Genomic DNA, 57,671 nt, shown 5'->3' with positions numbered 1-57,671 from the left:
GTGCACGAGAGCCGAATGCTCAGCCACTGCAGCAAATCCGCGCGCCGCTACCGGGACGGCCGCCCCGACGTCGTCAACCAGATCTACCGGGCCGTCTGCGTCCGGTTGGACCGCGCCACCGACGACACCGACCCGCTGACGTCGCGCTACCGAGACCTGATCGCGGCCTACAACCGCTGCCATCCCGGCTCGACCGTCGCCCGGCTGCACGTGCCGACAGACGACTTCCCCGAACGGCGCGCGGGCGGTGACCGCGGATGAGCATCGTCAGCCAGATCGTCCAGATCGGTGGCTCGGTCCTGCTGCTGGCCTCGTTCCTGCTCGCGCAGATCGGGACCCTGCACCAGAAGTCGCGGTTCTACCTCGCAATGAACTCCGCCGGATCCGCCGTGCTCGCGCTCGACGCGCTCGCCGAGCACCAGATCGGCTTCCTCTTGCTTGAAGGCGTCTGGTCCGCGGCGTCCGTGGTCGGCCTGCTGCGCGAATGCGCGCGCGGCGCCGATCCGGCCGCGACCGCGCCTTCCCCGAACCCCTCCGCACGACACACCCCCGCGAAAGGACCGATCTCATGATCACCACGAAGGCAACCGTCGCCGGCGTCCTGCTTCTTGGCGCCCTGGCCACCGGATCCGCGTTCGCCACCACCGCGGCCGCTGCAGCGGAGCCCCTGCCCACCCAGGGCGGCACCGCCGTCACGGTAGCGGCCCACCAGGAACCCGCCGGTACACAGATCACTGCAGTGCCCGTCGATCGGGAGCTGGCGGTGTCCCCGGACGGCACTCGGATCAACTTCGCGGTCCCCGGGACGCGAGAGGGCGTCGTCTCCCCCGACGGCACCCGCATCAACTTCTGAGCCTATCTGCACCCATTGCGGCCCTCACCACCAAGGGAATGACCAGCATGACTCAACAAATTCAGCGGACGCTGCAGAAGACCACCAACCCGATTCCAGATTTCACAATGGGACCACAGCGCCAGCAACTGGCCCCCGCAGTGCACTCCGGAGTAGCCCCGATCAAGACGCTGTCCTCCGGCGTCGTGCGCATGGCCTGCGGCCATCACGCCGTGCCGCACATCCACGAGTACGCCGAGATCACCGTGCTCGTCGTCAGCGGCATGGTCGCCAGTCTCGCCGGGGACCAACTGGAAGAGACCTTCCTGCATGCCCCCGGGTCCATCATGTACATCGGGCCGGGAGTGCCGCACATCGGCGTCAACCTTGCCCCGGACGCGGAGGCCACGGTCTTCGAGGTCCGCACCGATCGCGCGTTCAACGACGACGTGGTTCGCCTGCCCGAATTGGACGCGATCGCCGCGGCCCGGGTCGATCAGCTGCAGCGCGACTTCGCGCTCGGGATGCTCACCGATCAGCTCGACGCACCTACGGCGAGCACCGCGCTCTGGTGATCGAGATGACGACGGCTCCTGAACCGCGGTACGCGCGCGAGCGCCGGATTGGCGGCATCACCAGGCTGGCGGCCAACGAGCTGCCCGGTGATCCTCCGGCTCCGGTTCGCGCGGCGGTCCTGAACAACGCGAGGATCAACCGCTATCCCGATCCGGCCTACGCACCGCTGCACAACGCGCTGGCCGAGCAGCTGCGGACATCGAGCGAGCAGATCATGCTCGGTGCCGGCTCGTCCTCGGTCCTGCAGCGGCTGATCCGGGTCGTCTGTGCGCGGCCGGGCGACGCGGTGATGTGGGCGACGCCGGCGTTCGAGGCGTTCTCGATCTTCGCGCGTCAGGCCGGTGCCGTTGCGCAGCGGGTCCCGACGCAGGCGGACGGCTCGGTGGATCTCGAGGCGATGCTCGCGGCGGTCACAGCACACACACGGATGATCATCCTGGTCAATCCGCACAACCCGACCGGTGCTGTCGTGCACGGCGATGAGCTTCGCGGATTCCTGGACCGGGTCGGCGAGGGCGTCGTTGTCGTGCTGGACGAGGCGTATCGCGATTTCTGCGATGACCCTCGGGTCACTGACGGAGCTGAGCTTGCGCGGGCCCGCTGGTCAGCGGGGCACCACAACGTGGTCGTGGTGCGCACGTTCTCCAAGGCTTATGGGCTGGCCGGTCTGCGCGTGGGGTATGGCATCGCGCCGGCTGGGTTGGCTCGGCAGGTCCGCGATGCCGGGGTGCCGCGCGAGGTCGGGATCCAGGCCGAGATCGCAGCGGTCGCGGCGCTCAAGGCCCGCTCGGCGATGCGGGAGAACGTGGAACGCATCATCGGCGAACGTGCGCGTGTGCTGACCGAGTTGCGCAGGATCGGTTACGCCCCAGGGGATTCTCACGGCAACTTCGTCTGGCTTCCTCTCGCCGAGGATTCCGGTCGGTTTGCCGAGCACTGCTTCGCCGACGGTGTTCTCGTGCTCGATATCGCCGAGCGCGGAGTGCGCGTGAGCATCGGCCACCCCACCGACAACGACTGCTTCCTGCGCTCGGCCCACACCTGGGTCACCGGGCGGGTAGCTGTCTAGCCACACCGACTTCCCTCTGCATACCAGGAGAACTGATGAACACCAGCGGACCGCGGACACCCAGGCCACCATCCCGGCGTCGGGTTCGCCACCAGTTCCCCGCGACCTCGCGGACCGCGGCCAGGTTGCCGGCCGCGGAAGGCGTGACCCCCAGCTGAGCGGGAGCGGCGGCCCCCCGGCCGCTCCCGCTCACCTCCCGCCGTCTATCCACGTCAAGGAGTTGCCTCATGTCGGTTTCCGCGCCCGCCGCACCCGCACCACGCCAATGGACGACTCGTCCGATGGCCGTCCACCTCGTCGGCACCGCGCCGCTGGGCACCGGAGGGCATCCGCTCTCGACCATGCAGTGGCATCTCGACCACCAGCACGGGGTTCCCCTGACGGCCCTGCCCTTCGACGCCGACGACCGGTGGATCATCGACTGGCTCGAGGCCCGTGAACAGGTTCCCGGTCTGGTGAAGGTGCACTCAGGCGCGAGTCTGGGCTACGACGACCTGTCCTACTACGCGATCGGTGACGGGCACGTTCTTTCCCCCGCCGATGTCGCGCTGGGCCGGGTCGAGCAAACAGCCGAAGCGTTCGCCTCGCTCGAACAGCTACAGGATGGCAGCAACATCCCCGAGCGGTTGCAGGTCAGCATCCCGAACGCGCTCGATCTGGCGTTTTTCGTGTCCGGGTCGGTGGAGGCTTCCGCGGAGTGGATCGGCGACATGCAGGCCATGCTCGTCGGCGAGATCGCCGAACTCGCTGGCCGCTGGGGCGATCGTGTTCAGCTGCAGCTGGAAAGCCCGGCGATTCTGCTGGCTTACCACCGCACGCCACGCGAGGACTGGCCGTTGCTGACCGGAGAGCTCACCGGGCAGGTCGCGGCGACCTTGGCCGCGGCGCCGTCGGCGAAGTGGGTGCTGCACCTGTGCTATGGCGACCTCGAGCACGAGCCACTGTTCGAGCCGAGCGACCTGACCGCTCCGGTGACGTTCCTCAACGCGCTCGCCGACCTGCTGGACACGCGGGGAGTTCCGATGCCGCTGGTGCACCTTCCGATCGCGCACGGCAGCGCGGCTCCCGCTACAGACCCGGCGTTCTATGCCGCGTTGCGTGAGCTCCGCCGCGGAGTGGAGGTCATCGCGGGCGTGGTGGACGAGAGCCACCCGGAGGCAACGCGGCTCGCCTTCGCGCTGCTGATCGACGCTCTCGGCGGCCCGGTGACAGCGCTGGGTGCGTCCTGCGGACTTGGGAGGCGATCAGCCGTCGCGGGCGCCGCGAACACCGCACTCGCCTCCAGTGTCGCGCGTGCCTGGACCACAACCTCAGCGCGATGACCGGCTGCGAGACCTGAATCGCTCGACCATCCCCGACATACGTCCACACAGGACAGTGGGGGTGCTTTCGTTACTAGTAGGGGGAGATTTCATGAGGGGACGACACGCACGAAGCCCTGAACAGCCACGAATGGCACTGCCCGAGCCGGGCACGGGGACACATCGGCGAGGCCGGCATCGCGCCGTGCGCCGCACATTCGGCACGGCAGTGGCGGGCCTGTTGGCCGCGGTAGCGACGATCCTGGCCGGGCCGGGGCCGTCCGCGTCGGCCGCGTCGCAGATCCGTTCGTGCACCGAGCTGGACATCCCGGTGACGAGCGGGCTGCTGGCCGAGACGATGCACGCGACGCTCTGCCCTCCTGCCGGCAGCCACGTCGGCGCGCCGTTGCAGGTGCTTGTCGCCGGCGGCACCTACAACCGGAACTACTGGTCCGGACTAGGACTGGACGCCTACTCCTACAGTGCGCGAGCTAACGCTGCGGGCTTCGCCACGCTGGCTGTGGACCGGATTGGCACCGGGGCCAGTTCACACCCGCTCAGCATCCTGGTCACCGCCGGTGTGCAGGCAGAAGCACTGCATCAGGTCGTGGCCCGTGCGCGCTCCGGCGCGCTGGACGGCCAGCAGCACGATCAGGTCGCGCTCGTCGGGCACTCGCTGGGCAGCATGGCCTCGGTCATCGCGGCTGCGCGGCACCCGCACGACGTCGACGCGGTGATCCTGACCGGCTACAGCCACCGCATCGCACCTGATCAGCTGCTCACCTCGCTGACCAGCATGCACCCGGCCGCGCTGGAAGGCCACGCACTGGACCCCGGCTACCTCACCACCGTCCCCGGCGTCCGCGCCGGACTGTTCCACGCCGCCGACGACGTAGACCCCGCCATCCTCGCCGCCGACGAGGCCACCAAGGACGCTGCCTCGGCAACCGAGCTGCCAGACGGCGCGCTGCTCGGGCTGACTCCAGCCACCTCACGCGCGATCACCGCACCGGTGCTGGAAGCCAACGGCGGTCAGGACGCCTGGGCATGCACGGCAGTCGACTGCACGAGCGCGGACACGCTCCGCGCAGCGGAGCAGCCCAACTTCACCGCGCCGCTCACCACCTACGTGCAGGCGAAGTCCGGGCACTGCCTGGCCTTGGCGACCGACGGTGACCAGTTCGCCGACTATGCCTCCGAGTGGTTGCACCATGTGCTGGTCGCCGGCGTCGGCGGGAGTAGGTCGTGACGCGCTCGGCCACGATGCTCATCTTCGTGACGCTGGTGGTCGCGGCGATCAGCGTCGGGTGTTCCGGCCCCGGGTCCGACGGCTCGCCGACAGCAACGCCGGCCACGCCGGATGCGGGCACGACATCGGCGACGGTGCCGGCCTCCGGGCAGTTCACGCTGCCCACGGCAGCACCAGTCACACCGACGTCGGGAGCCGGTGCTCCCTCAGGGATTCCCGCGCCCGCCCCCGCACCTGAGCCAACGCCCGCGCTTTACGCCGACCCGGTAGCGGTGGCGCGGGCGTGGATGGGGCAGTTCTGTGAGACCTCGTTCGAGGAGCCGATCAACGCGAACCTGACCCGAGCCGGCGTGTACGCCACGGGCGCGGGAACAGCCGCCGACACCGAGCGCGGTGATACCCCGGACACCTATCAGCAGATGCGCGAGCAGAAGCTGACCACCCGCTGCGACCAGGTCGAGGCACAGGTCAACCCGGACGCCCCGGCCACGCCGGACATGGTCTACGTCGAGGTCTCGGCAACCAGTACGCAGCTGGCCGCAGGGCTGCCGTTCCAGACTTCGCCGGTCATCAGCACTCGACGTGTCGTACGTGGCGGCGATGGACGTTGGCTGGTAGACGTCGCCGTGGACGCCGGCTGATGAAGGTCGTGCTGCTCATCTCCGGCGCTGTTGTCGCCCTGGTCGTCGCGTTCGTGCTGGCGTTGGGCGGTGACCGCGCCGAGGCCTCTGTTCCCGGGCCGCCGACGTGTTCGGTTCCCGCGGCGGCCCCGGCGGCCCCGGCCCCTCCGGGCGGCAACACCTTCGGCGGAATAACGCTGTCTCCGATACAGATCGACACCGCGCAGAAGGTCATCGGCGTGGCAAAGGCAAAGAAGATCACCAGGCGCGGCGCGACGATCTCGATCCAGACGGCCATGCAGGAGTCGAAGCTCGATCCGCAGAACGACTCTGGTCGCGCATTGGGGCCTTTTCAGCAGATCGCGCCGGGGCCGTACCGGGCCTACGTCGGCTACGACCCGCATGACCCAGCGGCCTCGGCCGGCGGTTTCTTCACCGTGCTGACCACGCAGGTCCCCGGTTACGACCAGGATCCTCGGCCCAACCAGGACCTCGCGCAGGCTGTGCAGCGCAGCGGGGCCGGCGCGCAGAAGTACACGCAGTGGCAGGGGTTCGCCGAGGCGATCACTGGCGCGCTCTACGACGGCTCCGGGCCGCCGCTCAAGTGCGCCGACCAGTCGGTGAAGGGTCCGATCGCGGTGTCGATCCGCGGCAACGAGGTGACGCTGCCTCCGCAGGCCGGGGTGGCGGGGGTGATCACCGCGTCGTCTCCGCAGGTCGCGAAAGCGATCGGATCGGGGCTGGCGTGGCTAGGAACTCCGTATGCCTGGGGCGGCGGAAATGCCAACGGCCCTACCAAAGGAATCAGCGACGGCGGAGGCGCTGCCGATAAACACGGCGATTTCAACAAGGTCGGATTCGACTGCGCCGGATTGACATTTTATTCGTATGCCCAGGCCGGGGTGATGCTGACGAAGCCGTCAGCTACGCAGCTGACTAACGCGAAGACCGTCGTGTCGTTCGCGCAGGCGCAGCCTGGGGATTTGTTGTTCTGGGGCAGGCATCACGTCGCCATGTACCTGGGGATTGCAGGGGGAAACCAGATGATGCTGGAGGCGCCGCAAAGCGGCGATGTTGTGAAAGTGTCGAAAGTGCGTAAGGGCGGAGATTTCCGCAATGTCGCCGCCCGGCCGATTTCGGGGGCGGTGAACGACTAGTGCAACCTGGCGACACTTCTGGATATGGGGCCGAGGCTCCATTGGACCTTACTCGTGCACCTGGGCCTGCGCCGCACAACCACGTGCCGACCGGACAGCCGCAGCAGCCCGGACCGCCACCAGTCGACGGAACCGCGTTGCTGTCGGCGCCGCCGTCGGTCATCACCGATCCGGCGAACTGGGGCTGGCGCGGCCGCGTCCGGCGACTGACCGGCGGCTTGATCAAGCCGAAGCCGGGGCAGGTGGAGGCCCGGCACCGGCTGGCCGAGGTCGCGGTCCGCCAGTACATCGGCGGTGCGCGGCTGGTGATGGTCGCAAACCCCAAGGGCGGGTCCGGGGTGACCACGGCCGCGCTGATGCTGGCCCACACCCTCGCCACGCTGCGGGGCGGGAGCACGGTGGCGTGGGACAACAACGAGGCCAGGGGCACCCTGGCTGACCGCGCCGAGGTCACGACACCTCCGACGACGGTGTGGCATCTGCTGGGGGCGTTCGAGCGGCTGGCCGGGCCATCGGGGTCGGCCGGGGACATGAGCCATTACCTGCGCTCGCAGCCGAGCAGGGTTGATGTGCTCGCTTCCGACGTCGACGTCGCCCGTCGGGAACAGATCGGCGCTGGGGAGTGCGGCCGGTTGGGGTTACTGCTGTCGCGATTCTACCGGCTCACGGTGATGGACACCGGCAACAACCCGCGGGCCGGCAACTGGCTGTGGGCCGCGCACAGCGCGGACGTGCTGGTCGTGCCGATCACGCTGGAGGTCGACGTCGCGCAGACCGCCGCCTTCATGCTCGACTCGCTGGTCGCCCACGGTCTCAAGGATCTGGTCTCCGGCGCGGTCACCGTGATCCGCCCGGCCGTGACCGCGCCGGAGGCGCAGGTCCGGGCACAGCTGCTCGAGTACTTCGCCGCTCGAACCGCGCTGGTCGTCGAAGTCCCGTTCGACGACCAATTGGCCGGCGGGAAGCCGATGGTCTACGGCCGAATCAGCGAGGCGTCCAGGCGGGCTTGGGTCGCAGCGGCTGCCGCGGTGGCCGACCGGCTCGCCGCGGTGCACAGCACCCGGCCTGACCAGATGACGCCTCCGCCACCGCCTCAACACCGGCCTTCACCGCAGGCACAGTCCCGCGCTCCGGCGCCATCACCACAGCACAACACCGCTGATCAGGGGGGTGGGCAGGCGTCGGTCACGGCGCTGCCCGTCAGGAGGTCCCAAGCGCAATGACGATCCACTTCTTCGTACACACCGCCGCCGAGTTCCTGGCCGACGAGGCCAAGAACCCGTTCAACGGTGTCGTGCCGAACTTCAACCTGTTCGGCGTGCCTTTCACCCAGGCCTGGCAGAAAGTCCTGGCCGCGGTCTGGGGGATCTCCTTCGTGGTCGTCGCCTTCGGCGCGGTCCGCGCGGTCATCGAGCTGCAGCACGCCAAAAAGGGCGGCATGCAGTCCTCGGTGCTCGAACACACCGAAAGCGCCAAACGCAGTGGGCTGGCGCTGGGTGCGCTCGCCGCTCTAGGGATCATCTTCGGAGCAGTTGTCGCCCTCTTCTAGGAGATGATCATGAGTTACTACGCACCTCCCTCGACCGCCGGCCGCCGCTCGTCGCGGACCTGGCTGTTGATCGTCGCGACCATCGTGGCCCTGGCCGTGGGTCTGGTGGTCGGGCACTGGGTATTCCCGAGCTCGACGTCGTCGGCACCGCAGGCGACACAGCCGGGCGCCAGCACCGCACCGACCAGCGGCGCGGTGGGTGGACCGCACGGTCCGGCCAAGATCGTCCAGGGTGTCCCGTCGGGATACAGCCATGATCAGGCGGGCGCGGCTACCGCGGGAGTCAACGCCGTGCAGCTGGTTCTCAATATCGCTCACGGACAGGCCGACTCGGCGACCGCGAGCAAGACGTGGACGGCGTCCAACGCCGACGAGGCGGCGCGCAAGGTGCTGGCCACCGCGCCGGACGCCTCCAGCGACAACCAGACCAGCAAGGTCCCAGCATCAACGCGGGTAACCGCGTACTCCGACGCCTCGGCCACGGTGGAGATCTGGGTCTTGTCGGTCGGCTCGACCTCCGGCGTCGGTGGCACGACCGCGGCCGCCGACTGGAGCACCCACACCGTGCGGCTGACCTGGGAAAACGGGGACTGGAAGGTATCCAGCCTACGAGCGTCGAAGGGCCCGAAGCCCGGCGACGGCAGCCCGGCACCGGTGACCACGCCGCTGACCAACGGGCTTTACACCTATTACATCAATTAACGCATGACCGTTTGGGGGGAGAATGATCCGTCGCATTGCCGCACTGTTTCTCACAGTGCTGGCACTGCTAGCCTTTAATTCACCGGCAGCGCTGGCTGATCCTAGTCAGCCAGTAGGGAATGTCCCGCAGGGCTTTCCCGCCGAGTTGAAGAAGTTCGTGGCTGGCACACAGGAATTTAAAGACGGCCCTTGGTTTCACGATCCCTCGTGCATCGACAAGGGCGGCAACATCGGCATGTATATCAATGCCGTGATGCTCGACGAGCCACGCTTGATGTACTGGTCGACTCCCCCCGACCAGCGCATGGCGTTCTGGATCACCAACCCGCTGGATCCACCGAAAGACATCGACGTCAACAAGGAGCCGCCGACCCTGCCGAAGCTGTTCCCGTCCAGCAGCAAGGAGCGGGACGTCTACCTCATGCCCGTGGGGCGGGGTGGATGCGCCAACACGCTCCGGGAGTTCACGACTCCCGCCAACAACGCGTGGGGGTTTACCTGGGCCGCGGCGCCGGATCCGGCGACCGTCGAGGTGATGAAGACCGAGAGCGCCACCTACCCCGCGGATCTGCCGGTCGACAAGTTCACCAGCCCCTGCGGGGAGAAGAACTCCCCATATTGCGAAAAAGCATTCTTCACCGACTGCAGTAAAGTCGCAATGAACCCCGACAAGCTGGACATGTGCCAGCACTGGGATATGAGCGTCGCCCAATTGTTCTCCGGAATGGCGGCGTACATCGAGAACAACACCAGCTGGATCGACAAGGTTGGAGATTTCTTCGGGTTGGTCGGTGATGGTCTCGCCACGGCCGGGAAATGGGTCGTCGACGCGTTCGTCAGCATCGTGAAGTTCAACCTTCAAGTAGCAAAGTTCGTCGTGGATCCCGCGTCGGCCGTCGACGATCTGGCCAACTCTCTGCACGAGGCTGCGACCAGCTTTACGACCACGATCTTGCAAGGCCTGGCTAGCGTCGGGAATTTCGATCCGAGCGCGCCATGGTTCCTGGAGACCTACGCAGCCAGCACGGGGATCGGCGTCGTGGTCATGGCGTTCATGGCGATCCTGATGATCGCGCGCACAGCAAGCGGCGGCGGTAGCCGGGAAGACCTGCAGGAAAGCCTGTTCAAGCAGTTGCCTCTCGGGATGTTCCTCGCGGTGTTCTCCCCCGCGATCGGCGCGCTGCTGACCGAGATGGTGAGCGGATTGACCAACGGGATCGCGGCCTGGGACGCCGGCTATCTCAGCTCCGCGATGGCGAAGTTGGTGCTGATCGGGGGCGTCACGGTGACGTTGATCCCGGGCGGAGCTTTTATTGGGATCATCATTTTCCTGCTGATGATCATCGGGGCGTTTGCCGTCTTCGTCGGGCTGGCGATGCAGAGCATCGCGCTGCCGTTGTCCGCGGCGGTCGCAGGGATCGCCTGGGGTATGTGGGTGCACCCGAAGTGGAGGAAAAAGGCGCTGAAGGTGCCCTACATGTTCCTTGGGGTCCTGTTCGCCAAGCCCATGTTGTTTTTCCTGCTTGGGATCATCTTCGCGCTGATCGACGGCAACCTGAGCGTCCCGGCGATGAAGAGCGGCGGGCTCGCGTTGCTCTTCCAGCTGATCCTCGTCGCGGTCGCCTTGATCGTGGCCGGTCTCGCCCCGTTTTCCCTGCTGAAGTACTCACCTCTGCTGCCCACTGCGGAGGACAGTCACGATTCCCAGCCCAGCTCCGGGTTTGGCACCGCGTCCGTGGTCGGCGCAGGCCTGGCGGCTGCGGGAAACCGCGGCGGAGGTGGTGGAAAGGACGGTGGCGGCGGGTCCACCGGCGGCGGCAACCAGCACAGCATCCAGCAGAACTACGGACAGCAGCAACAGCAGAAGCCCCCGGGCGGTCAACCTCAGCAGGCCCGCACCAGCTCCCCCGTCGCGAACGCGCCAGGCAAGTCTGGCCCGGCCGGCGGGCCAGGCATGGCAGGCAAGCCCGGCGCGGGGCAGCAGCAGGTCGGCCGGACGGCGGCCACAGGAGCTCGTGGTGCGCCGATCGGCGCTGGAGTCGGTTCGGGCGGCGCGGTCGCGGGTACGACCGGCGGCCTGGCGAAGGCCGCGCAGGCCGGTGGTAAGGCGCTGGGCCCGTGGGCCGTGGCGGCGCAAGTCGCGGTGGCTGGCGCGAACAAGATCCGCTCTGCCGCGCACAACCGCCACGCGCCCGAGGTCGACGGCGAAGTGATCAGGGGTGATCAGCGATGAGGATCTCCGTGCTCGGCGGCGAGGTCAGCCGTCGCGGCCTGTTCGGGTCGCTGTCCCGTCCGGCTTATGTGTTACTGGGTTTCACGGTCATCGGCTCGTTCATCCTGTTCCTCGGGGTAGGCGGGATGACCGGCGCGGTCGGCGGGTTCGTGCTGTTGTTCACGATGTACGGTCTGGTCAATCCCTGGTCGAGGCGCCGTTCGATAGTGGAGAACTGGCTGTGGGCGTTGCGGTGGCGAGCTCGTCGGCGGCGAGGGCACACGGTGTTCGACGCGCCGGCGTCGGTGCGCGATCAGGATCCGGACCAGGTTGCCGGTCCGCTGTGGGAACTCCCGGTCCCGCTGGGCAGAGTGGAGCCACTGGATCTCGCCGGCACCGAGCACGAGCAGATGTTCCTGCTGCACCACCACAATCCGGGCGAACGCGCGTACCTATCGGCAGTGATGGAGGTCCAGGGACAGGCCTCCGGCCTGCGGACTGATCGAGCCTACGACTCGGTCTCCATCCGGTACGGCGTGTTGCTGGCACAGCTGGGCAAGGCAGGGTCGTTCATCCGTGGGCTCCAGCAGATCAACCGGATCGTGCCTCACGACCCGGTGCCGCACCGGACCTTCGTGTCCCAGCGAGTGTCTCGGCGTCCAGGGCTGGATGAGGTCATCGCCTCATATGAGGACCTGATTGACCTTACGGCCGTGTCGGCCGAGCAGCACCGGAACTTCCTGATCGCGCGGATCCCGTTGACGCCGGAGTTCTATGAGGAGTCTCAGTCGCATGGCAACGGCGTCAGTGGCTGGGCGGGACTTGTGCGCGAGGAGCTTGCACGGATGGCGGACCTGGCCTCTCGCGCGGAGCTGAGCCGGCCGCAGGTGCTCGGTGAGCAGCGCACCTGCGCGGTCTTGCGGTCGCTGCAGGATCCGAGGTGGCCAATCGATCAGCATGAAGGTATGCGGTGGCAGGACTGCTGGCAGTCCTACGCCACTGAACTGGACCGGTTGGTGGTCAACGACTTCTGGCACACCCGTACGGCCTTCTTGCCGCGCGAGGGCATCGCGCCGGCGCAGCTGGGACCGCGGTGGCTGTCCCCGCTGTTGACCACGGTCAACCCGTCGGTGATCAGGACCCTGAGCGTCAGGATGGAGTTCATCCCGGACAAGGTCGCACGGGCCCGCGCGGTCGTCGACGTCGCCCAGGACGGTGCGTCGATGCAAGGCTCCGAGCAGAAGAACAAGATCGATGACGGCACTGACGCGGTCATGTTGTCCGCGTCGGCACGTCGGCTGTACGACCTGGCGCCCGGATCGGGCCACCAGGGAGTGGACTGGTCGATGGCGATTTCGGTGACAGCGTCGGACCCCGGCGAGCTGCGACGTGCCTGCATGCGTGTGGCGAACGAGGCCGCTCAGTCCGCGCTGACCGATCTGGACTGGCAGGACACCCAGCACGACGTCGCTGTGCTGTCGACCTACCCGCTCGCGCGGGGAATGGCGGTGGGGCGATGAGGGGCCCGACGGCACTGCACCACGACCTGCTCACCTCGGTAGCTGAGTACGCCGGCGCCGACTGGCGGTGGTTGCAACTCGAGGTCGAGAACTCTCCAAACCGCGCGTGTCGCGAGATGGACATCCAGGAGTTCTTCCCGGCCGATGGCGCTCGTTTCTTCGGCCAAGCGCTGCAGAACGAGCGAGATCGGGTCGCCGCGCTCTGCCACAGCTGTCCCGTGCGCCGTGAGTGCCTAGCGGGAGCGTTGCTGCGGGGCGAAACCTACGGCAGCTGGGGCGGGGTAGCCCAGCCGGATTACCAGATTCTGCAACGCATGTGGCGTGAACAGGCACTATCGCGGAAGGGGGCAGCGTGATGACGACACAGTCTCCGGCTTCCCGTCCGACGGTTCGACGAACGCCGCCGCCGGTCGGCTGGCGACCACCGGAACTCGCACCGCCACCTCGCGACCTAGAGTTCCTGCCCGCGCCGCGTCGGCGACGGTGGCTGGACCGGTGGGGCTGGTACGAGCCGCGGGTAGACCCGATGCACAGCACGACACGGCAGGCTGAAGCCCTCAACCTGGCGTTGTCCTCTCCCCCGACCAGCTATCGGGGCCTGATCGTCGGCACGGATCTGCTGTCCGGCCAGCTGGTGACCCACGACCCGTTCGTCGCGTACGAAGACAAAGCCATCAGTTCGGTCAACGCCGCGGTCATCGGCGACGTCGGCAAGGGCAAGTCCTCGTTGCTCAAGACGTGGGCGTGCACACGGCAGCTGTTGCTAGACGACCGGCGCGTCGTGGTGCTCGATAAGAAGCTGCAGGGCGGGGTCGGCGAGTACACCGCGCTGGCGCGGTTCCTCGGCTCGCCATCGATCCGGTTCACCACCGACGGCAAGGGCAGCAGGCTCAACCTGCTGGACCCGGTGATCGCGCTGGGCAGTGACCAGCCCGACGCTGCGGACGAGGATGCCGGGTCGGGGCTGTCCCGACCGACCGGGCAGATGATGTTGCTACGCGCGGTGCTGACCGAAGCCCTCGGGCGGCCGGTGTCTGAGCGGGAAGGCAAGGCACTGCGGCTGGCGCTGGTTGCGGCGACCCGTGGTGCCCGAGAGCGTGGTCGGGTGCCGGTGATCGGTGACATCGTCCACCACCTGCTCAACCCGTCCGCCGTCGATGCCGAAGCGCTCCACCGCCGAGTTCGTGAACTACAGGACTGGGGACTCGATCCGGCGTTCGCGCTGGAGCGGATGATTGAAGAGGACCTGGCCGGCCTCGTGGATGCCGAGACCAGCCCTGAAGTCCACCTCGACCACGACAGCGGTTTCACGCACTTCGATATCTCGGGTCTTCCGCTGGACGGGCCCGCGCTGCGCGTGGTCATGACGTTGATCAACACATGGCAGGCCAATATGTTGGCCGCCCGCTCGGAGCTGCACCAGCAGACGGTCAACGTGATCGAGGAAGGCTGGCACGTCGCCGAAGGCAGCGTCGGGGCGATCTTCCGCCGGAACACGAAGTTGTCCCGAGGTCTTGGGCTGGCCACGATCGCCGGGTTCCACCACATCTCCGACCTGCCGGTGGATTCGCCGGCGCGAAGTTTGCTACAGGAAGCCGAGACGATCTTCATCTACGGCCAGGGAAGCCTTGATGACGCCCTGGCCTGCGTAGAGCTGTACAACCTCCCGGCCGGAACAGAAGAAACGATCATGGCGCTGGAGCAAGGCACGTGCCTGCTCAAAGTGGGCAGCCGCGACCCGATCCTGCTTCGGCATGAACGAAGCCCACGGGAGATCGCGCTCACCGACACCGACACCGCGCTGACGGGGATGAGTCTTCGTGACGCAGCCTGATCAGCAACAACAGGCGGGGCCGCAGCCCTCGCCCCGACCAGTGATCGGCGTGTTCTACCCCTTGCTGCTGGCGCTGCTCCTCAGCACCGTGCTGGCCGCGATGCTCGGCGCGGCGTTGTCCGGGCTTCTCGGCGGCACGGGGTGGGCGTGGCCACCGCCGCGGGAACTGCCCCGGATTGTCGGGGGCTGGATCGCGACACCGAGAGATCCTGCATCGGCGTGGTCTGCGGATCCGCGTCCGGGCGCAACGGCATTGACCTACATCATGGTCGGCCTGGTGGCGCTGGGCGAAGCTGCCGCCTGGGCCTGGTTCTCGATATGGCGGCGCGCGGTGCGGCGGCGCCGTGCGGAGAAACGATCCGGGCTGGCACAGAAGTCCATAGTGGACCAACGGCTGGGGCAAAAGGCGATTGCAAAAGGCGCGGTGCGCCTACGGCCTTCGTTGGCCCAGGACAGCAAGATCGACCCTGATCAGGCGGGTGCTCGATTCGCAGTGCAGCGCGGCACTCGCAATCCGCTGTTCATCAGTCACGAGGACAGCAAGCTCGTCGTCGCGCCGGTCCGGATGGGTAAGACCGGCCGCCAGGCGGTGGGCGACATCATGCTGGCCGCAGGATCGGTCGCCGCGACGTCTACCAGGTTCGACCTACTCGAGCTGACCATCATGGAACGTCAGATGATGGGTCTGGTCATGGTGTTCGACCCGGAGGGCCGGACGCCATGGCCAAACAAGTTGCGGTGGTCTCCGATTTCGGGGTGCGAGGACTACGACACGGCGCTTCGGCGAGCCGTGGCGATCTGCTCGGCGCGGCCGATGAACGACACAAAAGGTGGCGGATATTTCGGCGGCAGCGCCGAAGGCGTGATGGCAGCGCTGCTGCACGCAGCGGCGCTAGCCAGCTTAGGTGTGGACGAGTTGCGGTTGTGGACGACCACGAAGTCACGCCGTCCGGAGCAAATCCTTGACACTTACCCGGACGCGGCCTTCGGCGTAGCCGCGGAACTGCGTGGCATCATCGACAGTGCGTCCAGCAGCAATGACTCGAGCGGTGCCGGGGCGATCTACTCCACGCTGGCACTGCTGCTGCGACCATTGGCCTCACCGAAAACCCGGGACGCATGCACTCCTCGCCCCGGGGAGGCCGAGCTGGACATCGATGCTTTCATCCGTTCCGGGCGAGACACGATATACCTCGTCAGTCGCGGGCGGAAAAACAGTGCCGCGCCCATCGTGAACTGCTTGATGGCTGAAATCTTGCACCGGGCCGAAGTCCTCAGCCAGTTCCCGACCAAGGAACAGATGGCATCGGAAAATTTCGCTGACGGAGACCTGCGGCTCGACCCTCCACTTAGGATTGTCATGGATGAGGCCGCGAACGTCACCCCTGTCGAAGACTTGGCTGCACGACTTGCCGACAGTGGAGGCAGAGGAATCGAGCTGTATGTCTTCGTGCAGTCGTTCGCTCAGCTTCGGCAACGATGGGGACCGGAACAGGCCATCGAAATTTGGGATAATGCCTCAGCAAAGCTGATCCTAGGCGGCTTGTCGAACTACCGTGACCTCGAGTCGATGTCACGGCTCTTGCAAGAACGCGCGATCGATCAGACCAGCGTGTCGACCGGGCCGGATCGCAGCCAGGTGTCGGTGTCGCAGCGCTACCAGAGTGCCTTGCCGGTCAACGAGATCCGTGAGCTGGTCGATGGTCAGGCGCTGTTGTTCTACCGCAACATGGCCGCCACGATTGTCGACTTGCCTGGCTGGTGGGAAACCCCGGATCTGGCCGAGCGTGTGCAACGCAGCAGGACCAGGACGCGGCAGCTGGTCGCCGCTTCCGGTGGGGTGCTGCCCGTCGAGCCCGACGAGGACGAGGAGCCCGGCGATGAGTAAGGATCCCCGACACGACTCCGAAAACGACGACGTGGATGGCTCTGCAGACCCCGGCGGCACCGAGCAGAATCCGAGTACCGAGAACGACCCCGAGGACGAGGAGCCGTTGCCGCTGCTGGCTCCGGAGCTTCTTCCCGAGGTGGTCACCGAGCTCGCGTCCACCAGCGAGCAGCACGAGCGCCAGCTCGGCAAGCTCGACGCGACCGTCAGTGCGTTGGATGGCACCGTCACCGAGCAGTCCGATGTCCTCGAACAACTGACGACGACGTTCGCCGCGTTCGAAGAAGGGCTGATCGAGAAAGTCAATCAGGCCAAGCCTTCCCGCTGGGCTTGGGGCTGGCTGACTCAGGACGAAGCGCGTGCACTGTGGGGCGAGACCCGCTGGTTTGTCGACTGGTTCATCGGCCGTTACCCGCTCACCAGCGCGGTCAGCATTCCGCCGTGCTGGTACCGGCACACCGTGGCGGTCGACGAGCTCTCCGACGTGTACGCCGCGTGGCGCGAGGCCTACTGCGGAACCTCGCGGCCCACGACGGCGATGATCGCGTGGCGCGACCGCTGGCTGTGGCCGGCCATCACCCGCCTGGCCGCTCACGCGAACTGGCGTGAATGCAAGGAAAACCGCCAGCACGTCGAGCCCTCTGCGCGACAGGACCTCACGGATCCGGATTTCGAGCAGTTCGTCGATGACGACATCGCCAAGCGGCCCGAGGTGCGCACCAAGGACATGCCCTGGCCCATCAAGACCGACAGCCCAGCGGGGAGAACAGCGTGACATCGCCATCAGCACTCGCACCCGACACCGACTGCGCGGGCCAGGCGGTCCCGTGGAGCGCGCTCGCGCTGTGCGGGGACCGGTACGGCCCGACTCCTCCGGATTCCGAGCATGACGGCTGGGTCTGCGCGGAGCCGGCCGGTCATCTACCTGGACGTGATCACCGGGCGGCCGACGGGACGACATGGTGATCATTGCCCTGGCCTACGTGGCCGGGCATCCCCGGCGCCTCCCCGGGGCATGCGTCGACGCGACCGTGACGGTCAGGCGCGCGGTCCCGCTCCCCGGCACCCGCGTTACTGCAAATGGATGACGAGGTGAGCGAAGGTCTAGGCAAAACCCCACGCAGTAACGTTACTGTAGGGGCGTTACTGGCGATGGTGATCGGGTGAACCACCCGACGACGGCTGGTGACCGGTACTGGCTCACAGGACGGGGAGGCGCGACCAATGCCCGACACCGCCGCGACCGCGAAGGTCGTCTTCGGCAAGCCGCTGCAGCTGGACAAGGCCCGCGGCGACGCAGATCTGATCGCTGCGGTCCGCCGCGGCAAGATCGAGGCATTCGGCGAGCTCTACGCTCGTCACGAGACCGCCGCGAGCTTCCTCGCCCGCCGGCTGTCCGGCTCACACGCCGTCGCCGAGGACCTGGTCCAGGAAGCATTCGAGAAGATTCTCGACCTCTTGCGCGACGGCAAAGGGCCTGACTCCGCGTTCCGCTCCTACTTGCTGACCACGCTGCGGCACTGCGCCTACGACCACGCCCGCAAGCACAAGAAGGTCGAGCCGATCGGCGACTTCAGCGACCGATTGGGCTACCGCGACGAGCTGGTCGTGCACTTCCGCGACACTGAACTCGCCAACCTCGAGGAGCGCCTGGCGGCCAAGGCTTTCGCACTTCTCCCCGATCGCTGGCGCACCGTGCTGCTTCTGCGTGAGATCAAGCAGCTCACCCCAGCCGAGATCGCGCCGCTGATGAGCCTGACCTCGGAGAACGTCTCAGCCCTTCTGTACCGAGCCCGACGGGGACTGCGTGATGCGTTTCTGCAGGTCCACGCCGAGCGAGCGGCCGGAGACACCCAGTGCCAGGACGTCGTCGACAACCTCGGCAAGTGGACTCGCGGGCACCTGAACTCCCAGGAGTCGGACAAAGTCGAGTCGCATCTGGATCACTGCGCGCGGTGCACCGCGCTGGCTCGCGAATTCGCTGATCTCAACGTCGGCATCCCCGCGTAGCAGGGGCCGCGCGGCCTCGCGCCCGTTCCTGCTCGAATCCCGCTTCCGCGAAGGACCCGTTGCATGTCCGCGCTCTTCCCTCGCCGTCGTCCCGGCACCCATCTTCCCCCTGAGGCATATTGGGGAACACCAGCGGCGCCGTTGAGCAGCGCGGCGGGGTTGTTCACGCCCGCTACCCCGGTGCAGCCACCCGCTGAGGTGAGCGAGCCGCGGCACGTTAGGCCGGAGTCGGGACCGCCGACGATCGTCTTCCCAGCCGTGATGCTGGAGCAGTTGCGGTGGCCGTTGACCGATCAAGATCCCCCGCCATCGCCGCTGCGCACCGCCGACGATGCGGCTTTTCGCGACCGCATTTTGTCGAATCTGCGACGGATCCGAGAGTGAGGACCGTGACCATCGAGGACAACCCGAGATCAGCCCGATATGAACGGGCCGGCTCACCCAGAGGCATCGAGGTGGGGGAACAGCAAGGGCAGCTCCCGAGCGAGGCGCTCCGCCAGCGTTGCACCGTCACCGGCCTGCCATTCATAGTGGGCGGACACCCCACCTGCCGGGACGCTGGTGCCGCTGGCAATTGCGGCCTTCCACACTGGACTGTTCGGACGTGGCAGCAACAGCACCGGAGTGCCGGGGTTGTGCCCGTAGCGGGTCATGTCCCGCCCGGCGGGAGTCGTCCACCATTGCGCCGAGGCCGACACGCCCACGTTGAGGACCAGCCAAGGGCGCGGCGCGCATCCGGCCGCCCGGTCCTTGGCCAGCCACAACGCGTAGTCGCCGGCGAGGTAGTCGTCGTCGGCGGCCCAGAAATTCACCAGCGGGGCGCGCTGCTGGGCGCCATCGCTGCGCAGCCCGAGCAGCGTGTCTTCCACTGGGCGCAGCAGGTCCGCGTAGACCTCACGCATCGCGTCGCTGATCGCAAGGCGGCGGGTGCGGTCGGGGTCGAGCCGGATGAACCACTCTTCAACCCCATCGGGCAGCAGGCTGCGCAGATAGTCCGTCAGCGCAGCGACGGCGAACGGGACGTCGTTGTCGGTGCGCCGCTGATGTTCGGCTCGCGGAATGCGCACCAGCCAGCGGTAGTAGGTGCCCTCGGGCGTGAGGTCGTGAGAGTCGTCATCGACACAGCCGAGGTAGACGCAGCCAGCCGCTTCGCACATCTCCGTGAGCGACTGGGTCGTGCGCGCACCAATTCCTGGCTGAGTCAGCCGCGAGGGGTCTCTTGCTTCGATTCCCCAGACGATCCAGTCCTCGTCCAGCTCGGTTGTTACGTCGTCGACCACGATGTCAGTCTGACGGACGGCCTGGAGTTACTGCAGGTATACATCCCCAACGGGCAAACACTGGGGTCGCGGGCAACTGCGGATTCGACTCCCAAATTCGTTGTCCGCGCTGGTAAGGGCCTGATCGGCATCTTGCCCAGGGTGACGCAGTTCATATCGGCCAACCGATCGGTATCAGGTGCCGCGCCATCGCCAACTCCGAGTCCCAGCGCCTCAGATCGCTGGCCAGGCGCAATCACTCGGTCACGTTCCGCACATGATCCCGCGGGACGAGACGATCCCGACCCACGCCGAAATGGCCGTGCGCTTTGGTGCGGCCGCGGGAAGCCCGCACGAGGGCAACACACGCACGGCGGCGCTTTCGAACGGCGGTTGTCTCCGAGTGCGGACGCGGTGCCAGAGCACCACGCACACAGGATGACGCCTGACGATCGGCAGAGGAGATCCCCGTTCCGATGCCACACATGCGGATAGCAAAGGAATGTCCACTATGGAACATCTGGTCACGTCAGTCGGTGAACCGCACGAACGCGATGCTCTTGTCGTCGTGCGGCTTGGCACGAGGCAGTTTCATCGCCGACGGGTCGCGGCAAGCTTCCCAGTTTTCGCATCGGCGCAGGATCCGCTGCAGCTCGACTGCGTCGCAGGTCGCCAGACGCGGCCAGTCGTCGAGCCCGAGGTGCCGCATGGGTTTGTAGGCACCGTCGGTTGCCAGCCCGGCCCAGGGAATGTCGTCGAGCCGGAAGCGGCGGGTGAGGGCGTGGCGCGCGGCTGCGGGATCCGCCTCGGCGATCCAGTATCCGCCCGCTCGGTTGCGCCGGGCGGCTTGCTGGGTCTGCAGCTCGCGCAGGATGGCGCGGTGGGTGTCGTCGAATCCAGTGCCATGCGCGAGGCGCTGCCGGTAGTGCCTGCTGGGCTCGAGATCGAGCTGGCTCAGCCTCGGGTCGGTCAGCGTTGTCCCGGGCAGGACAACGAGGTTGTCGCCCAGCAGCAGGACGTCGAGCCAGCCGTGATGGGCGCGCAGGATGGTGACGGTGCTGGAGGGGGATTGTCCGGGGCGGAGATCCAGCTGCCCGACGACGTCGTGGATGGCAGCGGCGAGGAGTTCGATCAGATCGTCGCCGGGCGTGCGGACGAGTTCCCGCGTGAGGCAGGTGGCGAGTTCGTCGGCGTAGACCGCCGGAGGTACCGGCACGGGCACGAACGCCGAGGCACCATCAAGCATGATCACGGCGTTTTCGGTGGTGGCGATCTTGTCGTCGCTGGCGTGGATCGCGGGAAGCTGGCAGGTGACGGTGTCCACGCGCTCACCAGGTGAAGGGGCCGGCGACGAGTTCGCTGGCTGTGACGTGCCGATCGTCGAGGACGCAGCGAATCACCATCGAGCAGGACGTGTCGTCGGTGAGAGTGAACAGTGCCGCGAGGTTGTTGGTCAGATAGTGCGCGGCGCCGAGCGACCCGATGGTGTGAATTCCGGCGATGTGCACGACCACCCGACCGTCTCGGATCTGACGGGCGACGTAGGCGACGTCGCCAGCCTGAGGCGACGATTCGTCGGTCGGCGACCCGTGTCGCGTACCCGTGACGACCTCTTCGATCCACCATCGGGACCCGTGCTGGGTCATCCGCAGGGCTGGATCGGCCTCGAGCAGCGAGGCGCCGATCGGCGCCGACTTCGGGCCGCAGACGACCACGGTGTCGCCGTCGGGAAGAGTCTCCCGATCGGGCTCAATCTGATGGCGGGTGGTCACGAAGGCCATCGCACTGAGCAGGTCAGCCAGCTGGTCGGCGGTCTCGGCGTCCTCCGCGGCGATCAGCGGCCGTTCCCGGTCCGTGGTCTGGTACCGGTACGGCACGCTGATACTGACCGGACCGTGCCCGAAGAACAGGCGCTCGACCACGGGTGCCTTCTTCATCAGCTGCGACAGCCGGCTCTTGGTCAGCCCGATCTTCGGGGCGATGTCGGTGTCCTTCATGTCGAGCTCGCTGCGGGCGCAGTCGATCGCGTGCCGCCGGATTCGAGCAAGCTCGACGCCGAGCTGGTTGTACTGCTCGATCAGTTCGGTCGCCCGGCGACCGCGGCGAAGCGGATCGGGGTCACGTCGCAGTTCATCGAAGTCACGGTCGGCGCTCACCCCCGAGAGTTTAGACCCCTTGACTGCGCTGGTCAGCACGGCCTAGCATCCAGTTAATACCCCTAAACTTCGTCCATGGACGAAAATCCCGTCAGAAGTTGAGGGGTATCAACTTCCTTGGGAGAGGCACACATGGCACGCACACAGCGCCCAGGTCAGCACGCCAGGCCGTCCGCTGGGCCGTGGTGCGCGGAAGCAACCGCTCACCGTACCCACTCCCACCCCAAGCAGGTGCTCCGCGCCGGAGCGCCGTGACGACGACGCGGTCCCGGGCGGTCACCAACGCTCGAGACCGCGCAGGCGGCCGCCACAGTCCGGCGTTTCCCCGATCCGGCGCGGAGCACCACCCGACCACGACCGACAACCACGAGGAGCTGGTCCTCCATGGCTCAGACCACTGCCGCAACACCCACCAGGCTTGTCCCCATCGTGCGACTGGGGGTGCGCTTCACGATCGGCGGTCACAGCTGCGCGACCTGGAAGCCGGCCGACAAGGCCTACGAGTGCACACACGGGTTCGTCATGTGGAGATCGCAGGTCGCCGAATCCTACGACCCGGAGTCCACACAGGACGGTGTCGAGTGATGGCCGAAACCGACGCCGCCACAACAGATGCTGCGGTCGAGCGGGCCAGGGTCCTGCTCGTCTGCTGTGTCCTGGCCGAGCACTTCGGCCCCCTGGCACTGCGCGACCTGGATATCCCCGAGTTCCGGATCACGCATACCGTCGCCGTCGAATTGCGTGACGTACAACCGGACTACGTGTTCCGGTGGCGAAGCCGCGTCACGGCGTGGTCAGTCAGGTGGGACGCGGCCCGGCTCGCGACCGCGAGGTACTTCCCGGACCTGCCTGGCGCGAAAGAGATCCCGGAGATAGACGCCCTGGACCGCCTTGACCTCAGCGACGCTGAGCGGGCGCAACTCACAACGCTACTGCCGCTCTAGACCGCCCATGCCGTGCAACCCGACTCCCCGCGCTGCTCCGGCTGCACCCGCGAGCAACACTCCTGGGGCGTGGCCGCCACCGACGCCGCGCTTGAGCTCCCCGCCGGAGCCGTGCGCCTGACCCGGCGAACCTGCGCCTGCCCACGTTGCGCGTGCCGCGACGTCGAGCTGACCCTTTCCGCCGCCGCACGGGCCACGCCCGCGCACGCCAAAACCGACCAGATCCCCACCGAATACCTGGCCCTGGCCGGATTCGTGGATGCCAAGGAGTTCACCGACATCATGCAGACACCCACGGTGCCGAAATACCTGCTTCCCGAAGACGCCTTCCGCGCCAGTGGGCTGCGTACCTACGTTCCCCCGGCAGTTCCTCTGGCCCCCAGCGTTGAACCGCTCGTCCGGGACCAGGGCCCACCGCTCGATCTCCAGCGCCCGCAGATCCCGTTCATGGAGCGAGTTCTCAAGAGATTGCGCGAGTGGCCTGTAACCGGTCCAGGCGACATCCCGCCGTCCCATCCGACCCAGGAACCACCGACGTGAGCGGGCCACGAGTCGCCCCGACGCTGCCGTGGATCGGCACGCTGGTGACAGCGGTTTTCGAGGGCCACACCGTCCAGGGCAAGGTCATGCACTACGAGCACCACAGCCTGGCGCAGAGCACCTTCCCGGTGGCTTTCGGACCACGCTGGCGGACGATGACCACCGCCTCCATCACCGAACTGCCGAACCAGCCACCAGGTCGCCGCCCCCCGCCCCTGACCGGAGAGTGCGGCAGGGCTGCGAAGAATTCCGCGAACGACGGCGCGGATCCGACGATCGCGACGCCGGCCGCGCGATTGACCGCGGCGTAGAACCGCTCCCCCGGCGCCCTGTCGCATGAACCAAGCCCCATGGTCCACGATGGTGAGACCCTCTCTGCCGCGCGAACACGACGCGGCACCGACCGAAAGGATCAGCTCCCCCATGGCACTGCCCACCTTGACTCCCGAGCAACGAAAGGCCGCACTGGAGGTGGCCAAGGTGGCTCGCACCGCGCGCAAGGAAATGATGATCGCGCTGAAGTCGGGCCAGATAACGCTCGCCGACGTGTTCAAGAAGGCGGAGGACGACCTCGTGACCCAGAAGACCAAGGTCTCTGCCGTGCTGAAGGCGCTACCGGGCATCGGTGAGGTTCGCGCCGGCGAGCTGATGAAGAAGATCGACATCGCGCCCTCGCGCCGGATCAGAGGGCTCGGTGACCGGCAGCGACGCGAGCTGATTGAGGCAGTCGGATAGTCCCGCTGGCGGAGCAGGCCACCCGTGTCCCCTTCGGACGGAACTGACGGAGGCCGGTCAGGCCGTGTGCAACACGGCTTGACCGGTCTCTTGACGGCTCTGTGTGAGTCGTTTAGGGCAGGTCCAGCTGGTAGACAGCGCGGTCCTTGCCGGGTCCCTTGAAATCTGAGGTGACCGAAACACCGTCGACGTCACGATCGCCGGGGACGTTGACGAAGCCGAGGGCTTGCCAGGTTGCCTGGGCCGCGGTGTTGTCCGGCTCGGAGGTGAGATACAGGCGGGAGCAGCCCCAGCTGATCGCCTGGTCCCGCACGGCCGCGATGAGTGCCTTCGACACGCCCTGCTGCCGATGATCCGGGTGGGTCATAACGTCCTGGACGTAGACGTCGCGTGGGTCTTCCTGGCTGCGGAAGGCCATGACCGCGCCGGCGACGTCGTCCCCGGCCAGCGCCACCGGGCACGTTGAGGCGAACAAGGTGGCATAGCCCCAGTAGTCGGAGTAGGTGCGTGCGCGGATGTACGGCTCGCCGAGTTCCATCAGGGCGATGACCTGCGGAATGAGCTCCTGACGCAGTGGCGTGATCTTCATCGGCTTCCTTCGTCGTGATCGCGGACCGATTCGGCGATGCGGCGGGCGGCGCCGCCGGGGTCGACCGCGTCGGCGACGCTGCGGCCGACGATGAGTATGTCCCAGTCCCGGCTGGTGATGATCGTCTGGTCGGCGGCGCTGAACCCGCCGGACACCGCGACCGGAAGCTGGGTCCAGCCACGGATGGACCGGGCGGTCGCCAGGGAGTGCCGGCTGCCGATGCCGACGTCGATGTTGGTGGTGACCGTGAATCCGTCGACGCCGGCGCGTTCCATCGCAGCCACCCACGGCTGGGTGAGCAGGGCGGTGGGCGCGTCCAGGACGATGGGGACGCCGAGCCGGTGCCCGGCTTCCACCGCGGCCGCCACGCTGGCGATCGTGGCCGGGCCGATCAGCTGGACGACGTCCGCGCCCGCCTCGGCCGCCAGCACGACCTGGTCGCGGCCCCAGTCCGCGGACATCATCTCCGCGACCACCAGCACGTCCGGAATCTCCCGTTTCACCCGCTCCACGGCCCGCAGTCCCACGCGCTTGATCAGCGGATCTCCCACCTCGACGAAGTCGACGCCCGCCTGCCCTGCCGCGCGGGCGACGATGAGCGCGTCGTCCAGGTCGTGCATATCGAGCGCCACCTGGAGTGAGCGGTGGCCGCGGCGGCGCCGGAAGGATTCCCGGTACATCCGCGGGTCGTCCAGCCCGCCCGGTTTCGGATCGGCCGCCACCGGTTCGTCGAGGGCTGCCGCCTCGCGCACCACCAGCCAGTTCGGGCTCCGGCGCGCGATCTCGACGACTGCGGTGAACACGGGCTTGGGCAGGCTGGTCCACCCGGTGCGGGTTTCCCGCAGCATCGCGAACAACGCTTGCCCTGTGGCGGCCGAGTCGTCGACGGCGTCATGAGGTCCGTGGGTCAGGCGCAGTCTCTGGAGCATCGGCCGCACGTGGGCGGGACAATGGGTCCAGCTGGGTTCCGCCGCGATGGTCTCCGCCGCGGTGTCGGCGAGTTCGGCGAGGATCCGAGGGGGGCGGGGTGCCGTGAGCAGGTCGTGCAGTACTCGCTCGCGCACATGCCAGTTCTCGTCGGTCAGCAAGGTGGTGAGGTAGCGACGCGCGGGTGCCGGGGTGACCCGGTGCAGGCTGAGCGCCGCCGCGGCGCGGACTTTGTAGTCGGCGTCGGCGACGAGGCGGTCCATGACGGTGCGGCTGGTTCCAGTCGGGGGAGAGTGCTCGTCGCGGAGTGCTTCGGCGAGACCGGCGCGCACCCGCCAGCTTTGGTGCTCGAGCAGGCGCTCCAATGCGCCGCTGGTCACGCTGTCGTCGCCGATGAACAGGAAGTAGTAGCGGGCGAAGAAGATGGATTCCGCGCCCATGTCGAGGTCGGCGAGGTCGAGCAGGATTCGCACGGCCGCCGCGTCGAGGTTCAGCTCGATGAAGGTCATCACTGCGCGCCAGATCGCGGCGCCGAACCGGCGCAGCAGGCTCAGCAGCCACTGTGGGCAGTCGCTTCCCAGGGCGGGATAAACCGCGGAGGTCGCGAGTAGCGCTCGGGCCAGTTCCAGGGCGGTGTCTTGGTCACAACGCTGGGCGCAGGCGCGCAGGACGTCGGGGGTGGCGAACCTGCCGATGTCTCCGGCGATGGCCAGCATGAGCGGCAGGGTCGTGCCGGTCGCGATGGTCGGGGACATCGCGGCGAGACCGAGCAGGTCCCGGTCGACGTCATCGAGGCAGTGGATCACGAGCTCGAAGAGGGTGCGGGCGGCGGCGGAGTGCACTGCCTGATCGGCCAGGTGGTTGAGCGCTCCGACCGTGGGAACCAATCGGCCGCGATCACGCAGCAGCCCCGCGATGCGGGTGGCGAGAAAGTATTCACGCAGGACGTCGTGGGTGAATTCGACACGGCCCGCCGGGGTGCGCACCAGTACCGCTGTCGAGATCCGGCTGGGCTCGTCCCGATGGGTGTCGTGATCTTCTCTGAGCGCGCCGACGGTGAGTCCGGCCGGGACGAGGTCGGCGGTCTGGCGGGCGGCGATGTCGGACAGCTCGGCGATCACGGACTCGCTGTCCTGGCCTTCGGCGCGCAGGATCGCGTGGACGCAGTGGTCGATGAGCCGATAGGCGTTGCCGTCCGCGGCGGCGGTCCCGTCCCCGGAGGTCAGTACCAGCTGCATGTAGAGCGGGAGCCGTGTCAGCTGCTGGACCGACGCGGGAAGGTGCTCGAACGGCGGGCCGTCGCCGGCGCGGGAAGAGTTCCAGATCTGCCGGGCCGTGACCATGTCCCAGGGGCCGAGCAGATGCTGCGGTCCCTGGTCCCGACCGGATGGCGGGTCGAAGATGGCGGCGTTGAGCACTGGATGGGCCCTGGTCTCCACGGCCGGCGGGGTGCGCAGGACCAGCAGGAACCTCAGCCAGCCCGTGGTCACCTGGCGAAGGATGGTGTCGAGCTGGCGACCAACCCGATCGAACTGGCTCTGGGAGCTGATCCCGTCGATCACGACGAGGCAAGGCCGGCGCAGCCGAGCGCTTTCGGCCTCCAGTGTCAGCAGGGCGTCGTTCTCCTTCGGCACGGAGCTGTAGCGCAGGATCTCCACGGCCAGATCCAGGCTGCCAAACTCCCATGATCCGACTGTGTGGAGCTGGAAGTCGGCTGCCCCGGCGAGCTCGGTCACGAGCTGGTAGACGAGCCGGGTCTTGCCGACCCCTGCCGGGCCGGCCAGGAGATACACCCGCGCCGAGGAGCGCAGAAAGTCGCGCACGCGGCCGGTGGCACCGTCGGGCGCCTGGTAGTCCAGGCTGCGGGCGAACTGGTTCCGCAACTGCGGAAGCAGGTCTCGGGTCCGCGCGGACGAACTGGTGCCGAGAGTGTCGGAGTCCATCTCGTCCTCGTCCGCCTTCAAGGCTTGTTCGAAGCGCCCCCGGACGTCTTCGGGAGCGAGTGCGAGATCGGCGTCGAGCACTTCCTGGGTGTTCTGGCGCAGGTTGGCGTCCGATCCGCGTGCTTCCCAGTACGACACCGCGGCGGCGGTGTAGCCGAGGTGTTTGGCGAACTGGCGAACCCCCATCCGTCGGGCGTTGCGCAGTGCCCGTGCCTCCCGGCCGGACCACTTGACAACCGGTATCACCAGCACGTTCCTTCGCAGTCGACGGTAGGACGGGCGTTCGCGATGTCCCAGCGTAGCGACCTTCCCACTCGCTGTGTCTCCACCGCGCCGAGGGCGAACTTGACGCCACTGGGACGGGCCTTGACACCAGCCGCTGTCGCGCCGCAGTGATCCGTTGCAGGGTAGAAGCCGCACGAACACAACGCGGTGCCCGTCCAGGCGGAGCCGCACGCACGGCGGCCACCCGAGGTGCCCCCGATCCCCGGGCGGCCGCCGTGCACCGCTGGCCCGCGACAGGAAGGCGTGACGACGTGAGGAAGCCGGAACATCGGCAGGCGCACCGCCACCAGGGCTCGCCGTCACTCCATGGCTGGCCAGCAGCCCCGGCAGGCCTCGCGGAACGGCTCCACCGGTGTGCGGCCACGTTCGCCATGGACTTACCGGGAGTGAAATTGGCTGTGTAGCGCCACGTCACAAAATCGGTGAACGGCAATCGTGGCCGTAACACCATCCGTAGCTCGTGCGACTTCCCGACACCACGACCACGCACCAGCAACGCGCAAGCGATTGACAAAACGTTGCTGGACAAGCGAACCGATCAGGTGGAGTTGCGTTCGGCACGCCGTTTCCGAGCTGCGACCCCATGATCCACAGCGAGATGGTGGCCCACGGAAAAGAATCGGAAGCCCGGCCCTACCAGGGTTTGTCCGAGTATCCGTTTCCCGACGCGGGCGCCATCTCGCTGTGCCGCGCTGGGACTGGTGGGGCAAGGGCGACTTTCAGACGGCACTCGAACTCTCAGCCTGGCTTGGACACCGGAAACCGGAACTCGAGACCCTCTACCGCTTCGCCGCCATCCGCCGTCATGACCACAGTCCGAGGATCTGATGTACGACAAGTTCGCCCACCCGCTGCGGTGCCGCACCGACTTCATGGGCACCTTGCTCGACGTCACCTTACGTGACGGCGGAGCTGACGCCGGCTTCCGCTGGCCTGCAGATGTCTACAGCACGGTGCCGGCAGCGCTCTCCTCACTCGGCGTGGACATGGTCGACCTCGGCTACCTCGGCGGTACTCTGCCGGGGCACTCCACGACCGTCCCCGATGTCGGCAGCTTCCTGACCCCGGACGACGTCGCCGCCGCCCGGCATCCCGGCTTGCGGCTGGCAGCGACGGTGCACCCCCGAACACTCGAGCAGGTGCTGGACTTCGCGCCGTACGTGCAGGCCGGGCTGGCCACGCTGCGGCTGGAATATCACCCGGCCTGGCTCTCGAGCATCGTGGTGCTGGCTGCGCGGGCGCGCGAGGCCGGGCTTACCACCACGGTCTCGGTCACCCTTGCCTCCCGATACACCATCTCCGAGTTGTGCCGCCACAGCGAATCCATCCAGGCGCAGGCAAGCCCCGACGTTCTCTTCGTCGCCGACACCTGCGGGGCGCTGCTGCCCTATCAAGTCGAGGAGCTCGTGAACCGGCTGACCGACACCCTCGACGCCGAGCTCGGGTTCCATGCCCGCAACCCCCTGAGCCTCGCCTACGCCAACGCGCTGGCCGCCGTGGACGCCGGCGCCACCCACATCGACTGCGCCCTGCTCGGCCTGGGGCCCGGGGCCGGCAACCTCGCCACCGAGCTGGTGCTGCTGCGCCATCGCCTGCCTGGACATCCGGCGCCAGCCACGCTCCCAGGCTTCTTGGCGAGCCGGAATCGGCTGGGCACGGTCACAGGACGTCCGCCGGGGACCCTCGTGCCCGCGGCCTGCGCGGCGCTGAACTTGACCCCGGTGGAAGAGCAGGCCCTGCGGCAGTTCGCCGACGACGAGCACATCGACGTCGAACTCGCCGCGTTGTGGCTGGTGACAGTCCATGCCCAGCTGGCTTCGCTGCGCCCGGACGACCTGCACGCAGCGTGGCAAGCCGGGCATCCGGAGCGCTGAGCATGCACACCTGCATCAGTCATCGCGCCGCCGCGGTGGTGACCTACGACTACGACGATGTCGTCCCCGCCGGTCAGCTCGACCTGCGCGGGGACAACTCGCCCCCGCTGGCCACCGCCGTCCCGATGCTGGCGCAACCCGGCCTGAGCGCCGACGAGCTCAGCTCCTACGGCGGGGTCGCCGGCGATCCCGAACTGCGCGCGATCCTCGGCGCCCTGATCGGGGTGGCCGGCGATCAGGTCTTGGTGACCACCGGTGGCAGCGAAGCGCTGTTCCTGGCCTTGACCTGCGTCGCAGATCCCGGTGACACCGTCTTGCTGCCGCGGCCGGCCTTCCCCGGCTTCGAGCAGCTGGCACGGCTCGTCGGCCTGCGGGTGGTGCACTACGACGTCCCCGGCGTCCCGCCTCGCCGCCGGGCGGGCGAACCGGTCGTCGTGTGCACCCCTCACAACCCGACCGGGATCATCACCACGCCCGGCATCTCCGTGCGGGACGACGGCTGGACCGTTTGGGACATCTCCCACATGTCGCTGGCCGGCAGGCGCATCGCGGATCTCACCGCCGAACTCGCCGCCCACGACATCCTCGTCTTCAGCCTGTCCAAGCTGCTGCGCCTGCCTGGCGCGCGCGTCGGCTGCCTGGTGGCCACCGACCCCGCGATGCTCGCCGCGGCTACGCGGGTCAAAACGCACCTGTCGATGTCGAGCAGCCGTCCCGGCCAGCACCTGGCGAAGCGGATCCTGTCCAACCCAGCCACTCAGGACGAACTCGATACCCGGATCGCCAGGTTCGATGACCTGCGCGGGGAACTGCTCGACGCCGTCGCCGCATCCCGCGGCCTGATCGCCGTCGCCGCCGCTGATGGCACGTACGTGTTCGTGCGCACCCGCGATGGATCCGACGCCTGGCAGCGGCTGGCCGACGCGGGAGTCGTCGGCATGCCGGGAGTCGTGTTCAACAGCGCACCCGACACGGTCCGGCTCTGCATCGCCCAGTCCGACCAGATCGTCCGCGAAGCGGCACGGCGGGTGAAGTCGCTGTGATAACAGGGATAAGCGAGGGAACGTCATGACCGCCACCCGCACTGGACGAGTCAGCGGTACCCGCACGGTCGTGATCTATCTGAGCCTGGTCGTCCTGCCCGCGGCGGCCGCCACCGCGCTGCTTATTGCGGTCGGCGGCGGGCGAGGCCGGGCCATGTCGATCGCGGCGACCGTGCACCCGTATGCGCGGCTGTTCTTGGCGATCGCGCTGATCGTAGTCGTGTGCAAGGCAGTCGGAACGCTCGTCGCGAAGGTGGGGCAGCCAGCGGTTGTCGGTGAGATCGCTGCGGGAATCCTGCTCGGCCCGACGCTACTGAGCTCGGTGTCTCCAGCGGCACGGCAGTGGCTGATCCCGGATCCCACGCTCGCCCAGTTGCAGGTACTCGCCCAGATCGGCGTGGTGCTGTTCGTGTTCCTCGCCGGGCTCGAACTCGACGTCGCCCGCCTCCGTGGCCGCGGGCGCCTCGCGCTCGTGGTCAGCCATGTCAGCATCGCGGCGCCGTTCCTGCTCGGTGTGCTGCTCGCCGTTGCCGCCTTCGCCCGGTTCTCCCCGCCTGGGGTCGGGTTCCTCCCGTTCGCGTTGTTCCTCGGGGTCGCGTTGAGCATCACCGCGCTGCCGGTGCTTGCGCGGATCTTGCTGGACCTGGGGATGTACCACCAGCGGATCGGGGCGCTCGTGATGACCTGCGCGCTGGTAGACGACGTAACCGCCTGGATTCTGCTGGCCTTGGTCGTCGCCGTGGCCACCGCGTCGTCGGTGCTGGGAGTGCTGGTGACCATCGTGCTCACCGCCGCCTTCGCCGGCGTGCTGTGGGCGTTGCGTCCGGCGCTGGGCCGGCTGCTCGGCGCGGACGGCGGCGCCGGCGGACGCGGGGCGCTGCACCTGGTCCTCGTCGGGGTTCTAGTGGCCGCGACCTGCACCGAGTGGATCGGTGTGCACGCGATTTTCGGTGCGTTCCTGTTCGGACTTGCACTGCCACGTGAGTCCGTCGTCGCCAAACGGGTGACGTCGATGATCGGCGGCGTGACGAAGACCCTGCTGCTCCCCTTGTTCTTCGCGATCAGCGGGCTGAGCACCGACCTGCGGCTGCTCGGCATTGACGGCAGTCTCTGGGGATGGTGTGTTCTGGTCGTCGCGGTCGCGGTCCTAGGCAAGTTTGGCGGGGCCGTGCTCAGCGCTCGCGCGATGGGCGCTCCGGCGCGGACGGCCGGACAGATCGGTGCGCTGATGAACTGCCGTGGCCTGACCGAGCTGGTCGTGCTCGACGTTGGGCGCCAGCTGGGCATTCTAAGCCCGGCGTTGTTCGCGATCCTGGTGCTGATGACGCTGGTGACGACCGCAATGGCAGTGCCGCTGGTGAAGCTGTTCCGACGAGGTGAACAGCGTGATGCTCTCGACATTCATCTGGGTCAACCCGGCTGTTGACGGATCCGTCGACACCAACCGAACAAGGGTGGGGAACCGAACGTGCAGGAAGATCGTACGACCGCGACAGTGCTCAGCTGGAACGTGGCCGAGTACATCCGGCCAGGCAAAGCAGCAGAACGTGCACCGCTGGTCGAACAGGTGCTACGTGACGAGCGCCCGTCGGTGGCGTTGCTGCAGGAGATCTACGCTCCCGATCGGGCAGAGCTGATGACCCGGGTCCGGTCTCTGGCACGGGAAACCGGCTTGGAGTGCGAGTACGAGCCCGGAAACGTCGCCGCCGCCTACGGCTCCCACGACATGCACGCCGCAGTCCTGTGGGATCCCGAGCGGGTCTCTCCCGTGGAAGGAACCTGGCGTTTCTACGGCCACGGCGAACTCTGGCACGCGATGGTCGTCGGCACGGTCGAGATCGACGGCATCGAAGTCTCGGTCGCCAGCTATCAGGCCCCGTCCTTGGGAAAAAGCACACGCGTCAACGAGTCCGAGCGACTCGTGCTGGCGGCGACGAGCGGCTACACGCGAGACGCGTTGATCTTCTGCGGCGACTTCAACAGCCTGTCCAACGCCCGCACCACGGCCGGGGAGTTCTACGACCCCGAGCCGTACACGGGCAAAGACCCCGATCCGCAGCAGGTGTTCCAGTGTCTCTGGGACGAGGACCCGGCCACCGGCGAGATCATCAACGTTCGCGCCGACCGGCGCCCCGCGCAGTCCCTCTCCTACGGGGGTCTGCTGCACGACGCCGCCGCAGCCCTCGGCGGGACCTGGGAGCCGACAATCGGACACTGGTACCCCAACGGGCCGCACGGGCTCCGGCGGATCGATCTGGCCTGGGTGAGCACCGCGGTCTTGCCCGCGATCGTCGGCTGCTCCCCCGTCGTCACCGACGTTGCGCGCAAGGCATCGGACCACCTTCCGCTCAGGACGGTCGTGAATGTGCCGGAACTGCGCACCCGGCTCGCGAGCCGCTGACGAACCCATCACTGGGATGTAAGTCCACTGAGGACACGAGCCGCCGTGCTGGCCAAAGGCGAGTCCCTCCAGTTATTGATCATCGACGTCATCGCACCTACCGACGAACAGGGATCCGTACTGCAGTGAAAAGCGCATTCCAGCCCGAGCGGCTGTGGCCGCGGGGGCATCGAGAGCTGAACCTGCTCGTCACGCCCGACCTCCACCGCGATGACGATCTCGCGATCATGCTCACCCGAATCCGCACGCTCTTGAAGCAACATCCGGCCACCGACCGGCCTGTCCCCGACGAATGGGTTCACCTGACCGTGCAGTCGATCAACCACGGGCTCGCCCGTGAGCCTGTCGGGCCGGCGGCCCGGACGAGGCTGATCGAGGAGCTGGCGGGCCTGTTCGCCTCGCTGCCCTCGTTCAGTCTGCTGCTCGGCTCCCTCCTGGCCTACAACACAGGTGTCCTCGCCGACGTCCACTACGACGAGCCGTTCAACGATCTTGTGAACCGTGCCCGCACGATCATCGCCACGATATGCGGGCAGGACTCGATCGGCCACGACTCCACCCCTGGGCACATGGCCGTCGCCTACGCACACGGAGAACAGGAAACCGATACCCTGCAACGCCAATTGCGGCGAATCCGGCCCAGTCACGCGACGCTGACAGTCGACTCGATCGTCTTGGCCGAGGTCCAGCAGGACCCGGCCCAGTGCGTGTACCGATGGAACGTCCTCCACCGGTTCCCCCTTGCCATTCCCGTGCGCGACAACAGGACGGTGAGCACCCGGTGACGACGATCGACCTGGCATACTTCAACTTCGAGCACGGTGGCTTGATCGGGGGCGGTGCCCGCGGCGGCGGCTCCGGCTACGACTTCACCGGCCTCGTGCGAGTCATGGGTGAGGACGACCGCTGGCCGAACTTGTTCGTGATGGGCGAAGGCGATCGCTACGAATTCAACGGCGGTCAGGGCAAATGGGGCGCTGTAGCGGCGATGCGAGCCGCCGGTGGCCGCCCATACGTGCCACTCCCGTGCGAACTTCCCCGTCAATGGGGCCCGTTCGCCCCGGTCATCTTCTACGACGCGCAAACGGTCGTGGTGAGCCGCTTCTACGACCATCGGGCACCGGACTTCGCCGCAAGGAATTCCAACCTGGTGACGATCAGGCCCGTGACCGGCGGCGACGAGCTGTACGTGACGACCACGCACGGCGATCTCAACGACCCGGCCTTGCGTGAGTCCGACGCCAAAGCGATGCGCTGGCTCGCCAATCCCACCGTGCTGTCCGCGATCCTCGCGGACTGGAACGAGGTCCTGTCCGGCCCCCACCACGAGCCGCAGGATCTCGACGCGCCTCACTACGACAAACCGCACCAGATCTTGTACCGCCTGCGCAGAGGCCTGGACGGCAGACCCGTCGAGCCGCGCCGACTCGAAACACGGGCGATGGACTACCTCTGCGGCTGGTGGGACGAGCAGCGCGATGAGCGCGTCGGCGGCGTGGGGTTCCACGACGCGGCCGAGCTCGCCGGCATCTACACGGGCACCAACCTGCCCAAGCCGTCCGGACGGCAGTGCACCCAGATCGACCACATCCTGCTCAACACGCCGCTGGCGGCGCGCGTGGTTCCCGGTTCCACCCGGATCCACGAGCCGCTTGATCCGGCGAAGCCGGACTCCGACCACAAGCGCATCTCGGTGACGGTGGATCTCTAACGTCAGACGCCCGGCAACGATCCGGCTGGCCGGACTCGCCTTTTCACCCTGCAGCGCGTTGCGGTGGAACTCGCCGAGGCAGAGGAGTAGCGTCCGCTGTGCGTGATCGTTCCCGTGCCAGCCGGGCTGAGCCGATCTTCCTGCGCAAGCAGGCTTGATTGAGAGGTCATCGATCACGCGACGAGCAGACCGCTGGTTTCAGGTTCTGCACGCACACACGCGCGCCCCCGGCTACTCCCCCCTCGGCCGGGGGCGGCGCCTTGTCCTCACCCGGCGCTGAAGCCGCCAGCGGAGCACCTGGTCGCCGCGCACCCCGCCGCGACCAGGCCTTATTACCGGTGTCCCAGGTGCCTGGCAACTACGGTGACAGTAACATCGCACAACGCGGCGTTACTGTCACCGGACCGGTACGAGCCACGGGAGTTCGGTAGCCGTTCGGGGTTACTGATTACGGGAGGGATTCGCACCATGGGGGAAAGCCTCGCCCGGTCGCCGAAGCTCTGGCCGCACCAGGTCGAGGCGTTGACGTCGGTCAGGAGCGCGATCGCCCGGGGTGGGCGGACAACCCTGGTCGGCGCCTGCGGGATCGGCAAAACCCGGATCGGCGGCGCGCTCGTCGCCGACCTCCGCGCGCGACGTCAGGCCCTGGTGGTGCTGCCGACGATCGAATTGCTGGTGCAGACACTGCAGGCCTACCGCGATGTCGGTGACGGACCGCTCGGAACCGTCGTGGCGGTGTGCAGCGACCTCACGATCGCCGAGATGGAGCTGATCGCCGGCGAACCCGACGTCGTGGTCACCACCACCGCCGACGTCCTGGCCGGCGCGCTGGTCGGCCGCGGCCGCGCCACCGTGCTCTCGACGTACATGTCGATGCGGGTCGTCGCGGCCGCACACGCCAACCACGGGCTCGGCCCCTGGGACATGGTCATTATCGACGAAGCGCACCGGACCACCGGACACGCGGCCGGGCCGTGGAAGGTGGTGCACCACAACGAGCTCGTTCCAGCGAAGCGACGCGTGTACATGACCGCCACGCCGCGGGTCGCGACTTCCTCGGCCGAGAACGTCGTGTCCATGGACGACACGCGCATCTTCGGTGAGGTCTCCTACCGCTTGCCGTTCTCCCGCGCGATCGACCTGGGGCTGCTCGCGGACTACCGCGTCGTGGTTCCGGTTGTGACCTCGGAGGAAATCCACCACCTGACCACCGACGAAGGCCTATCCATGACCTTAGGCGGGTCGGCGGTGGCGCCCGGCGTCCTCGCGGGGCAGATCGCCGTCCTGCGCTCGATGACCGAATACGGCGTCCGGCGCGCTATCTCGTTCCACAACCGGGTCGCCGACGCGAAACTGTGGGCGCACACGCTTCCCGCGACCGCGAAACTCATGCCTTCGGGCCCGATCGAGCTGTGGGCCGGGCATGTATCCGGGGTGCAGCCACCACCATTGCGGCGGCGCATCATCAACCGGCTTGCCGACCCCGGCGACGAGATCGCCGTCGTCTCCAACGCGCGGGTCCTCACCGAAGGCGTCGACGTTCCCGCCGTCGACGCCATCGTCTTCTCCCGTCCGCGGACGTCGGCGATCGACACGATCCAGGCCGTCGGCCGTGCGCTGCGGACCGGGGGGCGCAGCGGAAAGGTCGCCACGATCGTCGTGCCGTTGCTGCTGGGCTCCGGCGAGAGTCCCGAGGCCGCGCTGGAAGGGTCGACCTGGGAGCCGGTCTGGCAGGTAGTTCGCGCTTTGCGCGACCACGACGACCGGCTCGACGAGTACCTCCGCCTCCGGCGCACCGCGCTCGGCGAGGGACGTGAGCTGGAACCCGACCGCGAGGTCAAGCTCCCGCCGTGGTTGCAGATCCGCGGTGTCGCCATCCCGGACGAGTTCGCTGAGTCGATCACCATCCGCACGGTCCGCGCCACCACCGTGAGCTGGGACGAGTACTTCGGTGCGGTCCGTGCGTACTTTCACCTCAACGGCCACGCCAACGTTCCCGTCAACTGGGTGAGCCCAGGTGGGCTGCGGGTTGGCAGTTGGTTGACCACCCAGCGCAGGTATCGACGCGATGGAAGCCTTCGCCCGGAACGGGAAGCCGCGCTCGACAGCGTCAACATCGTCTGGGACATCCTCGACGCGATCTGGACGACCGCTCTTGGTCACGTTCGAGCGTTCCACAAGATTCACGGGCACATCGACATCCCGGTGAAGACGGTCGCCGAGGACGGCTACCGAATCGGAACGTGGCTCGGGTGGCAACGGAAGTTCTACAAGCAGGGTGCTCTCACCAAGGAACGAATCCAGGCACTCGAGCAGCTCGGCATCACCTGGAATCTGGGCGAGGACAAGTGGACACGAGCCTGGGACGCCGGCATCGAGGCTGCGCAGCGCTACCGGGACGAGCATGGCGATCTGGAAGTCCCCCACAACCACGTCGCGGCCAATGGCCACAAGCTCGGCATCTGGCTCGGCAAGCAGCGCCAGGACTACGCGAAAGGCAAACTCAGCGCGGAGCGGATCACGGCCCTGGCCGAGATCGGCATGGTGTGGGTCAAGCTGGACCACGTCTGGCAACAGGCATACAAACACGCATGTGCCTACCGCGAACGCAACGGTCACCTCGACGTCCCCAGCGCCTGGAAGACGACCGACGGATTCTCCCTGGGAACCTGGATTCTCAACCAGCGCAAGAAGCATCGCGAGGGAACCCTTCTCGCGGATCAGGTCCGCGCGCTCGAGGACATCGGGATCGTGTGGAGCATCCACGACGCGAAGTGGAACCGCGGCTACGAAGAAGCCCGGGACTACTTTGACCGCAACAAAGACCTACGTGTCCACTACAAATGGGTCGCACCGTCCGGCTTCAAACTCGGCGCATGGATCGCCGATCAGCGCAAGGCTCACGGTGCCGAATCACTGGCGCAGGCCCGGATCGAGAAGCTCAACGCGATCGGGATGTACTGGAAGGTGCCCGACGAAACCTGGCAAACAGCCTACGATGAACTGAAGTCGTACCGCGACGAGTACGGGAACATGTTTCTTCCCAACGGTTTTATGTCGCTGACGGGCATCAATCTCTACGCTTGGTGCCAGAACCAGCGCGGCTACCGGAACAACGGAAGCTTGTCTGCCGAGCGGATCGCGTTACTCAACAAGATCGGCTTCCTATGGGATCTCGAGCAGGAGAAGAAGGCTCGCGACCGCGAACTGTGGATGCGCCGCTACAACGAGGTGTCCGCCGCTATGGGCGAGAAGAAGCACCCGAGCCGACTGCCATCCGGACGTTCGACCGAGCGAACCTGGCTGGACAACCAGGCGGTGGCGTATCGCAAAGGCAACCTGGACCCCGAACGACGTGAACTGCTGGAGGCCATCGGGGTCACCACGGATCAGAAATGGGCTACATGGCTTGCCAACTACGAGGAACTGGATGCCTTCCGCCGGGAGGAAGGCCACTTCAAGGTCCCCGAAGACTACCGCACCGTCGATGACGTCGCGCTCGCGTCCTGGAAGAACCGGCAACGATCGTTCCGCAACCTGGACAAGCTCGGCGACAAGGAAATCGCGCTCCTGAACAAGATCGGCTTCCCATGGGACCCGTACGCCGAGACGTGGGACAAGCGTTACGCCGAGGCGGCCAGCTTCAAGAAGCGTCACGGCCACCTGCAGTTCCGCAACGGCAACGCGCTGCACAAGTGGCTGGCGCGGCAGCGAAAGCTGCTCGCGGGTGACGCCCTGGAACAGGAAAGGATCGATCGACTGTGCGCCCTTGATGAGAACTGGGCCGACGAGTAGCCACAGCGGGTCGAGGATTTTGGCGCACCGGCCGCCGAGTGCCCCACTGGCGGACGCGTGTTTGCCCGGATGAAGCCGTGGTACAGGCACTGGCGAGCTGCTGCGACATGCCGGTGCGTTCCCGCACGATGACGGAGAGGTGTTAACCATCTGGTCGGCTGAGCCGGCCCGCGCACCAGGCACCGGGATGTTGTCGTGCCGGGTCGTGACAGATGATCAAGAAGAGGGAGACAAGTGGAGCGGTGTGTGTGTGTGTTCATGTATGGCTCCGAGCCGTGGCCGCCGGGGTTCACGACGCTCCAGCTGTACGCGCCGGTCGACCTTTCGGCGAGCCCGGAGCTGGCCGAACTGCCGCTGCAGTGGCGCGCGGCGGTCGACGGTGCCTCGGCCGGCTTGGTGCAGGACAAAGACCTCCACGTCACCCTGGTTATCTACAGCTGTCAAGACGTTTCGCAGGTAGGGGCACGTTTGGGCAGTCAGGCACGTCAGACGTGCAGCGGTCGTGCCCGTTGGCGGTGCTGGCCAGCACTCGGCCCGGCACCGCCAACGTCAGTCGGCGCGCAGCGGGATCGGCGGGGCGATCGGCTTCCAGCCGAGTTCCTTGGTGACGTTGTCCGGGCGGACGTCGACCAATTCGACCGTGGTGATGGTCAGCGGGACGACGGCGGGGTCGATTTGCCGAACCTTCCGTGACCACGGGTCGGTGTCGGTTGGCTTGTGGCAGTAGCCGAGGCTCATGTGCGGCTTCGCCTGGCGGAAAGTGCACGCCGCGTCGCCGCGAGCAGATCGGATGGTGTCACGGGCTGCCTGCTGCAACGTGCGCAGCGGGCCGGCGGGGCTGATGTCCATGATCGGCCCGACGGCGTAGGCGATGGGATAAGCAAAGCCGTGGTAGACGGGCATGTCGGCGAGCCGGGCACGAAGGGCATCCTCGAGGTCGTCCCGCTCGCTCTGCGTCAGATCCTCGATCACCTTGTCCGCGACTAGGTCGAGGGTCACATGCAGTCCGGGCGTGTCCAACATGGACACGGGAGCGCCGTCCATCGCGTCGCGAATCTTGTCCACCATCGCCGCCGCTTCCGGGTTGATCGTCAGGTCGATCGGCGCGTAGACCTGAAGCACTCCTTTGCCGTCCGGCCAGGGCCGGTCGCCGAACTCGTACTCGTGCGGTTTCACGAAGTCCCCTTCTCGTCGGGTGTCCGGGTGCTCGACAGTGTCAGTGCGGCTGACGGTCGCCGATCAGCGTGGTGAGCGGCACCCGCAACCAACGCCACCGGCATGTGGTCGAATCAGCTTGGGCGAGGTCGCGATGATTCACGCTGTAGTTGACCAGGACATCGCCCGCCCTGCCGGTCCAGATGCCGGGGTGGGGCTTGGCGTTGCACGTGACCACGCTGCTGGTGGTCTCCGGCGTCCGATACACCAGCGTCGGTGAGGTCCACGGTCCCCACGGCTGCGCGGCGCGGTAGGAGACGATGTCGGGGCTGAATGGCTCACGGGTGTCGTGGGTGAGCAGGACCCAGCCGCCCCCGTTCCGTTCAGGCACGGGCAATACGCCGAATTCGTTGGCCACACCGTGCAGCAGCCGGACTGAATCCGCGCTGTCGGCCGACCAGCGCTCGCCTTGCCAGAACTCCCACTTCGCTTCCGGGTCGGCGAGCTGGGCGTCGGGTACGCGTGCCAGGTGCAGCCACTTGTCCGCTCCGAGGTCTTCCACTCCGAACACCAGGGTGTACTCGCCGTGCCGTTGCGCGGCAGCGCCCCACTGGATCGGGCCGGGGTGCAGATCGGTGACCTCGATCAGCGTGAGGTCGGGCAGCGTGAACCGGGCCAGCGCGGTGCCGGTGAACGCGGAGTCCGCGATCCCGGTGCCGGTGGCGACCTGGCGGTGGGCGAACACGACCAGTTCGGTGTCGTCGGTGGTGGCCAATCCGGCACTGGGCCGGTACCAGCGCGGTTGACCGCTCTCGTCCGGGCCGGGGGCGGGAATCATGTCGGCGCGCTGGCCATCGGCGCCGACGCTGCCGGTGTAGGTGGTGCGCGTGGTGCCGTCGTCGAGAACGAAACTGTTGCGCACCATCATGTTCTCGCCCTGGCCGGCAGCGGGCAGGAAAGTGTCTCCGCAGATCCACAGCTCGCGGCGGCCGGGCAATACGACGCAGTAGCCGCCGTTCGACGCCAGCCAACCGGTGCGGGTATCGGCATACCGGTGCCACTCTGATTCCCGCAGGTAGTCGCGTTGCAGGCCACACCCGAGCGCGTCGAGGTCGATGTCGGGCAACGGCGGCGGCGCGACGTCGGCCCAGTCGGTGCCGGTGCGTTCGCGCCAGAGGGTGCGGACCTTCTCCTCGATGGCCGCGGGGTCCGACGAGTCCACCACCTGCGGAGCCAAGCTTGTCAGGGATCGGCGTAGCAGCGCCAGCCCGGCCTGCCGAGCGGCGCCGGAGTCCAGCAGCGGCAGCTCGACGATCTCGAAGGTGTTGGGATCGTAGGTGTTCAGCACGAACAACTCGGCGGCCGACCGGTCAACGCATGCAGCCCGGAGACGGCCGCTGACGTGGAAGACCAGGCAGATCGGCTCTCCGGCCGGTGCTGTGCTCGCTCCGGTCGGAGTTGGGTGATGATCGTTCGCCATGGACTCGTCCTTCACTCGCCGCCGACAGAAGTGCCTTGCCAAGAATGTATCCCGGGCGGATCTTCGGCACCTCCGGGCAAAGGTAGTGCCCACGGCTCCTGCTTGGCTCCCAGCAGTCCCACCGTGTCATTCGTCGCAGGGCACGACGGCTCGCCGGCCTGCAGGCCTCGCTCAGAAGTCGGAGAGCTGCAGGTTCTCGCGGCGCGCTTCATGTCGATCTCCGCCGACCTGCGGATTTGCTGCTGTCTCAAAGCCACTTCATCCCGGCGCAGTCTCAAATCGACTGCACTTCCCGACGTGCACGTCGGACATCTGCAGGGTCTCACACGCTCTGACCTGCACAGTTTCAACTGCATGCGGCCGAGATGAAGTCGGGGATGAGAAGATGAAGTCAGCCGCGAGAACCTACAAGAGCGCCTGGGTGCCGAGCTGGACACGATGGAACCGAGGCCGGTAGATAGCTTCATCCGAGAGGACTTCGGAGAAAAGGGCGTTCACGTTGTAGGCCAGCAGGTAGCTCTGGCCGGCCAAGTGCAGGAACGACGGGTTGTAGGCGTAGCGGGTGCCCTCGTTCTCCGGTGGGTCGAGGACGAGCTGTGGTCCCGACCATGGTCCTGCCGGATGCGGGGCACGGTAGGCGACGATCGGCCAGGAACCGTGGGGCCGGGTGGTGTCGGAGGTGACCAGCAGCCATCCACCATCATCGCCGTCGGGAAGAGGCAGGACGTTGAACTCGTTGCTCACCCCGGTCAGCAGTCGCGCCGCGTCGCCGGGCCGGGCCGACCAGCTGCCGTCTGCGGTGTGGTACCGCCAGGCACTGCCCGGCCGGACGGCTGATGTCGTGGCGAGCAGCAGGTGCTTGTTCTCGCCCTCGTCGGCGACGCCGTAGACCAGAAGGTCGTCGCCTTCGCGGTGGACGGCCGCGCCCCACTGCACGCCGGTGCCGTCCGTGATGGGTGTCCTGCCAATCTCGCGCAGGTCGGGAAGGGACAGTTCGACGAGGACACTCTGGGTCCAGGCGAAGTCCCATTCCGCTTTCTGCTCGTCGGGGACGGTGGCCTGGTACTCCTGGTAGAACACCCACAGCCGATGCTGGTCGGTGGGCGTCCCGGGGTCCTCGATTGCGATGCCGTGTCCGGTCCACAGCCATCGCGACAGGCCGTCGGGCCCGGTCGTGTTCTGCGGGCTGACGAGGGCGCCGGGTTCGGCGGGGGTACCGCCGAGGACTGTTCGCAGTTCGCCGCGGGCGATGTCTTCGACCACGACGCAGTTGTTGACCATGCGGCCGCCGGTGAGCAGTGTGTCCGAGAACAGCCACAGACGTTCGCGGCCGCCGGCGAGTTCGACGGCGTAGGCGGAGTCTCCTCCGCACCAGCCTGATTTCGTCGCGGCCAGCACGGCGAACCGGTACGCGAGAGGATGTGGCGCGGGATCGACGGCGATGTTCAGCTCTGCGGAGGTGCCCGGCGCATCGGAGTTCACGTCTCATCATGGCGGACCGGAATCGCCCGCGTCCTATGAGGGCTTGGTGATCAATTGAGGATCCCCATGGGTGGCGAAGTCGTGAACGAGCAGGAAGGCCGTTCCGAGGGCGTTGAGACTCAGCTCGAGGCGCCAGTAGGCGATCTCCCCGTCGTCGCTGTAAGGCCTCAGGCCGGGCAGTATCACCCTGCCCTGCTGCCAATCACCAAAGCTCACGCCGGAGTGCCGGTCGCCTTCGTTGTCGTAGCGGACGCACTCCTGTTCGTAGAGGTCGTAGTCCGCGTTGTCGTAGGTGTACTCGTGCAAGGAGACATCGGCCCAGGCGAAGAGACGGGGCACCGCTTCGTCGTAGCCCCGGCTGCCGAGGCCGACTTCCCAGTCGGCTAGCCACTCGGGTTCGTCGCTGTCGTCGACGATGGAGCTGAGGGTGATCGATCCGCGTCCCGACGACTTGTGCATCCACTCGTCGATGCTCACGAGCAGTCGTTGTCCGGATGTCAGCAACTGCATCCACGGCTGCGCGAGCTGCAGTTCGCGCACGCGCAGGACGTACGGGTCGCCGTCGGCAAGTGCTCGCAGCTGCTGCCGAGCCGTGGAGTCCAGGATGTTGTCCTCCGGGACCCGTAGTTTCCATCCGCCTCGGGAGCTTTTCTGCAAGGTGTCGCTCGTGACGATCTGCCAGTGGATGCGGTCGGTCTCGGGGTTCACCAGCACGACAACGACAGGGAGTACGTGGTTGGTCCAGTACTTCACGTGTGCGTCGCTGGGCCGGAACCACCAGCCCTTCCCATCGGGAACAGGCTGGTCGAAGAAGCTCAGGCCCGACTTGATCTGCACCGCGAGCAGCCTCGGGATGACTTCGCTGTTTTCGACGATCTCGACGTGCGCGTCGATGCCGACGTCGTTGACCGGCTGCTCACGGAACAGCCAGCCGAGGTGCTTGCTCACGGCTAGAGCGACGAGGTCGACGCCGATGCGTTCCGTCGCGGCTGACTGCGGTCGCTGCATCCGTTCCATCCCGTCCGTGAGCTGCGGGAACCCATCGTAGAGGGGCCGACTCGACCAGGACCGAGCAGGTGATGACCGACTGCTCGCGGCAGGCTTCGCGTTCCCGGCTGCCTCGGGGTGGCACGCTGCGCAGGGTGTTTGAGCCTGATCATGCTTCCGCGGAACCGCGCGACTCGAATGCGCGCTGGCAACAGTCGCTGGCCGTCGATCCGAGAGGGCGACGGTGGCGGACGATCGCGACGCAACGGCGGGTCCTGGTCGTCGCCGGGACGGTCACCAGCGCGATGCGGCTGCTGGCGATTCTGCCGGTGCTGGAATCCGACCCGCGGATCCAGGTGGTGTTCACCCATGACGCGGACTCGCCTTCGGTGCTGCTGGCCGGAGTTGCGGAGCTGTTGAATACGTTGCGGTGCAATGTGATCTCGTGGAGCCGGGCGTGTGCGCTGCGGTTCGACCTGATTCTGACCGCGAGCGAGAAGGACCGGGTGCGCGAGCTCGACGGGCCGTCGGTGTTGTTCCCGCACGGCGCGGGGTTCCAGAAGTACGACGTCGTCCATCGGGGCGTCGCCGGGCTGGGACCGCAGCACCTGCTCGATGACGAGAAGGCTGTGCACGCGGCGATCGCGCTGGCGCACCCCGAGCAACGTGATCTCGTCGCGGCGTCCTGCCCTCCGGTACTCGATCGGGCGGTCGTGGTCGGCGACCCGTGCGTGGACGTGATGCTGGCCGAGGAGCACCGCCGCAGCCGCTACCGTGACGCGCTTGGAGTCGCTGCTGGCCAGAAGCTGGTAGTGCTGACCTCGACGTGGGGCTCGCAGTCGCTGCTCGGGCGGGCGCCTGATCTTCCCGAGCGTGTGCTCGCCGCGCTGCCCTTCGACGGCTGGCGGTGCTGCCTGCTGACCCATCCGGGGATCGCGGCGGTGCACGGCCACCGGCAGCTCGAGGCATGGCTGGCCAACGCCACCGAGATGGGGCTGATGACGGTCCCGACAGGGCGGCGGTGGGAGCCGGTCCTGCTCAGCGCGGACTGCGTGATCGCCGATCAGGGCTCAATGGCGCTCTACGCGGCCGCGCTGGACGTGCCGCTGCTGCTCGCCGGCGGCCGCCCGCCGACCACGGTGCCCAGCTCCCCCGTCGCCGAACTCGCCGGCAGGGCGCGGCACGTCGACGCACCGGAGGATCTACGCGAGCAGATCCTGTCCACGATCGCCGAGCACCAGCCCGGCCGCTACGGCGACCTTGCCGCTCGCACGTTTGCCGAGCCGGGTTCCTCGGCCGCACGGCTGCGCAAGCTCCTATACGGGCTGATAGACCTCGTCGAGCCGGCCGGGCCGGCCACATTGGGCGCCGGGGAGATGCCTGTGGTGCTCCGAGGTCGGGTCGCCGCGTTCCTGGTGACCGCGGTGGTCGTCGACGGCGTGCTCAGCGTCGAGCGCGAACCGGTGACGTCGGTGGCCGCCGAGCACGTACGCCGGCCGGACCAGCACCTCGTAGCGCACGCGCTCGATTCTGCCGCCGAGCTTCTGCAGGTCGCGGACGTCGTCTACACCACCGTGGATGCGGGCCACAGCTGCCCGGACGAGTCACTGCGCTGGGCAGCGATGACGTTCGAGCAGTGGCCCCGGATTGCTGTCGCGGTGCGCCTGGTCAGCGCGGATCGGTGTATCGCGGTGACCCGCAACCGCCTTGGGCTCGTGTTCTCACTCGGTCGCGACGGCACTGCGCGGCCGGGGTTCGATCCGCTTCTGCTCGCCTCGGCCGCGTACGTCGGCCATCGCGCGGTTCGCCCCGGGGTCGGTTCGCTGGCGCTCGACGTGGCCGGTCAGACCTGGCAGATCACCATCACCAACCTCACCGACGGCGGTCCCGAGCCGGCCCACTAGGGATTAGCTGGCCGAGTCGGCGGTCGCGGGGAGCGGAAGTTTGTCGGGGTCGAACTCAGCCACGACGGCGTCGTGGTCGCTGAACGGCCGGGCCTCGATGCGGCGGTAGTCGATCAGCGCCGGCAGGAGCTTTCGGGTGATGTGGATCTGGTCAGTGCGGACCATCCCAATGTGGCCGGTCCACGCTCGCAGCGTCGGGTCATGACGCTGGTCGGCCAGGTGGGCGGCGACGTCGATGAGGTCGCCGCGCGCCAGCACGTGCCCGACGGCGTGGTTCGCGCGCAGGACGGGATCGGCGACGACGGTGCGGGCGGCGCGGTCGTGCGGTGGGACTTTGCTCCAGTCGGGTTCGGCGTCGCCGGGTGGGACGTGGTTGATGTCGCCGCCGAGGATGCCGTAGCCGCCGGTGCGATGTACGTGCCGGATGAGGACCTGTGCTTCCTGTGCGGCGAGGTCGGCCGAGTCCGGGCTCAGGTGCGCCGAGAGAACGGTCAGCGGAGCGGGAAGCCAGGGCACCGTCGCGATGAGTTCCGAGTGGCCGTGCATGCTGAAGTGCGCGTGGTCGGTGTCCCAGTCGTCCCAGCTGACGGCGTCGCCGTCGATAAGGATGCCGGTGTGGAAGCCGCTGGGGCTCGGGGCGATCGCGCCGCGCATCCCGAGTTCCTGTTCCGCGGCGACGAGCCGCTGGTCTTCGGGGTCGGCCCATCCGTTCGCCTCTTGCAGCAGCAGGATCTGCGGAGCGACGTCGCGGATCAGTGCGGCGATCCCGGCCCAGCGACCGTCGCCGGCGCCGTGGCGTAGGTTCACGCTCATCACCTGGAACATGCGGACTCCTTCGTGGAGGCGGTCGTCGGAGGCCCGGTTTCGGTGTTTCCGCCGGGCTCGGCGGGCGCAGGGTTGTTACGCCCCGCGATCGGTCGATCGCAGTAACGTGGCTACAGTAACGTCCGTAGTCAGGCCGGGGGTGAGCGTGTGAACCTGAACATCAGCAAGGTCCTTCGACTGTCGCTGGACGAGCTCGACACGGCCACCGGTCTGGCCGTTCGGGCGAACTCGATGCGCAGCGCGATCCTCGGGGACGAGCGCGAGATCGTTCTGTGGACCAACCGCGAGGACGTCTGGCCGGCCGAGGAGGACAAGCGCGCCGCGGCCGCGCAGGCAGCCGCGATGAACCTCGTGCCCCCGACGCCGGACGAGCGGGAGATGGAGTTCGCGCTCATCGTGTCCGCGCAGCCGCACCTGGATCTCGACGGCCTGGACGAGGTGCCGCCTCAGACGCGGTTCGACGCCGCGGGGCAGGCGCTGCAGGCCGCCTACACGCAGGCCATCCTGAAGCTGGTCAAGCTGGCAACCTCGACCGATAGCAGCTGAGTGCGGGCGAGGGTCCGGACTGCTCGGGCCCGAGCGCCGCAATCGGTCAGTATCCGGGGCGTGGTCCCTGCGCGGGGCCTTGCCGCCGGGGATCCTGATCGGCCTGGGGCTGGATTCGGCGCTGCTGCTCGAGAATCCGCTGCGCCCGTTGCCGAGCGTCGTCGGCACGCGACCTTGCTGGCTTCGCATCGTCGCGATCGGGACGGCGTCCGCGCCCGCCGGGTTCGGTGGCCGGGCTGCCGGCCTTGTCCTTGGCCGGTGTCGACTGGGCCTGAGTAAGCCGGTCGTGCGCCCGGTGTGCCGCGGCGTACGCAGGCGCGGATGTCCCGGTCGGTGTCGGGCCGAGCGGCTCGGGGCCGGTGACGCCGTGTTGTTCGCGGTAGGCGGCGATGGTGGTGATCGCCGCGAGGTAACGGGCGCGGGCCGCGGCTCCGGCCGGCGCGGGCCCGAGCTGCTGAACCCAGTCGGGACGCTCGCGGGCCGCGTCGCGGCCGAGTTCGACGACGCGAGCGCGGATGCGCTGTGCGTCGGCGGCCGCGGCGGTGGCCACCGCCCGGTCGCGCCCAGTCAGCGGCCGCGGGTCGGGCGCGGCCGGCAGCCAGCTCGGCCACATCGCGTCGCGTCGCGCGGCGGGCTGGGCCGCTGGGGCGGGAGACGCCGTGGCTGACGTGGGCGGTGCGGTGACGGGCGCGACGGGAACGGGTGTCTGGACGAGCTGCTCGGCGGCACGGCTATAGGCGGGAACCAGGATGTCCAGCCGGGCAGGAGACTCCGGCGCTGGTGGTGAAGGCTCGGCTGGTGCCGCGCCGGCCTGGCCCGTTTCGGGGCCGGGATCGGTCATCGTGCGGATCTTCCAGGCGGTGAACGCGCTGGGGCTGTCTTTGCCGGCGAGTTCACCGGGGTCGATGCTGGCAAGGACGGCACGTGGGTCGTGTCCGTCCGCCGCGGCGGTGGCGAGGTTCTGCGCGACGGCGCCGAACGCGGCGCCCTCGATGACCAGCTGGACGGCGGGGTGGTCGCCCCATTGCTCTCGGAGCAGGTCGGCGACCTGATCGCGTTGTTCGTGTTCGACTCGGTCGCGCTCCTCCCGATCCGTTCGCCGCTGGTGCTTGTTCTTCGGCGCGCCCGTCCCGCCGTTCGCGGGGTCTGCGGGGTCGCTGGGCTCGGTGGTCGCGGTGGTCGCGGTCTTCTTCAGCGCGGCGGCGGTGACTCGGCTGGGGTCGAGCACGGTGGGCCGGATGACGTCGTCGGGATCGATCTCGCGCAGCGCAGCGCGCGGGTCTCCCCCGTCGCTGGTGATGCGGTCGAGCCATCGGGCGACGGCGCCGAACGCGGCACCTTCGCTGACCTTCTTCACCGCGGGGTGCTCACCCCATTCCTCGCGGAGCAGTTCCGTGGCGGTGGTGCGGCGCTGGGTGTCGGCGGCCTTCCGCTCGGCGCGCTGGACGCGTTGCGCCGCGACACCGGGCTCGACGCCGTGGACTGGAGCGGGAGTCTCGGCACTGCCGGATTCCTCGAGGAGACCGAGGTCGACCAGGACGGGCCGGTCGTTGACGTTGGTCTCGGTTGCCTTCGCCCGGTCGATCAGCTTGGTGATGACGCGGCGAGTGCGCTCGAAGGCAGTCTTCGGAATGCCGAGCAGGTACTCGTCCTGGTGGCCTTCGACGTCCTTGCGCGCCAGGAACATCCACATCTTCAGCTTGTGCCGGGAAGCGGCCACGAACGAGCCGGGGTTGTCCGCGCCGGCGGCGTAGAACAGGACGGCGCCGCCGCGGCGCTCGCCGTCCTCGCCGTGCCAGGTCGCTCCGTCAGAGCCGATCGTCATGCCCTGGCTCTTGTGGATGGTGATCGCGTAGCCGTGAGTGATGCCGCCTTTGGCGATGAATTCGGGCGAGAACTGGGCTCCCTCGATGAGGCGGCCTTCGCTGCTGTTGCGGTCCCAGCGGACGTCGACCCGGCCGTCGGCGTGGATGCGGTCGATGATGCCGCGATAGCCGTTGAGGGCGTCCGGCTGGCCCGGCTGACGTTCGTTGACGCGGATCATGATGAAGTCGTTCTCGCGCAAATGAATCGCCCGGCCACCGACGATGTCGTAGGTCCGGCCCGCGCCGAGTTCCCCTTGCGCCTGGCGCACGGCCTGCGCGCCGGCGTTGAGACGGTCGACCTGTTCGTTGGTGCTGGCGACCATGAGCAGACCGCGCATCTCGGTGAACGGATCGGCGGCTCCCTGGCGCTGATCCATCCAGGTCGCGAGCATCGACGCGGTGGTCTCCTGGCCGGTTTCGCCAACGACCAGCCGGTCGCGGTCGGCCCAGGAGGTCAGGGCCTCAGAGTAGTTGCCCTCGCGCCAGGCTGCGATCGCGGCGCGTTCGTCGGCGTCGGCCTGGCGCCGGTTCTCGATGAGTTCGCCACCGTCGACGAGTTCGTGGACAACGGCGAACATGGAGCCACAACCCACGCCTCTGAGCTGCTTCGGGTCACCGCTTTCAACGATTTTCGCGCCTGCGGCATCGGCGGCCTGGTAGAGGACAGCGCGGTCGCGGTCGTTGGTCATCCCGGCCTCGTCGAGGACCAGGACGTCAACGCCGTTGAGGCCCGGCCCTTCCTTGATGCGATACAGCCATTGCGCCACGGTGCGGCTGGGGATGCCGGACTCGGCTTGCAGATTCTGAGCCGCGGTGCCTTGGGTGGCGGCCCCGGCGATGACGAACCCTTCGGCTTGGTAGGCGGCTCGGACCGCGTCCATCAGCGTTGTCTTGCCCGCGCCGGGGCCGCCGATGAGCGCGTCGATCGCGCGGCCGGAGGTGACGATGTTGAACAGCTCGCGGCGTTGTTCGGCCGAGAGCGCGAACCCGTTGGTGGCCTCGATGGTGGAGGCGGCCATCGCCGCGGTGGCGCCCGGCACGCGGATGCTGGTCTGGTCGTCGTGGCTTGCCTGGGCCGCGACGACGATGACCTTCTCGGCGTCGACGATGTCTTGCGTGGTGTAGAGGTGCGCGTTGGCCATGTGGTCGGCGCCGAGCTGCTGCTTCTCCCCCAGCGACGGCTGCGCGCCGACCTCGGCCGCCTCCGCTTTGACGAGCGGTACGAACCCCGCGTCCTCGAGCACGCGATCGGTCAGCGCCTCGACTTCCTCGTAGCTGCCACCGGCCGGGAGCGCGTCGGCGACCGCGCACAGCGCGTCGACCCGGGAGAAGCGCCTGGAGTGCGAGGTGAGCCCGTGTTCGACGCTCTGCAGCAGGGTCGCGAGCTCGACGAGGGTGGGCTGACGGTTGACGTTGGGATCGGGGGATGTTCCGGGCGCGGGTCCGTTAAGGGCGGCGCGGCTCATCGCGTCCGGGTCGAGTCCGGCGGCGCGGGCTCGGGCCTGGTAGTGCTCGCGCAGGGTGGAGTCGGACAGGGTGGTGGCGTCGGTCTTGGGAAGCCGGGTTTCCTGCGAGACCATGCGCTTGACGGCGGCGGACGCGGTGTTCTCGGTGAAGCCGAGGTCGCGCAGCATCGCCTCGATGTTCGCGCCGCGCTGGGAGAATTCGCGGATCGCGGCGTCGGGTATCGCCGCGACTTCCCAGTTGCGGGTTCGTTCGGAGCGGCGCCAGGTGATGCCGTATCGCTCGGTGAGGACTTTGCGGGCGGAGGCTTGCATGAGCCGGTCCGCTGCTGCGGCGTGCCGCATCAGGTCACGGCCTCCGGCGGCGACGGTGCTCCACCTTCCGTCGCTGCCTTTGGTCATGTTGGCGATGGTGAAGTGCACGTGCCAGTGCGGGTCACCGACGATTTGCCCTTCGGTGGGCCGGGCGCTGCGGTGGATCATGGCCCAGCCCGCGTAGCCGTTGCCGTCGATGGTCTCGGCGGTGTGGCCGTCGCCGTGGTGTCCGCGCATTCCGTAGGCGGTCTGTTTCTCGAGCCAGGCGAAGTTCTTCATCGCCTCGTCGGTGAAGATCCGGTCCAGGTCGGCTCCGGTCCGCTCGTCGGCGAACTCGCGGAGCAGGACGACGCTCTTGTGCAGGCCGATGGAGAAGTCGTAGGCGAGGTTGCCGACGACGACGCGGTTGTCGACGACTTCTTCTGTGGTGGTGCCGTCGGCGGCGGTGACCGTGATGGTCTTGGTGAGGTTGGCGGCGGCGTCGGTGTAAACGTCGAGGCCCCACACGTCTTCGACGGGCAGGCCGGCGGCGTCGGCGAGGCGTCCGGCGTGGTCGGCGCGCAGGGTGGCGAGTTCGCCTTCGCGGGCGACGGCACGCTGGGCGCGGCGGAACATCGCGAGCATGGAGGTGGAGGTGCGGCCAGCCCAGCGGCCCTCGGAGTGCCGCAGGACCTCGGCGATCTCGATATTAGCTTCACGGGCGACGCCTTCGATGGCGCGCACGAGGGGGGCGAGCTGGACTTTCGCCTCGCGGGGGACGCCGAGCTTGTGCTCGACGAGCTGTTCGCCGGTGTGGGGGTGGTAGCCGTTGACCAGCTTGCGGGCGAGGTCGAACTGGTCTTCGGTGAGCTCGGTCCCGGCTTGGATGCCGAGGTCGGCGAGTCCTTCACCGACCCAGACGAGCGGGCGTTCCTGCTCGGTGCGGTAGTCGAGTTGGGCGTCGTCGATCTCGCCGACGGTGCAGCCGTGCTGCTGGCCCAGTCGGTAGTCGATTTGTTCGGGTGCGCTCCCGATCGGCGTTACCCAGGCCACCTGGGCACACCTCTCCCCTCGCGTCGCGCGGGGGAGGTCCGGAGTCAATTTCTCCGTATCGCGATAGCGATACCTTAGACCAAATCCCTTGTCCTTCGCTGGCGCAAAGCGCCAGCTCAGCCCGCGGATGCGGGCTATGTCACTGTCGGCCGCCAGGCCGACCTTTGTCTCTTCCTCGCCGCAGGCGAGGCGCGTGGCCTGCCGAAGGCCGGCCACGCGCGGGCGCGTGAGCGCCCGTAGGGCGTCGCCGCGCGACGCCCTACGGGCCGCGGCCACGCGGGCCGTAAGGCACAGTCGGCCGAAGGCCGCCCATGACGCGGTACCCGGGTGACGGACCTGACCAGCGCCAGAACTGCTGCGGGGCGAGCCGCTTCACCGGCAACCGTCAGCCGGGTTCGAGGCCGCTGCCTGGGCGCGCGGCAGGTCACCGTAGCGGCGGGTGGTTGGACGGCTACCAGCGGGAATTGCTCGCGCGGGCGAGCCGGTGGTTGATCTAGCGTCAGGTCCGAAGAGGACCACGTCGATACCGGGGAGGGGTCGATCATGGCGAGTGCACGGGAGGTCCGGGCCAGGCTGCGCAAGAAGGCAGCCGACGAGCGCCGTCAGCGCGAGGAAGCCGCGGTGTTGGTCAACGAAGCCGCGGCGATCGCGGTCAAGGCGCGCGCGGACCACAACGCGGCGTTGCGCAAGGTGTTTGAGGCGGCGCTCAAGCCGGAGGTAGACGAGGAGCGGGCGGCGATGCTGCGGGAGCTACTCGACGCGGCTCTGGCGGGTAGTCCGAAGGTGGTCGAGGCGGAGAGGGCCGCTGGGCGTGCAGTGCTCGCGGCCGGCGTGCTCAAGGTTCCGCAGACCGAGCTGGCTGAGGTGACCGAGCAGCGAGTGGAGGTGTTGCGGCGCTGGACGCAGCTGGTGCCGCAGGACAAGGCGAACTCGGGGACCGGGTCGGCTGCTGAGCCGGGCGCAGGTGCGTCCGAACCGTCGGGAGCTTCGGGGCTGGGTTCGCGTCCGGGGTCTGAGCCTGCGGAGGTCGACGCGGCGGCCGTGACCGCGGGTCCGATGTTCGGTGACCGCGGAGACGTCGCAGCGGCTGGTTAGTGCAGTGGGACGAAGGCGTCGAGTTGTGCGGGGTCGATGCGGAGCAGGACTTCGCGGACTCGCGCCTCGTCCCAGCCGTCAATGACCGCGGCGCGTAGCTGGCGGGAGCGCTCGTCGCGTTCGTGTTTGCTGAGTTTGGACCAGCGGCGGATGAACCAGTTGGACCCGCCGACGCGTTTGCGCTGTCCGCCGCGCGCGAGGTTTTCGCGCTGGGTGCTGGGCCAGATGTGCCCGACCTTCGGGTCGGGGTTGGCCTTGACGCAGATCGGGTTGTCGCAGACCGCGTGTTCCACGACTCTGCGGATGCCGCCAGAGCGGTCCGCGCGCTCGCCGCGCGGAACCGGGATTCCCAGCAGCCACGCGGCGGCGAACTTGTGGGCTTTGATGCTGTAGGCGAAGCCGCCGCGCACGATGGAGAACTGTCCGTAGGAGTCGGTGATGGCTCCGGTCCAGATCCAGCACATCGGGTTGGCGCTGCCATCTGGCAGGCGCGGCGGGTGAGCCATTTTCGCGCGGAACCGCGCGATGTCGCCGGCGTGCTCAACCGGGTCGACGACGAGTTCGGTCAGGGGTGGCGCGGTGGGCCGCCGCCGTGGGCGGGGCCCCAGGGCAGGCGTGGCGATCGGGAGGTCGAACGGCAGCGGCGTCGCGTCCTGCTCGGCGAGGGTGATGTGGCGGCCCATGCGGCAACGGTACGGCGGGGGTCCGACACTTTCCGTTGACCGAGTCGCCCCGGTCGCCTCGGGCCTGGGCAGGCGAGGTGGCAACCGTCAGTCGGGTGGGCGCCCGGGGAACGTCGTGATTCGCTCGTGGATGCCGCTGTACTTGCCGGAGTTGACGTGCTCGGCGACCGCGGCGGTGATCTCGTCGGCAGCGGCACGCCAGTCGGGGCGTGCGTCGGCGGGCATTGTCGACAGAGCACAGCCGGTGGTGAGCGGGTACGGGTCGTGCGGGCCGAGTTCGCCGGGGGTCCGGGCGAGTGCGGCTGCGCGGCCGCGGCGCGACAACGTCGGGGCGCGGTCGGCGGCGAACCGGGCCGTTGCCTGCTCGACGATGGGGTGGTCGGGGCCGTGGCGTGCGATGAGTGGGGCGAGGAACGCGGCGTCAGCGTCTTCCTCGGTGCGCTCGTCGCGGGTGATGTCGACGAGTTCGCCGGCGGACCAGGCGTAGCCGTTGCCGAGCACGTAGAACAGGGCGTGCAGGCATTGGGTGCGGTTGGCGTAGAGCGACGGGAAGCGCCGGATCATGCGCTCGACGGTGGCGGTGACGCTGGCCATGGCGGGGTACTTCCTTCCGGTGGCCCGGCGGCTGTCGCGCCGGGCCACCTTCCTCGGGGTCGGGTCAGAACGGCGGCATGACGGGGAAGTTCAGCACGTCGGCGCAGCCGGGGCAGTGGCCCTGGAGTTCGGTCATCCGGATGTGGTGCTCGGGCAGCGGCGTGTCGCAGCCGGTCGTGTGGCACACGGCCACGCCGGGGCGGATCCAGTTCAGGCTGGCGCGGTGCAGGTCGTTGGCGTAGTCGAGCAGGCTGCGGTCGTTGACGGTCGTCACGGAGGACCTTTCGGCGAGCTGGTGCGGGGAGCAAGGGCGGCGCCCCGGCACCGGATGGCCGGTGCCGGGGCGCGGGCGGCTCAGGCCGCCACGGCGGCCAGCTGCTCGCGGTTGGCGTCGTTGGCGCGCTCGGTCGTGGTCTTGCTGACCTTGGTGACTGCGGCGGTGGCGAAACTGAGGTCGGGGCCTGCGACGGTGGCGACGAGCTTGGTCCGGGTGACCGGGTAGTCCTGGCCCTTCGGGGTGAAGCTGTCATCGCGGAACTTGCCAATGACGATCAGCCGCATGCCGACGCCGTTCTTCGGGTCGGCCGTGAAGGTGGCCTGGAGGTTGTCGGCCAAGGTGCGGTAGACGACGACCTTCTGGGACACCTTGTCGGAGATCCAGCGGCGCTTGGCGTCGTAGTAGCCGTTGTCGACCGCGATCTTGAAGGTCAGCTCGGCATCGCCGGACTGGGTGTTGCGATAGCCCTCGATGTAGGTGACGTTGCCGACGAAGGTGTTCTCGTTCATGGTGTTGCTCCCTTGAGGCTTGGGGGTCGGTGGAACGCGGCTTGCCTCAGCGGGGCGGTGCAGAGGTCCGAAGGACGGCGGGGGTTCTGGTCGGTTGATCGGGCGGCCCGCAGCGCAGCGAGGACCGTCGCCCGATCAGCCAGCCAGGTTCATCGACGCTTGCCTCTGCACCGTTCTGCTGACCTCTGGGCGGTTCACGGGCCCGGGGCTGAGGGGCATCCGTGACGCGAGGCCGGCTCGCGGTGTTCTCCCGACGATGGGACTCGCTCCGCTGCGCGGGGTCGTAGTGCTCGGGGAGGTCTGCTGCCCGGATGCTCTCAGTGCCGCGCGGCGGGCGGCGTTGTCGGGCAGTTGCCGGCGGGCGCGTGCCGGGACGGCAGCCTGGATCTGGCTCGTGCTGCCTGCGGGTGCGACGGGTATGGCGCGCTGCAGTGCTGACGGTGTCGACCGCGTGCGTGTGCCCGTCGGCCAACTACTGGCCGTCGCGTCCTGTCGCGCTTGGCGCCGGTGAGCCTGGACGGCATGGCTGTTCGGCCGGGCGGCTCAGTGACGTCCGGGCTGCCCGGCCTCGGGTTTGGCTGGCCGTCCATACCGGCTCGGAGTTGGTGTCGCGCTGATGATGGCGCCCGGCTCCCCTGCGGGGAACCGGGCGAGCGACGGTGACGGGTGTTCAGGTGTAGCGGCGGTACCTTTCGGTGTGTCCGCCGGTGCGGGCGATCGACTGGCGGTTCACGGTGTGCAGCCGGACGATGACGTCTTCGTCGTCCATGATCAGTTCGAAGGAGCCGTTCGGGTTGATCGCGACGACGAAGTAGATGTCGTGCAGATCTGTCAACGAGCCGGCGTAGGTCACGTAGTCGCCGGGGACTGGTTCCCCAAGGCCTTGGTAGAGCGGCATGTCCACCTCCGGTGTGCGAGTGGGATGGGGCGCGGGCAGGGGCTTCCGCGACGCCAGTGGCAGCCGGGCTTGCGGCGGCGGATGGCTGCGCAAGCCCGGCCGGGATGTCACCAGTGGGTGACGGTGTTGGCTTGGGCGGAGGTCGCGGTGTGGCTGCTGTGCTGGTCGCGGTACAGCGCGTCGGTTACCTTGGTGAGATTCACTTTGCTGGTGTCCACATAGGACTTGACGAATTCGACGATGTCGGTGGCGTTGGTGTATTCGCCGCGGCTCATGCCTTCCCAGAGGATGTGTTCCGGGCCGCCGCCGGCGTCGCGGTAGACGCGGGCGAAGAAGGTGGCGTCCCGGCGGTCCCAGCCGACGAGGACCACGTGGTCAGGAGAGGCGCTGTTCGGGGTGAGGTAGTGCTGAGTCATCGTCGGAGAGCCCTTCGAGCGGGTGGTGGCGAGCTGACGGGCTCCGTGGCCTGAGCACCCCGGGCGGGGGCCCGAAGGGCGCCGGGGGTTCCGCCCCGCCGAGAAGGCGGGGCGCCCGCGGCGGAGCAAGGGCGGCCCGCTCAGGCGGGGCGGGTTCATCGGCGCGCAGCCCCCGCCCGGGGTGCTGGTCTCGTGCGTCAGCTCGGCCGCCCGCCTCGTGGGGCGTCTCGGGCGCGGCGTGTCTCGCGCCTCGCCGCCGTGCCCCGGGCGCGCACCCGGGACACGGCGGGGCGGCTACCGGGTGCGGGCCTTCGCCTGCTTGCGGTGGCGGGCGAGGAGGATGCCACTGGTCGTAGCAGCCAGCGCGAACAGGGTGCTCAGGATCGCGTCGGGCGCGTAGTACTTCAGCGTCGAGAGCGTGCCGCCGTAGGCTTTGCGGTCGACGACGGCCCAGATCTCGATCTTCAGGCCGTCGAGTTCGCCTTCGTAGGCAACAGTTCCCCGGCTCGCGGACTTCTTGGGGGCCAGGCCGAGAACGTTGGCCCACTGCAGGGCCGCCTGCCGGGCGGAGGCCGGACGGTGGGCGGTGATCATGCCGGACAGGATCGGCAGCCGCGGGCCCGGGTTGCGGTAGTCGTATTCGGTGTGCCAGTACCAGCCTGCGGGCAGCGCGCCGGCCTGGTTGCCGAGGTGCTCGATGTGGGAAAGCAGAGCTGTGCCGGACTCTATGAACGAGTGGGTACTGGTGCGCAGGCTGTAGGACGACGCGGGCAGGTATGGGTCGCCGGGCTCGTACACGGTGCCTCCTGGGGCTGGGGTGTCAGCGGAACGCGGCTGTGCCCAGCACGGTGCGGGCGAGGTCCGTAGGACGGCGGGGGTTCTGCTCGGCGGGGCGGGTGGCCCGCAGCGGAGCGAGGACCGTCACCCGTCCGGTCGGGCGGGCTCATCGCCGCGTGCCTCGCCCGGGTCGTGCTGCCCTCGGGCGGTTCGCTGACACCCTGGCCCGGCGGCGGGTGTCCGCGGCTGGCGTTCCGTCCCGATCTCGGTCAGCTACCTCGCGCCGGTGGCCGCTGGAGGCCTCGGCGGCGGCTCCGGAGCTTCCGCGTGGGAACTGGAGCACGGGGTGACTTCGGGACGGTCCGACACCGCGGCGGGAGTCGGCGTGTACTCACCGGCCATCCCTGCCGGAGAGGTGAAGCGGTGTCCTCGGGTGCCCTACATGGCGACGGGTGCTCGGGTGCCACTTCGGCCGTGTAGCGCCGCCAGGCGCGGAACGGCCGCGCGGTGGTCGGTGCCGCCAGGCGCCGGCCACCGCAGGAAAGCAGCAGCATCCTGGGTCCGGCGCCCCGGCGCCGGACCCAGGATTCCGTGACAGGTGTTGTTGGCGTAGCGCCGCCAGGCGCGAAGCACGCGGGGTCGGCGCC

Annotated in this window: 52 protein-coding genes (1 of these 52 running past the window's edge); 34 read left to right on the top strand and 18 right to left on the bottom strand. The window is 68.1% G+C overall.

Annotation, left to right across the window (positions count from 1 at the left end):
- The 19 genes from BMY97_RS42775 to BMY97_RS42685 form a co-directional block, all read left to right on the top strand.
- Window positions 1-261: the final stretch of a hypothetical protein gene (locus BMY97_RS42775; RefSeq protein ID WP_091629010.1), read on the top strand. The gene continues 699 nt to the left of window position 1, outside the view; 261 of the gene's 960 nt are visible here — the last part of the coding sequence; its start codon lies beyond the left edge, outside the window; it ends in the stop codon at window positions 259-261.
- Window positions 258-572 (top strand): CBU_0592 family membrane protein, encoded by a 315-nt coding sequence (locus tag BMY97_RS42770; protein ID WP_177231821.1) that lies wholly within the window; start codon window positions 258-260, stop codon window positions 570-572. The genes BMY97_RS42775 and BMY97_RS42770 overlap by 4 nt, the downstream gene beginning before the upstream one ends.
- On the top strand, window positions 569-853 hold the full coding sequence (locus BMY97_RS42765; protein WP_091629008.1) for a hypothetical protein: 285 nt from the start codon (window positions 569-571) through the stop codon (window positions 851-853). The genes BMY97_RS42770 and BMY97_RS42765 overlap by 4 nt, the downstream gene beginning before the upstream one ends.
- Before the next feature lie 38 nt (window positions 854-891).
- A complete protein-coding gene (locus BMY97_RS42760) occupies window positions 892-1,407 on the top strand; it encodes a cupin domain-containing protein (RefSeq protein WP_143086491.1) in 516 nt (171 codons plus the stop codon).
- Between the two features lie 5 nt (window positions 1,408-1,412).
- On the top strand, window positions 1,413-2,477 hold the full coding sequence (locus BMY97_RS42755; RefSeq protein ID WP_245787788.1) for an aminotransferase class I/II-fold pyridoxal phosphate-dependent enzyme: 1,065 nt from the start codon (window positions 1,413-1,415) through the stop codon (window positions 2,475-2,477).
- 227 nt (window positions 2,478-2,704) lie between these two features.
- The gene (locus BMY97_RS42750) at window positions 2,705-3,799 is read left to right on the top strand and encodes a hypothetical protein (RefSeq protein ID WP_143086490.1); all 1,095 of its coding nucleotides are present in this window, start codon (window positions 2,705-2,707) and stop codon (window positions 3,797-3,799) included.
- Window positions 3,800-3,983: 184 nt separating this feature from the next.
- Window positions 3,984-5,027 (top strand): alpha/beta hydrolase, encoded by a 1,044-nt coding sequence (locus BMY97_RS42745; RefSeq protein ID WP_177231820.1) that lies wholly within the window; start codon window positions 3,984-3,986, stop codon window positions 5,025-5,027.
- 26 nt (window positions 5,028-5,053) lie between these two features.
- Entirely contained in the window at window positions 5,054-5,668 is a 615-nt protein-coding gene (locus tag BMY97_RS46625) for a hypothetical protein (protein ID WP_143086489.1), read from the top strand.
- A complete protein-coding gene (locus tag BMY97_RS49280; RefSeq protein ID WP_091628997.1) occupies window positions 5,668-6,804 on the top strand; it encodes a C40 family peptidase in 1,137 nt (378 codons plus the stop codon). Before BMY97_RS46625 ends, BMY97_RS49280 begins: the two co-directional genes overlap by 1 nt.
- Window positions 6,805-6,941: 137 nt before the next feature.
- Window positions 6,942-8,027, top strand: coding sequence for a MinD/ParA family ATP-binding protein (locus BMY97_RS42730; RefSeq protein WP_091628995.1), 1,086 nt, complete (start codon window positions 6,942-6,944; stop codon window positions 8,025-8,027).
- On the top strand, window positions 8,024-8,353 hold the full coding sequence (locus BMY97_RS42725) for a hypothetical protein (protein ID WP_091628994.1): 330 nt from the start codon (window positions 8,024-8,026) through the stop codon (window positions 8,351-8,353). The genes BMY97_RS42730 and BMY97_RS42725 overlap by 4 nt, the downstream gene beginning before the upstream one ends.
- 66 nt (window positions 8,354-8,419) lie before the next feature.
- Window positions 8,420-9,055, top strand: a complete 636-nt coding sequence (locus tag BMY97_RS42720) for a DUF8175 domain-containg protein (RefSeq protein WP_143086488.1) — start codon at window positions 8,420-8,422, stop codon at window positions 9,053-9,055.
- A gap of 22 nt (window positions 9,056-9,077) precedes the next feature.
- A complete protein-coding gene (locus BMY97_RS42715) occupies window positions 9,078-11,288 on the top strand; it encodes an AI-2E family transporter (RefSeq protein WP_143086487.1) in 2,211 nt (736 codons plus the stop codon).
- Window positions 11,285-12,787, top strand: a complete 1,503-nt coding sequence (locus tag BMY97_RS42710) for an SCO6880 family protein (RefSeq protein WP_091628990.1) — start codon at window positions 11,285-11,287, stop codon at window positions 12,785-12,787. Before BMY97_RS42715 ends, BMY97_RS42710 begins: the two co-directional genes overlap by 4 nt.
- The gene (locus BMY97_RS42705) at window positions 12,784-13,143 is read left to right on the top strand and encodes a WhiB family transcriptional regulator (RefSeq protein ID WP_143086486.1); all 360 of its coding nucleotides are present in this window, start codon (window positions 12,784-12,786) and stop codon (window positions 13,141-13,143) included. Before BMY97_RS42710 ends, BMY97_RS42705 begins: the two co-directional genes overlap by 4 nt.
- Before the next feature lie 170 nt (window positions 13,144-13,313).
- The gene (locus tag BMY97_RS42700) at window positions 13,314-14,621 is read left to right on the top strand and encodes an ATP-binding protein (protein ID WP_245787787.1); all 1,308 of its coding nucleotides are present in this window, start codon (window positions 13,314-13,316) and stop codon (window positions 14,619-14,621) included.
- Window positions 14,608-16,509, top strand: coding sequence for a type IV secretory system conjugative DNA transfer family protein (locus BMY97_RS42695; RefSeq protein WP_091628988.1), 1,902 nt, complete (start codon window positions 14,608-14,610; stop codon window positions 16,507-16,509). The genes BMY97_RS42700 and BMY97_RS42695 overlap by 14 nt, the downstream gene beginning before the upstream one ends.
- The gene (locus BMY97_RS42690; protein WP_091628986.1) at window positions 16,502-17,284 is read left to right on the top strand and encodes a hypothetical protein; all 783 of its coding nucleotides are present in this window, start codon (window positions 16,502-16,504) and stop codon (window positions 17,282-17,284) included. The genes BMY97_RS42695 and BMY97_RS42690 overlap by 8 nt, the downstream gene beginning before the upstream one ends.
- Before the next feature lie 449 nt (window positions 17,285-17,733).
- A complete protein-coding gene (locus BMY97_RS42685; protein ID WP_091628984.1) occupies window positions 17,734-18,519 on the top strand; it encodes a sigma-70 family RNA polymerase sigma factor in 786 nt (261 codons plus the stop codon).
- A 437-nt stretch (window positions 18,520-18,956) separates the two neighbouring features.
- Here the strand turns inward: BMY97_RS42685 and BMY97_RS42680 are convergent, their stop codons facing one another.
- From BMY97_RS42680 to BMY97_RS42670, 3 genes are all read right to left on the bottom strand, one after another.
- Complete coding sequence (locus tag BMY97_RS42680) at window positions 18,957-19,799, bottom strand: hypothetical protein (RefSeq protein WP_143086485.1); 843 nt, start codon at window positions 19,797-19,799, stop codon at window positions 18,957-18,959.
- 508 nt (window positions 19,800-20,307) lie between these two features.
- Window positions 20,308-21,102, bottom strand: coding sequence for a hypothetical protein (locus tag BMY97_RS42675; protein ID WP_091628981.1), 795 nt, complete (start codon window positions 21,100-21,102; stop codon window positions 20,308-20,310).
- A 4-nt stretch (window positions 21,103-21,106) separates the two neighbouring features.
- The gene (locus tag BMY97_RS42670) at window positions 21,107-21,934 is read right to left on the bottom strand and encodes a hypothetical protein (RefSeq protein WP_091628979.1); all 828 of its coding nucleotides are present in this window, start codon (window positions 21,932-21,934) and stop codon (window positions 21,107-21,109) included.
- Between the two features lie 384 nt (window positions 21,935-22,318).
- Between BMY97_RS42670 and BMY97_RS42665 the strand changes: the two genes are divergently transcribed.
- From BMY97_RS42665 to mihF, 5 genes are all read left to right on the top strand, one after another.
- Window positions 22,319-22,519 (top strand): hypothetical protein, encoded by a 201-nt coding sequence (locus BMY97_RS42665; protein ID WP_091628977.1) that lies wholly within the window; start codon window positions 22,319-22,321, stop codon window positions 22,517-22,519.
- Window positions 22,519-22,878 carry a hypothetical protein gene (locus tag BMY97_RS42660; RefSeq protein ID WP_143086484.1) on the top strand — a complete coding sequence of 120 codons (360 nt, stop codon included), beginning with the start codon at window positions 22,519-22,521 and terminating at the stop codon, window positions 22,876-22,878. Before BMY97_RS42665 ends, BMY97_RS42660 begins: the two co-directional genes overlap by 1 nt.
- 69 nt (window positions 22,879-22,947) lie before the next feature.
- Window positions 22,948-23,418, top strand: coding sequence for a hypothetical protein (locus tag BMY97_RS42655; RefSeq protein WP_091628974.1), 471 nt, complete (start codon window positions 22,948-22,950; stop codon window positions 23,416-23,418).
- Window positions 23,415-23,729: a hypothetical protein gene (locus BMY97_RS42650; RefSeq protein ID WP_091628972.1), complete on the top strand. Its 315-nt coding sequence runs from the start codon at window positions 23,415-23,417 to the stop codon at window positions 23,727-23,729. Before BMY97_RS42655 ends, BMY97_RS42650 begins: the two co-directional genes overlap by 4 nt.
- A gap of 112 nt (window positions 23,730-23,841) precedes the next feature.
- Complete coding sequence (mihF, locus tag BMY97_RS42645; protein WP_091628970.1) at window positions 23,842-24,153, top strand: integration host factor, actinobacterial type; 312 nt, start codon at window positions 23,842-23,844, stop codon at window positions 24,151-24,153.
- A 112-nt stretch (window positions 24,154-24,265) separates the two neighbouring features.
- Here the strand turns inward: mihF and BMY97_RS42640 are convergent, their stop codons facing one another.
- A complete protein-coding gene (locus BMY97_RS42640) occupies window positions 24,266-24,742 on the bottom strand; it encodes a GNAT family N-acetyltransferase (protein ID WP_091628968.1) in 477 nt (158 codons plus the stop codon).
- Entirely contained in the window at window positions 24,739-27,858 is a 3,120-nt protein-coding gene (locus BMY97_RS42635) for an orotidine 5'-phosphate decarboxylase / HUMPS family protein (RefSeq protein ID WP_143086483.1), read from the bottom strand. Before BMY97_RS42635 ends, BMY97_RS42640 begins: the two co-directional genes overlap by 4 nt.
- An 866-nt stretch (window positions 27,859-28,724) precedes the next feature.
- Between BMY97_RS42635 and BMY97_RS42630 the strand changes: the two genes are divergently transcribed.
- From BMY97_RS42630 to BMY97_RS42600, 7 genes are all read left to right on the top strand, one after another.
- Entirely contained in the window at window positions 28,725-29,771 is a 1,047-nt protein-coding gene (locus tag BMY97_RS42630; protein ID WP_091628965.1) for a beta/alpha barrel domain-containing protein, read from the top strand.
- A 2-nt stretch (window positions 29,772-29,773) separates the two neighbouring features.
- Entirely contained in the window at window positions 29,774-30,814 is a 1,041-nt protein-coding gene (locus tag BMY97_RS42625) for a pyridoxal phosphate-dependent aminotransferase (protein ID WP_091628964.1), read from the top strand.
- A gap of 25 nt (window positions 30,815-30,839) precedes the next feature.
- Window positions 30,840-32,240: a cation:proton antiporter domain-containing protein gene (locus BMY97_RS42620; protein ID WP_091628962.1), complete on the top strand. Its 1,401-nt coding sequence runs from the start codon at window positions 30,840-30,842 to the stop codon at window positions 32,238-32,240.
- 84 nt (window positions 32,241-32,324) lie between these two features.
- Window positions 32,325-33,215: an endonuclease/exonuclease/phosphatase family protein gene (locus tag BMY97_RS42615; protein WP_177231819.1), complete on the top strand. Its 891-nt coding sequence runs from the start codon at window positions 32,325-32,327 to the stop codon at window positions 33,213-33,215.
- A gap of 125 nt (window positions 33,216-33,340) precedes the next feature.
- Window positions 33,341-34,000, top strand: a complete 660-nt coding sequence (locus BMY97_RS42610) for a hypothetical protein (RefSeq protein WP_091628959.1) — start codon at window positions 33,341-33,343, stop codon at window positions 33,998-34,000.
- On the top strand, window positions 33,997-34,926 hold the full coding sequence (locus BMY97_RS42605; protein WP_091628958.1) for a hypothetical protein: 930 nt from the start codon (window positions 33,997-33,999) through the stop codon (window positions 34,924-34,926). The genes BMY97_RS42610 and BMY97_RS42605 overlap by 4 nt, the downstream gene beginning before the upstream one ends.
- A 468-nt stretch (window positions 34,927-35,394) precedes the next feature.
- Window positions 35,395-38,721 (top strand): DEAD/DEAH box helicase, encoded by a 3,327-nt coding sequence (locus BMY97_RS42600; RefSeq protein WP_091628956.1) that lies wholly within the window; start codon window positions 35,395-35,397, stop codon window positions 38,719-38,721.
- 549 nt (window positions 38,722-39,270) lie between these two features.
- On the opposite strand, the gene BMY97_RS42595 is transcribed toward BMY97_RS42600, so the two are convergent.
- The 4 genes from BMY97_RS42595 to BMY97_RS42580 form a co-directional block, all read right to left on the bottom strand.
- On the bottom strand, window positions 39,271-39,897 hold the full coding sequence (locus tag BMY97_RS42595; RefSeq protein WP_091628954.1) for a hypothetical protein: 627 nt from the start codon (window positions 39,895-39,897) through the stop codon (window positions 39,271-39,273).
- A gap of 40 nt (window positions 39,898-39,937) precedes the next feature.
- On the bottom strand, window positions 39,938-41,449 hold the full coding sequence (locus BMY97_RS42590; RefSeq protein WP_143086482.1) for a DUF4185 domain-containing protein: 1,512 nt from the start codon (window positions 41,447-41,449) through the stop codon (window positions 39,938-39,940).
- Window positions 41,450-41,761: 312 nt separating this feature from the next.
- Window positions 41,762-42,838 (bottom strand): glycoside hydrolase family 183 protein, encoded by a 1,077-nt coding sequence (locus tag BMY97_RS42585; RefSeq protein WP_091628951.1) that lies wholly within the window; start codon window positions 42,836-42,838, stop codon window positions 41,762-41,764.
- A 33-nt stretch (window positions 42,839-42,871) separates the two neighbouring features.
- Window positions 42,872-43,855 (bottom strand): DUF4365 domain-containing protein, encoded by a 984-nt coding sequence (locus BMY97_RS42580; protein WP_218157011.1) that lies wholly within the window; start codon window positions 43,853-43,855, stop codon window positions 42,872-42,874.
- Window positions 43,856-43,980: 125 nt separating this feature from the next.
- Here BMY97_RS42580 and BMY97_RS42575 point away from each other — a divergent pair, with 125 nt between their 5' ends.
- Window positions 43,981-45,729 (top strand): hypothetical protein, encoded by a 1,749-nt coding sequence (locus tag BMY97_RS42575; RefSeq protein ID WP_143086481.1) that lies wholly within the window; start codon window positions 43,981-43,983, stop codon window positions 45,727-45,729.
- 3 nt (window positions 45,730-45,732) lie between these two features.
- On the opposite strand, the gene BMY97_RS42570 is transcribed toward BMY97_RS42575, so the two are convergent.
- The gene (locus BMY97_RS42570; RefSeq protein WP_091628947.1) at window positions 45,733-46,554 is read right to left on the bottom strand and encodes an exonuclease/endonuclease/phosphatase family protein; all 822 of its coding nucleotides are present in this window, start codon (window positions 46,552-46,554) and stop codon (window positions 45,733-45,735) included.
- A gap of 147 nt (window positions 46,555-46,701) precedes the next feature.
- On the opposite strand from BMY97_RS42570, the gene BMY97_RS42565 reads away from it, so the two are divergent.
- Window positions 46,702-47,100 (top strand): hypothetical protein, encoded by a 399-nt coding sequence (locus BMY97_RS42565; RefSeq protein WP_091628945.1) that lies wholly within the window; start codon window positions 46,702-46,704, stop codon window positions 47,098-47,100.
- A gap of 46 nt (window positions 47,101-47,146) precedes the next feature.
- Here the strand turns inward: BMY97_RS42565 and mobF are convergent, their stop codons facing one another.
- A complete protein-coding gene (gene mobF / locus BMY97_RS42560; protein WP_143086480.1) occupies window positions 47,147-51,991 on the bottom strand; it encodes a MobF family relaxase in 4,845 nt (1,614 codons plus the stop codon).
- 327 nt (window positions 51,992-52,318) lie between these two features.
- Between mobF and BMY97_RS42555 the strand changes: the two genes are divergently transcribed.
- Window positions 52,319-52,870 carry a hypothetical protein gene (locus tag BMY97_RS42555; protein WP_091628942.1) on the top strand — a complete coding sequence of 184 codons (552 nt, stop codon included), beginning with the start codon at window positions 52,319-52,321 and terminating at the stop codon, window positions 52,868-52,870.
- On the opposite strand, the gene BMY97_RS42550 is transcribed toward BMY97_RS42555, so the two are convergent.
- The 7 genes from BMY97_RS42550 to BMY97_RS42520 all read right to left on the bottom strand — a co-directional run bounded on the left by BMY97_RS42550 (window position 52,867) and on the right by BMY97_RS42520 (window position 57,045).
- Entirely contained in the window at window positions 52,867-53,553 is a 687-nt protein-coding gene (locus BMY97_RS42550) for a hypothetical protein (RefSeq protein WP_091628940.1), read from the bottom strand. The genes BMY97_RS42555 and BMY97_RS42550 overlap by 4 nt on opposite strands.
- Before the next feature lie 87 nt (window positions 53,554-53,640).
- Window positions 53,641-54,147: a hypothetical protein gene (locus tag BMY97_RS42545; RefSeq protein ID WP_091628938.1), complete on the bottom strand. Its 507-nt coding sequence runs from the start codon at window positions 54,145-54,147 to the stop codon at window positions 53,641-53,643.
- A gap of 64 nt (window positions 54,148-54,211) precedes the next feature.
- Window positions 54,212-54,421: a hypothetical protein gene (locus BMY97_RS42540; protein ID WP_091628937.1), complete on the bottom strand. Its 210-nt coding sequence runs from the start codon at window positions 54,419-54,421 to the stop codon at window positions 54,212-54,214.
- An 80-nt stretch (window positions 54,422-54,501) separates the two neighbouring features.
- Window positions 54,502-54,933: a single-stranded DNA-binding protein gene (locus tag BMY97_RS42535; protein WP_091628935.1), complete on the bottom strand. Its 432-nt coding sequence runs from the start codon at window positions 54,931-54,933 to the stop codon at window positions 54,502-54,504.
- Window positions 54,934-55,603: 670 nt separating this feature from the next.
- A complete protein-coding gene (locus tag BMY97_RS42530) occupies window positions 55,604-55,831 on the bottom strand; it encodes a hypothetical protein (RefSeq protein ID WP_091628934.1) in 228 nt (75 codons plus the stop codon).
- A 107-nt stretch (window positions 55,832-55,938) separates the two neighbouring features.
- Window positions 55,939-56,247 (bottom strand): hypothetical protein, encoded by a 309-nt coding sequence (locus BMY97_RS42525; RefSeq protein WP_143086478.1) that lies wholly within the window; start codon window positions 56,245-56,247, stop codon window positions 55,939-55,941.
- A 294-nt stretch (window positions 56,248-56,541) separates the two neighbouring features.
- Window positions 56,542-57,045 (bottom strand): hypothetical protein, encoded by a 504-nt coding sequence (locus BMY97_RS42520; RefSeq protein WP_091628930.1) that lies wholly within the window; start codon window positions 57,043-57,045, stop codon window positions 56,542-56,544.
- Window positions 57,046-57,671 lie beyond the last annotated feature (626 nt).

Source organism: Amycolatopsis saalfeldensis (assembly GCF_900110575.1).
Classification (GTDB): domain Bacteria; phylum Actinomycetota; class Actinomycetes; order Mycobacteriales; family Pseudonocardiaceae; genus Amycolatopsis; species Amycolatopsis saalfeldensis.
Note: the sequence above shows the minus strand (reverse complement) of the source record. Positions and strands in the feature narration are given on the sequence as shown.

Coding starts and splice junctions, on each gene's coding strand:
- BMY97_RS49280 (WP_091628997.1), top strand. CDS start 5,668: ATGAAGGTCGTGCTGCTCATCTCCGGCGCTGTTGTCGCCCTGGTCGTC.
- BMY97_RS42570 (WP_091628947.1), bottom strand. CDS start 46,554: ATGTTCCAGGTGATGAGCGTGAACCTACGCCACGGCGCCGGCGACGGT.
- BMY97_RS42770 (WP_177231821.1), top strand. CDS start 258: ATGAGCATCGTCAGCCAGATCGTCCAGATCGGTGGCTCGGTCCTGCTG.
- BMY97_RS42535 (WP_091628935.1), bottom strand. CDS start 54,933: ATGAACGAGAACACCTTCGTCGGCAACGTCACCTACATCGAGGGCTAT.
- BMY97_RS42710 (WP_091628990.1), top strand. CDS start 11,285: ATGAGGATCTCCGTGCTCGGCGGCGAGGTCAGCCGTCGCGGCCTGTTC.
- BMY97_RS42700 (WP_245787787.1), top strand. CDS start 13,314: ATGCACAGCACGACACGGCAGGCTGAAGCCCTCAACCTGGCGTTGTCC.
- BMY97_RS42545 (WP_091628938.1), bottom strand. CDS start 54,147: ATGGCCAGCGTCACCGCCACCGTCGAGCGCATGATCCGGCGCTTCCCG.
- BMY97_RS42600 (WP_091628956.1), top strand. CDS start 35,395: ATGGGGGAAAGCCTCGCCCGGTCGCCGAAGCTCTGGCCGCACCAGGTC.
- BMY97_RS42620 (WP_091628962.1), top strand. CDS start 30,840: ATGACCGCCACCCGCACTGGACGAGTCAGCGGTACCCGCACGGTCGTG.
- BMY97_RS42705 (WP_143086486.1), top strand. CDS start 12,784: ATGAGGGGCCCGACGGCACTGCACCACGACCTGCTCACCTCGGTAGCT.
- BMY97_RS42715 (WP_143086487.1), top strand. CDS start 9,078: ATGATCCGTCGCATTGCCGCACTGTTTCTCACAGTGCTGGCACTGCTA.
- BMY97_RS42750 (WP_143086490.1), top strand. CDS start 2,705: ATGTCGGTTTCCGCGCCCGCCGCACCCGCACCACGCCAATGGACGACT.
- BMY97_RS42550 (WP_091628940.1), bottom strand. CDS start 53,553: ATGGGCCGCCACATCACCCTCGCCGAGCAGGACGCGACGCCGCTGCCG.
- BMY97_RS42625 (WP_091628964.1), top strand. CDS start 29,774: ATGCACACCTGCATCAGTCATCGCGCCGCCGCGGTGGTGACCTACGAC.
- BMY97_RS42530 (WP_091628934.1), bottom strand. CDS start 55,831: ATGCCGCTCTACCAAGGCCTTGGGGAACCAGTCCCCGGCGACTACGTG.
- BMY97_RS42760 (WP_143086491.1), top strand. CDS start 892: ATGACCAGCATGACTCAACAAATTCAGCGGACGCTGCAGAAGACCACC.
- BMY97_RS42765 (WP_091629008.1), top strand. CDS start 569: ATGATCACCACGAAGGCAACCGTCGCCGGCGTCCTGCTTCTTGGCGCC.
- BMY97_RS42685 (WP_091628984.1), top strand. CDS start 17,734: ATGCCCGACACCGCCGCGACCGCGAAGGTCGTCTTCGGCAAGCCGCTG.
- BMY97_RS42660 (WP_143086484.1), top strand. CDS start 22,519: ATGGCCGAAACCGACGCCGCCACAACAGATGCTGCGGTCGAGCGGGCC.
- BMY97_RS42755 (WP_245787788.1), top strand. CDS start 1,413: ATGACGACGGCTCCTGAACCGCGGTACGCGCGCGAGCGCCGGATTGGC.
- BMY97_RS42525 (WP_143086478.1), bottom strand. CDS start 56,247: ATGACTCAGCACTACCTCACCCCGAACAGCGCCTCTCCTGACCACGTG.
- BMY97_RS42640 (WP_091628968.1), bottom strand. CDS start 24,742: ATGAAGATCACGCCACTGCGTCAGGAGCTCATTCCGCAGGTCATCGCC.
- BMY97_RS42690 (WP_091628986.1), top strand. CDS start 16,502: ATGAGTAAGGATCCCCGACACGACTCCGAAAACGACGACGTGGATGGC.
- BMY97_RS42665 (WP_091628977.1), top strand. CDS start 22,319: ATGGCTCAGACCACTGCCGCAACACCCACCAGGCTTGTCCCCATCGTG.
- mihF (WP_091628970.1), top strand. CDS start 23,842: ATGGCACTGCCCACCTTGACTCCCGAGCAACGAAAGGCCGCACTGGAG.
- BMY97_RS42555 (WP_091628942.1), top strand. CDS start 52,319: ATGGCGAGTGCACGGGAGGTCCGGGCCAGGCTGCGCAAGAAGGCAGCC.
- BMY97_RS42580 (WP_218157011.1), bottom strand. CDS start 43,855: ATGGAACGGATGCAGCGACCGCAGTCAGCCGCGACGGAACGCATCGGC.
- BMY97_RS42725 (WP_091628994.1), top strand. CDS start 8,024: ATGACGATCCACTTCTTCGTACACACCGCCGCCGAGTTCCTGGCCGAC.
- BMY97_RS42630 (WP_091628965.1), top strand. CDS start 28,725: ATGTACGACAAGTTCGCCCACCCGCTGCGGTGCCGCACCGACTTCATG.